The following is a 40,907-nucleotide window of genomic DNA, read 5'->3' as shown; positions in this document are numbered from 1 at the left end:
GGCCGGATGCCAGGCCGATCAGGATAGAGAAGGGCGAAATCGTTTTTGACAACGTCACTTTTCAATATGGCGCGCATCCCAGCCCGCTCTATGAGGACTTTTCAGTCACCATCAGGTCGGGTGAGCGTGTGGGGCTGGTCGGGCATTCGGGGTCGGGAAAGACGACGTTCGTCAAGCTTATCCAGCGGCTTTACGATGTGAATTCCGGCTCGATCCGCATTGACGGCCAGGACATCGCCAAGGCCAGGCAGGCAAACCTGCGCAGCCAGATCGCCATCGTGCAGCAGGAACCCATCCTGTTCCACCGCACGCTGGCGGAAAACATCGCCTATGGCCGGCCGAGCGCCTCGCGGCGTGAGATCGAGCAGGCGGCGAGGCAGGCAAGCGCCCATGATTTCATCATGTCCCTTCCCAAGGGCTATGAGACGATGGTGGGTGAGCGCGGCGTTAAATTGTCTGGCGGGGAGCGGCAGCGTGTCGCCATTGCACGTGCCTTCCTCGCGGATGCGCCGGTGCTGATTCTGGACGAGGCGACATCGAGCCTCGACAGCGAAAGCGAAGTGCAGATCCAGGAGGCCATGGAACGTCTGATGGATGGCCGCACCACGCTGGTCATTGCGCACCGGCTTTCCACCGTGCGGGCGCTTGACCGTCTGCTGGTGTTCGACAAGGGCAAGATTGTCGAAGAGGGCGACCACCAGGCGCTGATCCGTCTGAATGACGGCATCTATCGCCGGCTGTTCGAGCGGCAGGCGCTGGAACTGACCAAGGGTCTGGTGGCTTAAAAAATGAAACGCCGGGGCAATGCTCCGGCGTTTTCTTTTGCGCGGCGGCCAACAAATGCTCGCGGTCAAACACTTAGCTAATCGACGAAGTTTTCCTTGCGTTTGAGCCGTACTGCATGATAGTTAGCATTATGACTAAGCATTCGCCCGAACTATCGCTGATCTTTCAGGCTCTGGCCGATCCAACGCGCCGGTCTATTCTAACGAAGCTCGCGCAAGGGCCTGCCCGCGTCATGGAATTATCCGCTCCCACGGGGCTGCGCTTGCCGACCGTGATGCGGCATCTGTCGGTACTGGAGGAGGCGGGGCTTATCCGCACCTCAAAGGATGGGCGGGTGCGCACCTGCGCTATCGTGCCCGAGGCTCTGGAGCCGGTGCGGACATGGCTTGATGAACAGCGGGCCATTTGGGAGAGCCGGCTCGACCGGTTGGAGGCATTTGCAATGCAGGCTGCGAAGGAGCGCACGGAATGATGTCGAAACGCAATCAGGACGGCACCCGTGCTGAACCCCATCTTGGCGATGGCCGCTTTGCAACACTGAGCTTCGAAAGGGTGATCGCTGTTCCATTGTCGGTCCTCTGGCAAGTGTGGACGTCGCCTGCCGCGCGGGCTGTCTGGGCAGCGCCCACGCCCGCCGTGACCGTGGAGTTTCTGGAAGCCGATACCAGAGTTGGCGGACGCGAAGTTTCGCTTTGCAAGGTCGATGGGCAGCCTGATATTCGCTGCGAATGCGGGTGGCTGGAATTGCAGCCAGCCTTGCGCAGCGTCAATTACGAGGTGGTGTCGTCCGGTGACGTGACGCAGTCTGCGGCGCTGGTGACCGCTGATTTTTCGGCGGCGGAGCAGGGCAGTCGCGTTGTCGTAACCGTGCAGCTTTCCTCCTTGGCTGCGGATATGCAGGCGGGTTACCGGCAGGGCTTCGGTGCCGGTCTCAACAATCTGGCCGAGGTGGCCAGACGAACAATGGTGCTGGAGCGAACGATAAGGGCGCCGCGCAACATCGTCTGGAAGGCCTGGATGAATTCCGAGACGCTGCCGCAATGGTGGGGACCGGAAGGGTTTTTGTGTCGCACGAAGAGGATCGATCTGCGAACCGGCGGCGAGTGGGTGTTCGACATGATCGGACCTGACGGCACTGTCTTCCCGAACCATCATCGATATATCGAGGTCAGGCCTGAAGAGAGGATCGGCTACACGCTGCTCTGGGGCGAAAACGGGCCGAAACATGCCGACGCCTGGGCTTCGTTCGAGGATCAGGACGGCGCGACGAAGGTCGTGCTCGGTATGGTGTTCAGCACGGAAGCCGAGTTCCAGGACGCGAAGGGTTTTGGGGCTATAGAACTGGGTCAGCAGACGCTCGGCAAACTGGAACGCTTTGTTTTCGCATCGTAATCGCACCGGGACTGAACTTCGACAGGGGCGTGATACCCTCTCGGGGTAACTGGATTATCCACCCCGCGTTCCTGCCGTCACGGGATTTTCAGATTGCGTTGACGGCAGAAATCATAATTTGCATCACCCGGTTTTCACCGTTCCGCACACAGCAAAAATTAAGGAGATTGCGACACTGATGTCCCGACTACCTTTTGGAGAGTGATGATGCAGTCACGACGTTGGCGTGTGATAGCCCTGGGGATATTCCTGGCCATAGTCGGCGCCGCGCTGCCCATTGCCGCCATGGCCTGGACGTCCTGGCGTGTCGCCATTCAAAAAGAACTCTTCATTCTCGACCTCGTCGCCGAAAGATCGCTTGTTCGTGCCGGAAATACATTCAGGCAAGCGCAAGGGGCATTGGAAGCAATTGAAACGGCGCACCCTCCCGCATGTTCGGATCAGCATATTGCACAAATGCGGATGGTGACGATCAACGTCCCCTCAATCGAGGAGATTGGCTATTTCGAAAACGGCTTCATCAAATGCACCTCCTGGGGCCGCGCCGCTGGCGACGTAGCCAAATCCCACGTCGACTACGTCACACCGGACGGCCTTGAAGTGACGTTGCGTATCCAGCCTGGCATCAGCCACGGCGACCAGATGACGAGCCTGCATCTCGGCCACCACAACGCACTCGTCGCACCTTCCAGATTTGCTGATATTGTGCTACGGGACGGGATGTCTCTTGCAATCCTCAACGATAAAGCTGCGGTCATCAGCACGCAGAACCTTCCCGATACAGGGGTTCTGGCCACGTTGCCGACAAAAGAGGGACAGGGCACGACGGACGCATGGCTTTATTCGGTGGTAAAGGAGAATGCGCTGACGGCGGTGGTTCTCGAGCCAAGGGCGGCGTTGCGAACGAGGCTGGTGCGGGAGTTGACTATCCTTTTGCCCATTGGCGCATTCATTGCGCTCTTTATCGTCGGCATCGTCATCTGGATGTCGCGCAAGCGGTTGTCGCCGGAAACGGAACTGGAAATCGCAGTCCAGAACCGTGAATTCATCGTCCACTATCAACCAATCATCGAACTCAAGACCAATATATGCGTGGGCGCCGAAGCGCTTGTCCGCTGGCGGCGGCCTGATGGCACGCTGGTGAGGCCAGACCTCTTCATTCCGCTGGCGGAAGAAACAGGGCTGATAGAGCCCATCACCGATCAGGTCGTTGAAGCCATTATTGCAGATCTTGGTACCATGCTCGTTGGGGATCGCAGCGCACATATCGCCATCAATCTCTGCGCCGACGATGTAAAATCAGGCCGGATACTAGACTTCATCGATCAACGCCTTGTCCGCGCGGATATACGCAAGGAGCAGATATGGCTTGAAGCGACCGAGCGCGGTTTCATCGACATTGACGCGGCGCGCGTGACGCTGGATAGAGCACGCAAGGCCGGGCATTCCGTGGCAATTGACGATTTCGGAACCGGCTATTCCAGCCTTCAGTATTTGCAGGGACTGCCGTTGGACGCCCTGAAAATCGACAAGTCCTTCGTTGATACGATCGGCAGGAACACGGCAACCAGCACCGTGACGCTCCATATTATCGAGATGGCGCGTGAGCTTGGACTGTTTTCCGTTGCGGAAGGTATCGAGAGGCCGGAGCAGGCGGCCTATCTGCGGGAACATGGTGTGGATTTCGGTCAGGGGTGGCTGTTTTCCAAGCCGCTTCCAGCCGATGAATTCATCGCCTTTCACCGTCGGAACAAGTCGACATACGGCTCCGCTCCCGAGGTCATTCAGGTCGCGTCGGTCTAGGTCGAGCGAGACCTGAGCGTCTTGATGCTACTCGTCGCTATCCGGCCAGTTCTTCCGTAATGACTTCGAACCGCTTCAGGATAGCCGGACCGAAGGCGGTGGACAGGGCGACGTCCGTCGCATCTCGTCCTGTCGCCATCAAGATGCGTCCGATGCGGGGCCTGTTGTGACGGGCATCGACCGTATACCAACGGCCGCTGAGATAGACTTCGAACCAGGCGCTGAAATCCATCGGATTGGGGTCCTTCGGCACGCCGATATCACCGAGATAGCCCGTGCAATAGCGAGCGGGGATATTCATGCAACGGCAGAGGGTGATCGCAAGATGTGCGAAATCGCGGCAAACCCCGGTCCGGTCGATGAAGCCGCCATATGCTGTCCTGAGCGGATCGGCTTTCTCGTAGTCGAAGACAATATGGGAATGCACAAAATCGAGGATCGCCTGCACACGGGGCCAGCCGAGCGTTGTTGCCGAGAAGTTTTTCCAGGCGAAGTCCGCCAGGCGGTCGGTATCGCAGTAACGGCTGCCTAGCAGGAACACTAGAACATCGTCTGGTAAATCCTTGATATCGTGCTGGAAAGCGTTTTCAGGAACGGGATCTGGCAGGCCGCCGTCATATATGTCGAACCGCGTCGAGATCGTCGTCACGCCTGGCGGTGCGGTTATGCGGCTGCAGGCGTTCCCGAAGATATCCATATAACCCCAGGCCTCGATCGGCCTGTCGAAGGTCAGCACCTGTTCGGTGAGCAGATCTGCGCGCCGGCTGGGGTGGAGATTGAGAACAAGCAGCATTGCCGTCTCATTCTCGCATTCATAAGCAATATCGAACCCGGCGCGAATCTTCATTCAGTACATCCTTCATGAGCCATCTTGATGTTGTTCACGCTGAAACGTTTTCACGCCCTCGGGCGGGCGATCGTGCGTCATCAAGGCGCGGCATTGTAGCCGCGCCCGCCTGTGATTTCACTTTACCGGCGGTGACGCCTTGCCGAGTTTTACGGAAGGTTCCCGTCCCCAGACACGCAGCTTGCCAAGGTTCGACACGAAGCCAGCGAGGCCTTCCTCACCTGGGAGGATAATCGTGCCCTCGTCAAGATCGCCTGCGATACCGGCCTTTTCCAGCAATGGCAGCGCCGACTGGTCGTAACCGATGAACTTGCAGTGCTGGAAAGCATCGGCCACGAAGTCACGCGCCGTCGCCTCGTTGACCAGATCGTCTATCCCCTCGGCAGAAGTCAACAGTGCAACTGCATCGAAGAGAACCGATGGCCCGCCGTCGATCATGTGATGGGCCTCAATCCAGCTCCCGTCTGAGGCGGTGACGCCACCGACCTTCGGGGCTATCAATTCGCAGACGGCTTTTTCCTTGGTAATCGCCGACATCAGGTCGTTCAGCAATTTGGCGTCGACACCATCGGTGACGAGTATACCAAGCTTGCGGCCTTCGAAGCGTTTCGGACCACGCGCAACGATGCTGAGCGCCGGCGAGGGTTCCAGATCCTGACGTGTCGGCATGGCCGCATCCGCCGGCTTCGGCATGGACTTGAAACCCAGCTTCTGCGCGACGGTGTTTGCCAGCGTCTCGTCGATGTTCATGAGATGCGACACCATGCGTTCGCGGATCACGGCTGTTTCCACCTTGCTCAGTTCAAATGTCAGGGCTGCCGCGATATGACGCTGTTCTGGCGGGGTCTGGCTGATGTAGAATTGCCGTGCCTGGCTGTAGTGGTCGGCAAAGCTCTCGGGGCGCAGCCGCGCCTTGATCCCCTGTTCTTCTGCCGGAAAATGACGATACCCCCGGCTCGGCGACTCTCTCGGGCCTTCACCGAACGAGTTCGGCTGGTAATTCACCCTGCCAACAGGATTGCGCATGGCCATGTGGCCATCCTGCTGGAAATGCGCGAAGGGACACTTCGGTGCATTGATCGGCAGATGGGTGAAGTTTGGCCCACCAAGGCGTTTCAGCTGGGTGTCGAGATAGGAAAAGTTGCGACCCTGCAACAGCGGATCATTGCTGAAGTCGATACCCGGCGGCACGTTCTGCGTCATGAACGCAACTTGCTCGGTCTCGGCAAAGAAGTTGTCGGGCATACGGTCGAGTACCAGTCGTCCGACCGGCTGCGGCTTCAGGATTTCCTCGGGGATGATCTTTGTCGGATCGAGCACGTCGAAATCGAAGCTGTCGGCAAACTCCTGATCGAAGAGCTGCACCTGCAATTCCCATTCCGGGAAGTTGCCGGACTGGATCGCCTGCCACAGATCGCGGCGATGGAAATCGGGATCGGCGCCATTGATCTTGACCGCCTCGTTCCAGGCGACCGATTGAAGCCCGAGCTTCGGCTTCCAGTGGAACTTGACGAAGGTCGATTGATCCTTTGCATTCACCAGGCGGAAGGTATGAACGCCGAAACCCTCCATGAAGCGGAAAGACCGCGGTATGGTACGATCCGACATGGCCCACATGACCATGTGCATGCTTTCCGGCGTCAGGCTGATGAAGTCCCAGAAATTGTCATGGGCCGTCTGCGCCTGCGGAAAAGCCCGGTCAGGTTCCTGCTTGGCGGCGTGGATCAGGTCGGGAAACTTGATTGCGTCCTGAATGAAGAAGACAGGAATATTATTGCCGACGAGATCCCAGTTGCCTTCCTGTGTATAGAGCTTCACTGCGAAACCGCGCACGTCGCGCGCAAGGTCGGCTGAGCCCTTGTTGCCCGCAACCGTCGAGAAACGGACGAAGGCTGGTGTCTTTTCGCCGGCGCGCTGCAGGAAATCCGCCTTTGTGTATGCGGAGAAGGACTCGTAGGTCTCGAAGAAGCCATGCGCGCCGTAGCCGCGCGCATGCACGACGCGCTCGGGAATGCGCTCATGGTCGAAATGGAAGATCTTTTCGCGGAAATGGAAATCATCAACGACGAGCGGCCCGCGCGGCCCGACCCTTAGAGAATTCTGGTCGTCCGCGACCGGCCCCCCTTGAGCGGTCGTCAGCACCGGCGCGTCGTTTTCGGCTGTCTGATGCAGCTCGCCGCCAGCACTGCGCTCCAGCTTCTGGTCATGGATCGTCACGGTTTCGGTCTTGTCGCTTGGTGATGTTGATGTGGTCTTGGCCATGGTGTGACTCCTGAAATTGGAAGGGGCCTATCCGACCCGGAAATGAAAAAGCCGCCCCAAAAGGCGGCCTAAGCTTGGAAGGGTCCCCGCACGGTCTTCGGCAGAGCCTTCAGCACTTGTTGTTCGGCGAGACAGATGTCCTTGAGCGTATCGAGGAACAGGTCATGCAATGTAGTTTCCGCAGGCATGTGGGAATCCGATCAACTTTGAATGATGTACTTGGACAACCCCTGAGTGGAGACGATGTTCCTGCTCCCGGAAAAGAATTCACATTCCGGTCCGCGGTGGCATCACAGCGATGCCAGTAACCGGTTGAATAGGCGGACGTTCCTCATCCGGCAGAGATAGTTCGGTTGCGTTTCGACGATGATGGAACGGCAAGGCCTGCAAATTCTATTTTCAGATTGGCGGAACCATGAGGCCCGACATGTTGTTTCCCTGTCGAGCCTGCACTGAAGGCTACAACGAGGAAAAATCATGAAAAAGCTTCTTTTAGCCGCCGCGCTTCTCGGCGCGTCGACCCTTGGCGCCTTCGCTCAGACGTCCACCGCTCCAGCCACCGATGGCAGCAAGCCTGCCGTCGCTACGCCAGACACCAAGAATGCGACTGCGCCTGTGGAAGGCGCAAACAGCTTTACAGAGGAACAGGCGAATAAACGCCTTATGGACGCCGGATATGCCGAAGTGACCGGTCTTACGCTCGACGACAAGGGCGTGTGGCAGGCCAAGGCCTCGAAGGACGGCAAGTCCGTAAATGTGGCGCTCGACTATCAGGGCAATATTGTCGCTAACTAATTCAATCTTTGGGAGAATCCTATGAAGACCGTTACCGGACTTTTCGACGACTACTCCGATGCCAGCGCCGCCGTTACTGCACTGGAACAACGCGGCGTGCCGTCTAAAGATATCAGCATTGTTTCCAACAATGCAGACGAACGCCATGGCAATGATACAAAAGCTGCCGAAGGCGCAGGCACGGGTGCCGGCATCGGCGCTGCTGTCGGTGGTGTCGGTGGCCTGCTGACAGGCCTTGGCATCATGGCAATTCCCGGCGTCGGACCGGTGGTTGCGGCAGGCTGGCTTGCTGCGACGGCTGCAGGCGCTGTTGCCGGTGCCGTTGCGGGCGGTGCCGCCGGCGGCCTTATCGGCGCGCTGACGGACGCCGGCGTTTCCGAAGACCACGCCCATGTTTACGCAGAAGGTGTTCGCCGGGGTGGCACGCTCGTGACGGCGAAGGTCGAGGACAGCCTTTACACGGACGCCGAAGAAGTCCTGCGCCAGTCCAACTGGGTTGATCCGGACAAGCGGCGCGCGGCCTATGCCGAAGACGGTTGGTCACGGTTTGACGACACGCTCGATCCTTATGAGCCCACTGAAATCGAACAGGAACGTCTGCGTTACAGACGCTAAGCGTTAAATCAAGGGAAGGTCGGCATGTGCCGGCCTTCTCTTTGATAGCCTCGGGGCAGGTGAAAGTGCCGGTCATTGCAACAGCTGGATGGTCGATCCCCAAGACTGTGGCGCACCGTTTTCCCGAAACTGGAAGTCGGCTTAGCCGATATGCTGCCGTATTCAACGGCGTCGAGATCAACTCCACCTTTTATCGCCACCACCGGCCAACGACGTTCGAGCGTTGGGCAAATTCGGTGCCCGATGACTTCCGCTTCGCCGTGAAGCTGCCGCGCGAGATCACGCATGAGCGCCGGTTGCGGGAAATCGGACAAGTCTTCAAGGCATTTGTTGGGGAACTTGCGGCGCTGGATGGCAAGCTTGGACCCTTATTGTGCCAGTTGCCACCCAATCTCACATTTGATGTCTCCGACGCGGAGGCCGCGTTTGATACTATGCGTCAGACCTTTCCCGGCATGCTCGTACTCGAACCGCGTCACACAAGTTGGGCTACGCAGTCAGCGCAAGAGGTTCTGCAACGCTATGCCATTGATCGTGTGCTGGCCGATCCTGCGCCGGTCTGGCCGGCGAGTGATTTTTCCGAGCCGCCCAAATATGTCCGGCTCCACGGCGCTCCCCGGATTTATTATTCCGAATACAGCGCCGCCGAAATCCTCTCGTTTAGAAAAAGCCTTTCCGCCGAATCCTGGTGCGTTTTCGACAATACCGCCTCCGGTGCCGCAATAAAGAACGCGCTGGCAATGCTCGATGATTGCGCAACCGCTAAACGGTGCGCAGACTGAAATCATGTTTCAGCAGTTGGCAAAAGCGCATGAAGGCGTGACGCCTTAAAGCTGCCTTCGTGCGGTGCCGATCGCGATAACAGGGCCGGTTGCCTGACCAGTTGGTGAGCCACCGAAGGGTTCCACGCTGATCGCGAAGGTCGTGCCTTCCGAAATGTTGTTACGCATATCCGCCGGGATAATGAGATCGCCATTCGTTCCGGGCTGGAAGACACCGAGCGAACGGGTCTTGCCGCCATCCATCACGAGCCACAGTTCCAGTGATTTCTCATCGGCCTTGCCGGTCGCAACCGGTATAATGTGCATCCTGCCGGTCTCTGCATCATAGGATGCAAGCAGGTTGACCTGGCTGTCCGTTGTCGAAAGTTCGGCTACCAGCGGAGCTGTGCCCTGCCATTTTTCGGGAAATGCGGCGTAAACGATTGCCGCAACGGCAGTCGCGCTCGTGACGACCGATATCCATCGCCAGAAGGATGCGGAACTCCACAGACTGCCATTGGCGTTGCTGGTCTTGCTGCCGAACAGGCGTTCTTCAATGCGGGCGAGAATGGCCGCACTCGGCGCCTGTTCTTCATAATCCACGTTGAAGTCTGAAAATTCGCTTTCCCAACGGTGGACCAGCTGCGCGAAGACCCTGTCGTCCTGCATGCGCCGCTCGACCTCACGACGCTTTTCAAACGGCAGCACGCCGAGCACATATTCGCCAGCGAGGATTTCGTCGCGCGAATGCATGCCCTCGCTGTTTTCGCTCGTGGTCATCGCTGCATGCACTCTCTGAGTTTGAGAAGGCTTCGCCGCAGCCAGGTTCTGACCGTGTTGAGTGGCACCCGCAATTCTTTGGCGAGTTCGATATAGCTCAGCCCTTCGATATAGGCACGACGCACCGCCTGCGCATGAACCGTTTCAAGTTCCTGCATGCAATTGTCGATCCTGCGACCCTCATCGGCCAGAACGACCTGCTGCTCCGGATTGCGGATGCTGTCATCGGCAAGGTCATAGGCTTCGTCAATGTCGTCGCCCACGGGTTTGCGCGCCCTGATCGTATCGATCGCATGGTTGCGGGCGATTGCGGCGAGCCACGTCGACGGTGTGCCGGCGCTTGCTGCAAATGTGAGGGCTCTTTGCCAGATCTTGATATAGACTTCCTGAAGCGCTTCTTCGGCTTCGGTCCTGTCACGCAGGATTTTCAGGCAGATCGCATAAAGCTTCGGGCTGGTGGCTTGATAGAGGGAAACGAATGCCGAGCGGTCGCCCATGCCGACGCGGTTTATGAGCGTTGCTATCTCTGTACCCTGCATTCGAACATCCCTTCTTTCGCCTCCTATATAGGGTTGTCCTTTGTGGGAAGGCAAGGCATGCGCGAAATGAAGTTCACGTCTTCCCGGCCAAAAATTGGCCGGGTGGAAGCAGGCGGCAGGGATGGTCGCTGTCATAACACACCTGCCGGATTTTGCAGTGGACCGACCAGCCGTACGGTGACGATGTAACCGATGATGGCAGCGGCTGCGGACACGAAGGTGCCCCACAGAAGATCTGCGATGGTCAATGTCGTGGACCAGCTTTTCAACGTTGCCTGATTGGTGAGATCATATGTGGCATAGGCCATGAAGCCGACGGCTGCACCATAAACCAACGCGGTCGTCCACTGGCCTGATATGAGGGCCGGACGAACCGCAAGAAAGGTCAGTCCTGCCGCGTAGATGAGATAAAAGATGATCGCCGGGGCCAGCCGGAAGTTCTCAGCCAGAAGATCGCCGATCGCCGGGCGATAAAGTCGCGACGCCATGGTGCTTAGCCAGATGAAGTCGATCACCAGAAAGGCGATGAGGGTGAAGAAGTAGGCTGAGATATAGGTCTTCATCGGTTTGTCCTTTCCAGAGTCTAGTTGATGCGGGCCCAGGTAATGCCCTTGCACAGGAGACCAGCGACGATGCAGCCCTTGGTGGTCATGCTGTTGCCATCAACCGTCACGGTTATCTTGTAGGATTTGTCGCGTTGCGGATCGAAGGCAGTGCCCGAATAGACGCCTGTTTCATCTGGCTTTATGGTCATGATCAGCCGGTCACCGGTCTTTTCCTCGGGCGTGCCCGGTTTGATCCAGGTATTGGTGGCGCATATATTGTCGCCGCAGGGTGCGATTAGCACTTTCGCGTTGCCGTCGCCGCGCGCCCAGTTTCCGTCGATGTCGGCTGCTCCGGCACCAGAGGCCGCAAGCATCGGACCCAGGACAGATGCGATTATCAAGGGATTGATTTTCATCGTCTTTCTCCGCAGTTGTTGCCCCGCCTTATTTGTGCTCGATCGTGTAGAAGCCAACATTGATGGTTCCCTCGGTAAAGCCGGCTTCGCAGTAGCAGAGGTAATAATCCCAGAGCCGCCTGAAGCGGTCATCGAAACCCAGCAGCGAGATTGTCTGCCAGCGCGCATGGAAACGCTGGCGCCATTCCGCCAGCGTGCGGGCATAGGACTGGCCGAAAAGCTCGGTATCGGCGAGGCTCAGACCCGCCCTGCCGATTGCTCTTTCAAGGGCTTCGTCAGATGGCAGGAAGCCGCCCGGAAAGATGTATTTCTGGATGAAGTCCGCGTTTCGCCGGTAATTATCGAACCGGGCAGGTTCAATGGAGATGATTTGCAGCACCGCGCGCCCGCCGGGTTTCAGGCAGCGTTTCAGTGTTTCGAAATAGCTCGGCCAATAGGCCTCACCGACCGCTTCGAACATCTCGACGGAAACGATGCGGTCGAACTTGCCTTCGACATCGCGGTAGTCCTCGAGCCTGAGATCGATATGCTCAGCCTTGTCGGTTTTCTCCGCTGCCGCCTTTGCCCAATTCAACTGAGATGGCGAAAGGGTAAGGCCGGTAACGTTGGCATGCGCCTGGGTCGCGAGGTGGATTGCAAGCGCGCCCCAGCCGCAGCCAATCTCCAATACGCTCTCACCGCCGCTCAATTGCAGCTTGTCGACGATGCGGTTGAGTTTTTTGAGTTGGGCCGCCTCAAGCGTTGGCGTCGTATCGTCGAAAATCGCCGACGAATAGAGCATCGAGGAATCGAGCCATTGCCGGTAGAATTCGTTGCCGAGATCGTAATGGGCCTCGATGTTGCGGCGGCTGCCGCGCTTTGTATTGGCGTTCAGGCGGTGGCCAAGGCGATTGATGAGGCGCATGGGCAGGCTACCGCGCGTCGATCCCCCGAAAGCTTCGTTGTTCTGTGCCGCAAAACGGATCAGGGCGGTCAGATCCGGTGTGGACCAGTCGTCTTCGATGTAACCCTCGGCAAAACCGATGTCGCCATTGAGGATGAGCCGCCGTAGCGCGCGCCAGCGATGGAGAACAAGCGTCGCCTCGGTGCCCTCATGTTCCCCGGATTTCTCAATCACGCCGCCACCGGGCAGCATGACGCGCAGTCTGCCTTTGGAGACGTTGTTCAAGAGCTTGGCCATGAGCCAGCCTTCGGGACCGGTGCGTTGCCGCATCTGCGTGTTTTCCAGCGATAGTTCGTTGAGATTGTCAAACGGGGTCATGAAGTTTGGCCTCGATTTGCGATGGTGATGGGTGAATGAAGGAGACAGGGGCAGAAGGTGGACGCGGTCGTTTTCTTAACCGCACACCCTTGAGCCATATTTTAAGTGCTTCCCAATGGATGCCGGCAACAACCTTGAGGGTAAGAAAGGGGATGGTGACAAAAGCCTTCAGCAGCGCGCCATCGGTCAGCTCGACACGCCGCGCCAGATGCCTTGCAGTCAGGACTGGCCCCTCGTCGTCAAATGTATCGATAACGATCTTCAGCTTGTCGCCGGGTGGTATGACCCGGAATACATAACGGAGATCCATGTCCATGAAGGGCGAGACATAGAAGGCCTTGTCGCAGCGCTGGACGATCTCGGCCGCACCTTCTGTCTCCACCGGGATCAGATAGGAATGCCGCTCGCCGAACGTGTTGTCGACTTCCCAGAGAATGGCTTTGAGAGACCCGTTCCGGCCGTGGCAGAAAAACACGCTGAGTGGATTGAAGGCCCAGCCAAGGATGCGCGGCATGGTGAGCAGACGGATCGGACCACCATCGACGGTCATGCCTGCGGCCGTCATGGCGTTTTCGATCTGGTTGCGCAATTCCATCTTGCTCCCGTCGCCGCGGTCCCGGCGGTGAAAGGAAAACAGGTTGAAACGATCGACGGAGAACAGCCGCAGCTTACGGTCAAGCGCATCGAGTTCATCAAGGTCGAGAAGCAGCGAGTAAATGCGATAGGCGAGCCGGTGCGCTTTCGGCTTGAAGCGCGCATGCATGACATGTCCGGGAAAAAGCGCGGAGGAGAAATGAGACGTCATGGGATCGCCTCAACGAGTTTGATCGTTCTTTTCCGCGAAGCCAAATTCAGACGGACGATCCGGCCGCTATCATCGGTAACCTTCCAGGGCCTCGACAGGCCGCCCAGATCCTCGGCGACGGCAAGCCCTGCCTGAATGCCGTCTTCATGAAAACCCGAGCCAAAATAGGCGCCGCAGAACCAGGTGTTTCTCAAACCCTGCAAGGCCCACAGTTCCTGCCTCATCTGCTCGGTGCCGGCATCGAAAACAGGATGGTGGTAAGTTTCCTCGGTGATGATTTTTCCCTTTTCCGGTTCGCGTGTCGGGTTCAGCGTTACGAAGGTGTCAGGGATTGCACCCAGAGGCTGAAGCTTGTTCATCCAGTAGGTGATGCTCGGCTGCCCCGTTTCAATGCGTGTATCGGCCACATAGTTCCAGCTTGACCAGGCGGTGCGCCTGCGGGGCATGAAACTGCTGTCCGTGTGCAGTACCGCCCTGTTTTTCGTATAGCCAAACGCGCCGAGAATGCGCCGTTCGGCTTGCGTCGCGTCCGTCAGCATCTCCAGCGCCTGATCTGCGTGTGTGGCAATCACCACATCGTCGAACCGTTCGAATTCGCCGTTAGTGTTGGCGATCTCGACCCCGTCCGCCAGGCGGTGGATGCGCGTCACAGGTGTCGAGAGCCGAATGCGATCGGCGAATGGCGCAGTGAGTCGTTTCACATATTCCCGGCTGCCGCCGACAACGGTGCGCCAGACGGGCCGGTTGCGGAGCAACAGCAGGCCGTGATTGCTGCAGAACTTCACGAAATGTGCTGCCGGGTAACGGCCGACTTCCATGGCCGGGGTAGACCAGATGGCTGCTGCCATCGGGTAAAGATGATCGTTGCGAAAGGCGTCGCCATAGTTGTTTTGAGAAAGATACTCATCGAGCGACATGTCGCCCATCATCGGCAGATCGCGCGGGGCATTGCGATAAAAGCGCAAGAGGTCGGCAAGCATTGCCCAGAAGCGCGGTCTAACGGCATTTCTCTTTTGCGCCAAAAGGCCAAAGCCAGAGCCGCCGGAATATTCGAAACCGCCATCATCCAGTGAAACGGCAAAGGACATGTCGGATGCCGCGGTCGTCACTCCCAGCGTTTTGAAAAGTGCCGTCAGATTGGGATACGTCACCTCATTATAGACGATGAACCCCGTATCGACAGACACCACACCCTGTTCAGTTTTGAACGTCACGGTGTTGCTGTGGCCGCCGACGCGGTCCGCAGCCTCGAAAACCGTGACATCATGCCGTTTCGACAAAAGCCAGGCCGCAGACAGACCGGAAATGCCTGTTCCGATCACGGCGATGTTTCGCCGGCTGTCTTTTCTTTTGGCTTCGGTATCGAACATGGTTCCTCGCTATTGCATTCACAATTCAGTTTTACGGCCTGCGACAGATACGAAGGAGCGGATCGATAAGTTTCAGCGGCGCGCAAATTTTTCAGAATTTTGTCAGGCGCTTGAAACTCTTTTGCCGTCTCGCCCGTAGTTGCCACTGGAAACTTGGTCTGAAGTCCTTCGAATACAGTGAGCGGAATGGTGATGATGTCTGTTGTGGTGGCCCTTGCCGTGCTGATGTCGCTTCTGATGGCGGCAGCCTGGGCGTTGCAGCGTTACACAGGATCGAGTGGCTGGATCGACACCGTCTGGTCTGCGAGTGTCGGGGTCGGCGGCGTGGTTGCCGTCTTGTTTTCCGATGGAGATAGCTGGCGCCGGGGAGCGGTTCTCTTTCTCGTATTGGTGTGGTCGCTGCGGCTCGCGGGACACATCGGCATGCGGACGAGGGGAGGTGGCGAAGATCCACGTTACGCGAAGCTTATAGAAGAATGGGGCAGCAATGCCTCGTTGCGGCTATTCGCCTTTCTTCAGATTCAGGCCGTTGCCGCCTTTGTGCTGGTTCTCGCCGTCTATCTTGCCGCCAGCAATCCTCTGCCACTTCCAAGCATTATCGATGTGATAGCGTTGATCGTCGCGGCTGGTGCGCTTGTTGGAGAAGCGACCTCCGATGCACAGCTTTCACAGTTCAGAAAAACCCCGGAGGCCAAAACCGGCGTCTGCGAGACTGGTCTGTGGCGTTATTCGCGTCATCCCAACTACTTTTTCGAGTGGCTTTTCTGGTGCGGCTTTCCGTTGTTGGCCATCCATGCGCAGCCGTGGTCATGGTTGTCGCTTGCTGCGCCAGCCATGATGTACTGGCTGCTCGTCCACGTCTCCGGCATTCCCCCGCTCGAAGAACACATGCTGAAATCACGCGGAGAGAAATTCCGCGCCCTGCAAAACCGCGTCAACGCCTTCTTTCCGGGGCCACGCAAGAATGAGGACACGCCATGAACATGCTCGCATTCGCCATCAATGCTGCCGAACGCGCACCGCTGAGTGACAATATGACGCTTGCCGGCATCGACATGCTCTGCGCGCGCACCAAACGGCGACTTGCTGGCGTTCCGGCGGCGGAAGAAAACGCTTTTGTGACTGATATGGCGAAATTTCCCGTCGCCACGCACACCGACGAGGCGAACAGGCAGCACTACGAGGTGCCGGCTGAATTCTTTGCAATCGTCCTTGGCGCGCAAAGAAAATATTCCTGCTGCTTTTATCCCAATGCTCAGACAACTCTGGATGAGGCTGAAACATTGGCGCTGGAAGAGACCGTTTCCCATGCCCGATTGCAGGACGGGATGAATATTCTCGAACTCGGCTGTGGCTGGGGTTCGCTCTCCCTTTATATGGCCGGCCGGTTTCCCAATGCGCGGATTACGTCCGTTTCAAATTCGGCTTCGCAGCGCGAATATATAATCGAACGTGCAAATGAGCGTGGGCTGTCGAACCTCTCGGTGGTGACGGCCGATATGAATGATTTCACAACTGATGAGCGTTTCGACCGTGTCGTATCGGTGGAAATGTTCGAGCACATGTCGAACTGGCAGGCATTGTTCGAACGCGTCCGCTCCTGGCTGACGCCCGAGGGCAAGTTCTTCCTTCACGTCTTCAATCACCGGGATCGATCCTATCGTTTCGACCATGGCAACCGGGCAGACTGGATCGCGCAGCATTTCTTCACCGGCGGCATTATGCCTGCCTTCGATCTTCCTCACCGTTTCCCGGCGCAGTTCACCGTGGAACAGGAGTGGCGCTGGTCGGGATCACATTATCGCCGGACGGCCCTCGACTGGCTTGGAAATTTCGACCGGGAGATCGACCGTATCCGACCGATCCTGCAGAGAGTCTATGGCAACGATGCGCGCTTGTGGGAACGGCGTTGGAGACTGTTCTTCCTCGCGACGGCAGGTCTTTTCGGGCACGAAGACGGTAAGGTCTGGGGCGTTGGACACTACCTCATGGCGCGCGTCTAGATCGCTGCAAACACGCGCATGCGAACCCAATCCGGCGCCGCTTCGCCCTTCGTCGCGATGCGGCGAAGGTGTCTCCTCGGTTGGCGCAGGCCGCTGAGGCCGGCGAAGCGGGAAAAATGGATATGCGATTGATTGTGCATGATTTGATCGTGCAAAATTTGTGTATTTCATTCCTGTTTGCTTAACCCCGTTTTTTGAAATCTGCGAAGTTCGGCGACCTCGTCTAGCTTCCGTTCGGCTTTTGCATCAAGGAGCGGGCTCGCCCCGTAGTCCAAGCCAAGGGTCAGCATGCCTTTTCAGAAAACAAAAGACCGAGAGGAATATTCGCAGCATCTTCTTCTCCTGTGTCGAGTTGCAGCCTGGATGGGCGTGGCGCTGGCGACTGGCTGGTTCGTGTTTTTCATGCTCACGGAAAGATGGGGCATTGCGCTCAGCCTCCTCATTCTAGGGGTTGCGATCGTGCCGTGCTGGCTGACTTGCCTGATGGGCCACTTTTCCCTCGGACTCATTCTGGCACAGAGCGCCTGCATCCTGTTCGTCTGCTGGTATTCCGTCGCTATCGATGTCTCAGACGATACCATACCGAGGACGACGCATCTCTACCTGCTCGTCATCATCTTCGTCGGCTACATGAATTTTCAACGCCAGCGTTCCGCCGCCCAGTTTCTGGTCATCGCGGCAAGTCTCGTGGCCTTTGTTTATTTCTGCGCGTCGGCCGCGCGGTTTTCGTTCAGTACTCCCATGCCGCAGGATGTGCGCAGCATCAGCGCCTGGTTCAACAGCGTTTTCGCAGCGTTGATGCTGTGTGGGGGTGTCGCCGCCATGCAGGCGCAGTTTCGCAGTCATACGAAAAAAGCCCTGGAACTGCGTTCCGCGCTTTCGAATGGCCAGTTTGAACTTTTCTATCAGGCGCAGGTCCGCGCGGATGGCACGCTGCTTGGCGCAGAGGCGCTGTTGCGGTGGAACCACCCGAAACGGGGATACATCCCGCCAGCCGATTTCATCGCGCTTGCGCAGCAAACCGGTTTCATGCCGACAATCGGCGCTTGGGTCATTGCGGAAGCCTGCAAGACACTTGCGAGATGGCAAGAGGACCCGGCAACCCAGAATCTCACCTTGTCGATCAACATCACTGCCGATCATTTCGTCGACGCGGGATTTTCCGGGCAGCTTCTTGATGCCGCCTCGTCTCAGGGCATCAAGCCACAGCTTCTAAAGCTGGAGCTGACCGAGAGCGTTTTCCTATTCGACATAGAGGCAGCGATCGCGAAAATGAAGCTCCTTGATCGTTCCGGCTTTACGATTTCACTCGACGATTTCGGCACTGGCTACTCCTCACTGAGCTACCTGCGGCAATTGCCGCTCAAACAGATCAAGATTGATCGCAGCTTCGTGACGGGGGTGACCGAAAGCGGGCGTATGGCGACAATCACGCGAAACATCGTCCAGATGGGGCACGACCTTTCACTGGAAGTTCTGGCCGAAGGCGTGGAGACCGAGGCGGAGCTGCGGATGATGCTGTCCTACGGCTGCCGATTGTTTCAGGGCTATCTTTTTGCGAGGCCGACGAGCCTCGTCGAATTCGAGCAATATGCCGCCCGTCCATCGTCCTGACCGGACGTTTTGCGACAGGCTGAGGCAGCCGGATCGAATTCAGTGGCGTGCCGGCCGGCAGATCAGGCCGTTGAACAATGCACCATTCGTCGGGTAGAGCTATCTTGCCTGTCAGGATCGCTACCGATCCGCATCATTTCGTTGGTTCGCATGATCCCAGTAGCACTACCCTCCGTCGAAACGCTGCTTTTGCTTGCCTTCCTTCTTGCCACGACACTGGTCTGGGGTATCTGGACAGTGGTGTTGGTTGCACGATACGCAGGAGGCCGCTGGGCGCGCCCGATGATGCTGCCCTATGGTCTGGCGACCGCCATTGCGATTTTTACACTTTGGCAGTTCGGTAATTTCTATCTCCAGATGCGTGCCTATGACAGGGAAATGGCGTCTAGCTATCGCCCGGAGCTTGGGGAGCCGGTGCGCCTTGGCCAGATCGACATGCCCAAAGGCACGAAACTTGAACTGGCCGTGGCCGACACCAGGGAATCCTTCAACCGCGCGGTCTTCCCCCATCCCGTGCGGGTCGCGAATGTCGATGCCGTCGAGATCGCCCGCTATATCGCGATAAAAACCAACGGAAATTATGAGACCGTCGGCTTTGTTCCAGAGACGATGCGGGTGACGGGCACAGGCGTGACCCTGCAGAGCGGCTGGCGCTGCGATGCGGCACAACCGGTGGAGTTCGACCTGAAGGCTGACGGGGATGTATCCGCATTCAGCCGATGTGTCCTTGCCGACGGGAACATCGTCGACGGCATTGTCTTGCCGAAGGGCACATTTCTGCGTGCATCCACCGGCAATGTCTATACCGACGGTTTCATCGATTCCGACAGGTGGGTTCTCGACACGCCCACGGGCCAGGTTATCCGCATTGATGATTTCGCTCTTGAGGATGTCACGCTCGCCCTCGATGGAGAAAGAAAACTCTATGAAATCCGAAGTGCGGTTTTGTCGAAGGAAGCAACGGCGGGCGCGCTCCACTTCGCAGCCGGCACTGGAATTCGCCTCAATCCCCGGCACATCCGGACTGATTATCCCGGTGCATGGTTGATAACACCATCACCTGCGTCCACCGGTTCTGAACCGGTGTCGCCTCGGTCAAGCGTGCTGAACAGAGGCGGAAAGCTTCTGGCCACCCTTTCCGACTAGCGCATTGGTGGACCAGATACTCTGAACGATCTCGATTGAGGGCTCTCTTGCGATCAGGTGCACGCGACCCCAGATATCGCGCATTATTGAAAGTGCGCATAAATGAACCCTGAGAACTACCTACCGATAAAGACCGACCGGCTGATCCTTCGTAAATTCCAGGCCGCTGATCTCGCATCATACGCCGATTACCACACACGCGATGACGTCTACCGTTTCCTCTATGCCGCACCGCCTTCGGATGATGCGGTGAAAACGCAGTTCGCAGCGCTGCTCGAGGCTCCGTTCGAAGAGGACGGCGATACGTTGCGACTCGCCGTTACGCGCAGCGACGATGACACGTTGATCGGCGAAGTCCTGCTTAAAATTGCGAGCAAGGCAGCTTTGCAGGCGGAAGTCGGTTATGTCTTCAATCCTGATTTTTCAGGTAAGGGATATGCGACGGAAGCCGTCCGGGCCATGATAAGCCTCGGCTTCGAGACGCTCGGATATCACCGGATTTTCGCGCGGCTGGATGCCCTGAACCACGGATCGATCGGCGTTGTTGAACGCCTAGGCCTGCGGAAAGAAGCGCATTTGATCCAGAATGACCGGTTTGGCGGCACCTGGGGGGATGAATTCATCTATGCCACCCTGAAGAGGGAGTGGGCGTCTAGCCCGTGATCTTGCGCAGGTGATGATTATGTCGGGTTTGAAGGAAATTGTCGGTGTCTCAACTGGTCTTGATCCTCGGCGATCAATTATCTCCCTCCCTATCTTCGCTGGATGGTGTCGACAAGACGCGCGACACGATCCTGCTTTGCGAGGTAATGGCGGAGGCTACCTATGTCGGCCATCACAAAAAGAAGATCGCCTTCATCTTTTCCGCCATGCGCCACTTCGCCGAGGAACTGCGTGGCGAAGGATACCGGGTTCGCTACACGCGGATTGATGATCCCGACAATGCGGGCTCCTTCTCGGGTGAGGTGCAGCGGGCGTTAAACGACCTGACCCCTTCCAGGATTTGCGTCACCGAGGCTGGAGAATGGCGCGTCAAGTCAGAGATCGAGCGCTTCGCCAGTGCTTTCAATATCGAGGTCGATATCCGCCCTGATCGGCGCTTTCTTGCCAGCCATGAGGAGTTCGAGCGCTGGGCGGCCGGGCGCAAAAGCCTGACGATGGAATATTTCTATCGGGAAATGCGTCGCAAGACTGGCCTGTTGATGAATGGCGAAGAGCCGGTCGGTGGACGCTGGAATTTTGACTCGGAAAACCGCAGTCCCGCCAAGCCGGACCTGCTGAGGCCAAGACACCCGGTCTTCGCACCGGACAGGATAACAAGGGATGTCATCGACACCGTCGAGCGGCTGTTTCCCGACAATTTCGGCAAGCTTGAGAACTTTGGGTTCGCCGTCACCCGCGCCGATGCCGAGCGGGCGCTCAGTGCCTTCATAAACGATTTCCTGATGAATTTCGGCGCCACGCAAGATGCCATGCTGCAGGATGACCCGTATCTCAACCACTCGCTTCTGTCTTTTTACATCAATTGCGGGCTGCTGGATGCGCTGGAGGTCTGCAGGGTGGCGGAGCGCGCCTACTACGAGGGCGCGGCACCGCTCAATGCCGTCGAGGGTTTCATTCGCCAGATCATCGGCTGGCGGGAATATATGCGCGGCATCTACTGGTTTGCCGGGCCTGACTATGTCGACAGCAATTTCTTCCAAAACGACAGGCCGCTGCCGGGCTTTTACTGGACGGGCAAAACCCACATGAACTGCATGGCGACCGTAATTACGGAAACCATCGAAAATGCCTATGCTCACCATATCCAGCGACTGATGATCACGGGAAACTTTGCCCTTCTTGCCGGCATTGATCCGAAGGCCGTTCATCAATGGTATCTCGAGGTCTATGCGGATGCCTATGAATGGGTTGAGCTGCCGAATGTGATCGGCATGAGCCAGTTCGCCGATGGCGGCTTTCTCGGAACAAAGCCCTATGCCGCAAGTGGCAACTACATCAATCGCATGTCGGACTATTGCAGTAATTGCCGCTATGACCCCAAGGAGCGTCTCGGTGACAAGGCCTGCCCATTCAACGCGCTATACTGGGATTTTCTGGCCCGCAACCGTGAAAGGCTGAAATCCAACCATCGGCTGGCGCAGCCCTACGCCACATGGTCCCGGATGAGCGAAGACGTCCGCCATGATATCAGAGCAAAGGCGGCTCTGTTTTTGAACCGTCTGAGCTGACGCGGCTCTTTCTCTGTTTTTGCCGACGGCGGGATACCCGATCAGAGCTGTCCTGCGCATATCTCCGTCATGACGCGGCTCGTAAAACCAGCTCCGCGTGGTACCGACAGCGCCGCCGGTCCATGCGGCAATGGCGCCAATGATGAGAGCGGCGAAGGCGAGCTATCGGAAACGACGTGAAGCCTGCCGCGTTTCTCAGGTTACTTTAAACTATCACTTACCAGCCGTAGCTGAATGTCAGGCCGCTGCCGTTGTCTCCGTTCTGCTCCACGTTGGTTTCGGTGTTCCGCCCATACTGGAAAATGCCATAGGCATTGTTATTGCCGTTTTGCTGCAGCGTTGCGGAATGGCCGTTGCCCCGCTGCCGGATAAAGCCGAGATTGCCGCGACCGTTCTGGGCGATGCCTGCCGCATTTCCCCGGCCCAGTTGCCGGATGTCTGCGTCTTTCAGATCGCGATAAAGCGAGTAGGCGCGCAGACCGGTTGAGAACAGATCCTCATCCCCGGAATTGCCAGGCGCGAGGTCAAAGGAAATGCGGCCACCGGCATGGGCGGGAGCCGTAAATCCGAGCGGCGCGAGGCCTCCAACAAGCAGAGTAACGGTGAGAAGTTTCAACACGTTGCGGGTCATTCTGATCTCCATTCTGTCAGTGCCCTTGCCGATGATTCAATCTCGCATCCTGCAACTGAACCCGAACGGAATTGCCCATTCACATGTCGTTCAGTCGCTGCACGAGGATCAAAGAAAAGGGCGCTCAACCGGCGCCCTCTCTGGTGGAAATGTATAGTTGAGGTCAGCCTAGTCGCCGCCAACCTGCTTCGTGCAGCTGAAGCGCCTGCCATCGATTTCGAGATCTAGCACTGCCTTGTACTGCGCTCCCTTCGCGCCAAGCGTTACCGAACTCAGAAGTTGCGAACGCCCGGCAGCGGCATCAAAGCCGCCGCCCTGGTTGATGACGGAACTCCCGCTGCCTCCTGAATTTTCGACGTGAAAGGCATAGGTACCTCCAGCACCGGTGTTACCCTTTGCGAAGGCCTCCAACCTGACCATGCCCGCCTGCGGTGTTGCCTTGATCTCGCAAAGCTTGCCTTCGCTCAGGTCATTTGCGGTCGACATGGCTGCAATGGCGCCGAAGGGAAGCAGTGCAACGGCAAGGATAGCCGCCAGGCGGCGTGGATGTGTGACGCTGTAGGGCATGGCTAGTCTCCTTGATGATCTGTTGACTTGATCTCGACCAGTTGCACGTCAAGGCCTGCGGCGGCTTACGGGCAGGCCTGCACGAAGGCCGCGACATTATCATTACCGCCCTGGTTCACATTGGCGCTGCAGCCACGGCCAACCTGAACGCCGGCCGCGATGTTGCCGTTGCCGTCCTGGGTCAGGATGGTGGTGTGGTTGGAGCCGAACTGGCCGATGCCCGCCACGTTGCGGCTGCCGTTCTGATAGGTGGAGCCGTAATTGTCATGCCCCTCCTGACCCACAGCCGAAAGGTTGTGACGACCATATTGATGGCCGACGATCCGGTTATAGCCGCCGTTCTGGTAGGTGCGGATCCGATTGCCATAACCTTCCTGTGCGCCACCGGCAGAGTTCGACCAGCCATATTGTTCGATGCGCACATCGTTGGCCATGGCGGGGGCCGTGGCGGTGAAGCCAACGAGAGCGGAGAGTGCAATTGCTACGAAAGACGTACGGATCATGACTGTCTCCTCAGGCGGATAAGACCGCGGTTGAACGTCTTTGTTGTAGACGGTCTCGTTGGAACGGAAGCTGAAGAGATTATTCAGTCGTGGTTCATTGGCGGGGTATGGTCCCAGCGTCGCAACAATGGTGACGAACATGATGACAAAGTTTTCTTGGCAGGATGAAACCAAATTGGCTCGCCTTTCGTACATGGCTTGCGCCTTCAATGTTCAGGCGAAAAGGGAGACGAATCTGGGTCCGATGGAGCTTCAAAGCCACGCTAGCCAGCCCGCAAATGCAGGGTCTGCTGCAAGAGATGATCTGACACGAGCAACCATAACCGTTGCCTGGGTCATCATCCTCAACAAGCCATTTTATCCGCTTTACGTGTGGTATCTGGTCGATGACGGAGCCATGGCATCGCTTGTCACCCTATTGTCGGTGCCATTCTTTCTCGCGATACCATTCCTGGCGAAAAAATCCCCTTTGGCCGCGCGCCTCGCTCTCCCTTTGGTGGGAACAATCGACACGCTGTTTGAAACCAAACTATTCGGCCAGGCTTCTGGCACCGAATTTTTCTTCGCAGCCTGCATCATGCTTGCAGCCATGTCGTTCCGCGCAGACGAGAAGCTCTGGCAATATGCGACGGCAATCCTCGTCTTCATCGCTTTCTTTTTCTCGCGGACGTTTCTCGGCGCGCCGCTGCAATCCTGGTCGGCAGATGATCTTGCAACGCTTCTCAATCTGAATGCGTTCTCTGCCGCCAGCCTCATGGTCTTTATCGCCCTTAGATATGCCGGCATTTCACGGCGAACCGAAATCTGAACAAGAGCCGTGCCATCGACAGGAGGAGTTTATGCTTAGACATTGTAACCGCGTGATTGGTGCCCTGACATTTTCGCTGGTTCTGTTTGCCGGTTTTGCGGTTTCCGCAGCCCCCAAACCAGTTGCCGTCGGTCTCGATCATTACCGCGGTACCTGGCTTGAAATCGGCCGTACACCCATGTTGCTGACAGACGGATGTGTTGCAGGATATTCCACCTATCGGCAGGGAGCATCGGCGGATGAAGTGCTGATAGAAGATGGCTGTCGAGCAGGAAATCCGAAGGGTCGCCTCAAAACGGTGAACGGCGTCGGCAAGATCGAGGATTTCGGATCAACCAATGCGAAGATGCGCGTTCGCTACCCTCTTTTCATCACATTCAATTATTGGGTTTTCTACAAATCGCCTGATAAGTCCTGGTTCATCAGCGCCAACCCGTCGACCGGCGATGTGTGGATCTACGCCCGCAACATCCCGTCCAAAACGAAGCTCAATAAAATGATCACGAAAGCACGTGAGCTTGGCTACGACGTCAGCAAGCTCGAGTTTCCGGTCCAGAAATAACAGCTGATGGAGCGCATGGATGATGCAGTCGCTTGAAAATGGCTACAGGGCGATCGTCTTGGGCGCATCCGGCGGCATTGGTGGAGCCCTGTTGTCGCACTTCGAGGCCGACCCTCGTTGCGCGTTCGCCTTGCCGCTCTCGCGAAGCGTCGATGGTCTCGATATAACGAACGAAACCAGAGTGCGCGAAGTTGCCGCCCGTCTGGAGGCTCAGCGCGGCTCCTTCGACCTGATATTCAATGCAACCGGTGCCTTGACGGTCGATGGTGCCGGTCCCGAAAAATCGATAAGGGCGATCGACGAAGTTCAAATGGCGAGGCAGTTTGCGGTCAATGCCATAGGCCCTGCTTTGCTGCTCAAGTATTTCACCCCGCTTCTGCGCAGAGACGGGCGAAGCATTTTCGCCTCCCTGTCCGCGCGCGTTGGCTCGATTGGCGACAACAGATTGGGCGGATGGATCTCCTACAGAGCATCCAAGGCCGCTCAAAATCAGATCATCCGAACCGCAGCCATCGAAATCGCCCGCACAAACCCACAGGCCATCATCGTGGCGCTTCATCCCGGAACAGTCGAAACAGAGCTGTCCAAGCAATTTTCGAAGGGCAAAGACTTGTTCACCCCGCAGCAGTCTGCCGCGCGCCTGATGGAAACAATCGATGGTCTCACACCGGCACAAACAGGGCAGTTTTTTGCCTATGACGGTTCAAGGATCGAATGGTGAGTGCCATCGTCTGCAAGGGATTATCCGACGATTGTGATGGTGACGAAGCCCCTGGTCTAAAACTTTTTGCTGACACCCACTCTTGCGCCAGCCGAGGTTTCCCCATCGCCTTCAATGTTAAAAAGGAGGCCGGCGTCAATGGACCAGTTTTCCGCAGTCTCAACTGTTACTCCCGTGCTGAGGGAGCCAAAGGCGCCTTCTCCATCCAGCCCCGAAACACCAACTGTTCCGCCGAATTTCGGTGTCATGATGGAACCGTTTTCAAGGGAAATCTGGCGCGCAATCTCGGCGCCGAGGCTGACACGCAGTTGCTCTTCCTTAAAACCGCGCAGCTCGATCAGGTCACCAACGTCATTGCCGACTGTATAGTTTTCGATAGTCTCGGATAGATAAACACCTCGAAATCTGGGCGTGAAGGTCGTGACGTCATTGATGTCCCAGCGTCCCGAGATCGACGTGTCGAAAAGCCAACGGCTGGTATCGAAGGATCCGTCCCAGAAGGGTGTATCGATGTCGTTCGCAGAGCCGCCATACAGCAGGCTGCTGTCCCAGAAAACGCTTCTGGCGATTTCAAACGAGGCATAGGGGCCAAGGAGCCAGCCGTTACCGGTCAACTCGTTGTCACCGTTCGTCGGATCCGTCATGCGGTCGAAATGGAAGGAAAAACCAAGCATTGCCTTGTCGGAAAGCAAATAGTCCACACCTGCTGAAACCATGGCGAAGCTGCCCCATTTGCTTCCCGATTCATCCCGGTTGTGGACGAGGAACGAGCCGTCAAGCCAGATGTTGAAAAGCGGCATTTCCGTTCTCGTCACGCCATCGGCGTTGTTTCGGGCAGCTTCGATCTGCGCAAGGCTGGTGGCGAAACTCAGAACCATGCCCTCTCCGGAAGGCATTGCACGTGAAGTGACGGCACTGGTGGCGTTGACCATCTGTCGCCGTTCAAGAAGGCCCGGCACCTTGATCGTTGACGCGATGATGTTCTGTCTGGCGCGGACAAATCCATGCACGAGATCATTTATCTCGTCTGCCACCTGTGCAGCATCGTAACCGAGATTATAGGTGACGGTCCCCTCGTTGGAGGCACCCAGTGCACTGACGAGACGAAAACCCACCCGGGCTTGACCCGAGAATGCGGGATTGGGGATGAATTTGAGGTACAATCCCGTCGCCTGCGTACCGCCGGCCTGAGCGAATTCGCCGTTCACGATGCTTGCCCGACCGGCGTTGGCAGGACTGACAAAGGTGAGATCGGCGCCGGTGAAGGGACCGCCCGTGGCGCCTGTGGCGAGATTGATATTCGGCGGTGTTGCGCCCGGCGCTACGCTGATCTCCCGGTTGGCGACGTTGATTTCGCGGGTCTTCACTTTCAGCGTATAGGCTGCTGCAGCGGTTGCCCCTCGAGCGTCCCGCACCTGAACGGTAAAGCTATAGTCACCCTCGGTTTCGGTCTCCAGCGGACCTGTGAGTTCACCGGTTGAAAGATTGAGGATCATACCTTTTGGCAATGTACCGCCGGCAAGGCTGTAGAGCAGCGGGTTGGTGCCGCCGGAAGCCGTGATGGACTGACTGTAAGCTTCTCCTGCCATCGCTTCCGTCAAAGCTCCGCCTGCGGGTGAAAGGGCGAGGGCGCCCGCTGGCGGTGTAACTGTGATCGTGACCGTGGCGGACGAATTGCCCGAAGAGTTTCTCGCCGAATAGGTAAAGCTGTCGGTGCCGGAATAGCCGCTGTTCGGCGTGTAGGTAACACTGGTGCCGATCACGCTGACAGTTCCGTGTGATGGGCCGGTGATAACAGCGATTGTGTCCAGCCTGCCTCCCGATATGCCGAGAGGTACGGGATTGCCGGTACTATCTGCGACGACGGTTACTGTGCTGTCGCTTGCGACAGGCGCGGCAACCAGGACAGCTATGGTGTAGGCAGCAGAAGCGGTAACGCCGTTGGTGTCGCGTGCGGTGATATTGAAGCTCGCATTTCCTTCCGTCGTCGGATTGCCCGTGATCTCTCCGGTGGCGGAATTCAGGTTGAGGCCATCGGGCAGCGCGCCGCTGCTCGTATATTGATAGGGTGCATTGCCGCCTGATACTGTGACGGTCTGGCTATAGGGCATATCGACGAATGCATCCGTCAGCCGTCCTGCGGAGGGAGAGAAGACGAGTGTCGTCGCCGTGACCAAAACTGTGACGGTTGCAGGCGCAGACACACCGCTGACATTCGTTGCCGTATAGGTGAAACTGTCCTGACCCGTATATGCCGGTCTTGGCGTATAGGTGATCATGGTTCCGGTTGCTGTCGCGTTGCCATTGGACGGAGCCGTGGCGATGGCGACGCTGGCCGGGTCTCCACCCGTCACATTGAGAGCGATGACGTTGTCGGACGAATCATGTGCGACACTGACCGAGACCGCGTTGGCCACAGGTGCCTGTGGATTGACGGTGAACGAGCGCGTGATCTGGCTCGCAGGAAGATAATCGCTGTCGCCGGGCTGATCCGCATTGATCGTACATGTGCCTGTAGAAACAAAGGTCAGAAGGCCACTGCTTGTAATTGTGCAGGTGCCGGTCGTGACGGAAGTAAAAATCGGAGTCAATCCGGAATCGCTGCTAGCCGTCAGCGTGGGCGTCGTTCCAAACGTCTGCGGCCCCGGATTGTTGAACGTGAGCGTCTGTGACGCTTTCGGAGTGACGCTGTTTGATTGAACGGAGGCGACACTCTGACCGGCAGCATTTTCGGCGGTAACCGTGAACGTGTAGCTTTGGCCGTTGGTTAGGCCTGTGACAACGATGGGGCTGTTCCCCCCTGCTACCGGCGCCACATCTGCGGGGGTCGCTGTCACGATATAACCCGTGATCGCCACACCACCATTGCGTGGCGGCGGCTGGAAGGATACGGCCGCCTGGGTGTCACCGGCGGTTGCCATCAGACCCACCGGCGCATCGGGCAGAGTGAATGCGACACTAATGGAATAAGCGCGGCTGCCCGTCTGGCCATTTACATCGGATGCGGTGACTGTGAAGTTATAGGTGCCCGACAAGATCGGCGTGCCGGAAAGCTCGCCGGAGCCAGCCAATGAAAGGCCCGGCGGCAGCGAGCCCGTGCTCACTGAGAAGCTGTGTGGTGATGAACCGCCCGAGGCTGTTAGGGTCTGGTTGTAGGCTATGTCATACGTCGCATTGGGGATGGAAGTGGGACTTATATCTATCACGGGTGCCGCGATGGAAACGGAATAGGAGTGTTCTCCTGTCGCACCGTCAGAGTCGGTTGCCGTCACGGTAAAACTGAAATTGCCGGTCTGAGTTGGAATGCCGGTCAGCTCACCGTTGCTGGAAAGAGAAAGCCCGCCGGGCAGCGTGCCTGCTGAGACCGCAAAGCTGTGAGGCGCACTACCGCCGCTCGCGGTCAGGCCCACCGGACCATAGACCTGTTGATAGGCTGGATCGGCAATCGCGACAGGGGTGATTTTGACCGGGTCGTATGAGACCGAATTGTCCGAACTCGTCGACGCCTCGTTTGCGAGGCCGGCCGGTGTCGTGACACTTCCGGCTGGGATCGTTGCAACAACGGTTCCGGCCCGATTCATGCCCGACACCGCCACCTGATAGGTTGCACCGGAACCAGAAATCGTGGCCGTGGCGGCGCCGGCCGTGCCGGACAGCTGCACATCGGCGCCGGAAAAGCCAACAATGGGTTTGTCGAAAGCGACGTCGAACAGGATCGGCGACCGGGACGTCGGGTCCGCTTGCGCTGTTGCCTGATTGATCGTCACAGTCGGTTTGGTTTCGACCGTGTGATTGGAGCCGCTTGCGGAAGATGTGCTGCAGCCACTGCCTCCTGTGTAGGAAGCGCTTACTGGATATGTTCCGGATGACAGGCTCGTCGTCCGGAAGGTGGCGGAAGATGCCGGGCTCACCGGCCCGGTCGGCGCCAGACCGAGATTGGCCGATTGGGAACCGACGGAAATGCTGACGCTCCCCGGAGGCGACTGGCCGGCATTGCAGCCCATGGAGGAGACGGTTGCCGTGACTTCCACCTCTTGGCCGGGCAAGGATGGGTTGGGCGAAGACGTTACCGACAGGACGACAGGCCCGCCTGCTACGGCGCGTACGACGAGCGTATTGCTGGTAAAGCTGAAAGAATGTCCGCCCACCCGGGTGCCGGAGAAACTGGCGAAATCCGAAAACTGCCCGGCCATGACATCCAGTTCGTCGACGCGGTAAGCCGCAGTACATGTCAGCTTGTTGGGCCATTCAAGGCCGCTGCCCACGCTGGGACAGGATACTACTGCACCCTTGATGGACGTGGTTGTGGGATTGATGCTGGTGATGGTGTAGGAGCCGGGATCAATGACGTAATCGAAACGGATGTTATCGCCAAGGCCATTGAACGTCGCAGGGACGGCCGAAACCGTGACTGACTGGGCAAGCGCCTGTGTCACTATCACAAGGAGAAGCGAAAGAGCGATGGCGCCCGTTCTGGATATCGTATGAAGACAGGACACCGCACGACCTGCAGCGACTTTCCACGAGCTCAACCTGCCACCCATCATGCCCCCCAGCATTAGAATATGCGCATAAACTTTTAGTAGCAGGTATTTAAATAGATCACATGGAGTCAACCATTAGGTGAAAAATATCTCGAGTTAGACACGCATTTCGAACAGGGTGTGCCGTATTTGTGTTTGCCTATGGAAAGATAGCGAAGACGATGTGGTGCGCGATACGGCAAGACTGAGGGAACTGGTAAGGTGTCGCGGGGACTTATCGGTTCTTTGACGGCGGTGGGTGTATGTGTCAGTGTTATCAATATTTTCGTTGGCTTACGCTCGATCGTTAATGGACGACTGTCATACACCCCAACAAAAAGATCTGTTTCCGAATATCTGATCGTCAACATTACCGATTAAATAAAAGAGGCCGGCCCGCACAACCGGACCAGCCCTTTCTGACAACTAAAATCCCCAGTCTACGACCCCCAATCACATCGCGGGAAGAATAGTGATGTCGCGCAAGCCGTTGTCTGCGCCTGTGATCCCGCCGATTTCGGTGGCAGCGCCGGTTTCGAGGTTGACGGTGTAGAGCGTGTCTCCGGCGGCCAGGTATGCGGTGTTCTTGCCGCCTTCCTCGCCGTGGATATCGAATGCGTAGGTTGCCGGCATGTCCTTGAGGCCGAGCTTGCCGATTGCCTTCAGTGTGCCATCATTCGGCTTCGTCTGCTGAACCAGGGCGCCGATGGTCGCGTCGATATTGTACATCGCCGTCTTTTCCGGCTTGCCGATAGAGTTGGTATAGGCGGCGGCAACGATGTTTGGCGCTTCTCCCTTGTGCATGTCGCCATCTTCAAAAGCCAGTGTTCCATCAACCGTCACCGCACCGGTATCGGGATGCACGCGGTGATTGGTCGTGCCGGTCATGAAACGAAGACGATCCGCTGCTGGGTTGAAATCGACCACAACAGGCGCTTCGGTCATGGTCAGCATCTTGTCCATCTTGGCCACATCGGTTGCAGCACCTGTCTCAAGGTTGATGGAGACGATGCGGTGGTCCGGCGTTACACCGATGACAGTCTTGTTCCCGGGGCGAAAATCGATGCCAATGAGCTTGTCGACGCCGGTGACATCCATTGTCTTTGTGACGGCAGGCTTGTTGGTGTCGAACATGACGAGCGTCTTGTCGCCGGTTAGCCCGAGGACCGGTGCTGAAACCGCGATGCTTGCCGATGCAGCGAAAGCGGCGGAGGCGATCAGAGTGGAGCGGATGATATTCATGGTGTTTCTCCCGTGCGTTGAACCGTTCGGAAGGCGTCCAGCGGTTGGTTTTCGACGCTTCCACAGTTCAAGACACCGGGCAGGGTGCATTTGGATGCAGACAGCGAAAAAATATTTGCGAGATGCATCCATATGCCGCCACGATGGGTATTATGCCTAAGCCGACCATGCTGGCGATCAGACGTTGAAAGGTTTCAAATGCAGATGGGCTCCGTGCCGGACGATCTCCACAGGGCGCTTACTGCCTGCGCAAAAGGGGACAAAAACGCATTGCGTGCGATTTTCGATCGCGAGGCAGGCCGGCTGATTGCAGTGGCAGAGCGCATCGTCAAGCGCAGGGAACTGGCGGAAGAGGTGGTACAGGAGAGCTTCGTGCGCATCTGGACCCATGCGCACCAGTATCGGGCAGACCAGGGGTCGGCGCGCGGCTGGATTTACGCGATCGTCAGAAACCGGGCGCTTAATCTTCTGCGCGACAGCAGGCGTGAACTCCCCGTGGAGGATGTTGAAACGCTCCGCGATGGCGCGCAGGCAGATGAAGTAATGGCCGCATGGCAGAAGCTTGATCGGAATTCACGCCTTTATGAATGTCTCGGCGGTCTTGAGGAGACAAAGAGACAGGGCATCCTGATGGCCTACGTGGCCGGATATTCCCACGGCGAAATCGCTGGCCGGTTGCGCATTCCGCTTGGAACGACGAAGTCCTGGATCAGGCGCGGCCTTTCGGCGCTTCGGGAGTGCATGGCATGATGATGGAGCGCAAAGATATTCCCGCCATCGCCGATGACTATGTATTGGGCTTGCTGGAGACCTCCGAAGCCAAGGCTGTTGAAGCAGCAATGGAATCAGATGGCGAATTGCGGGCGGCAATCGCGGCCAGCCGTGAGCGTTTTCTGCCGCTCGATACTGCCGTCGAGCCGGCAGCCATCAAGGGCGAATTGTGGAGCAACATCGAATCCCGCCTGCCGCTCCAGTCGAAATCCGTATCCCTCAAGCCCACCCACACGGCAAACGACAACAGCACAATCCGCTGGCGCGCCATTGCCGTGTCCGCCATTGCCGCAACCGTCGTGCTCGCCGCCGGCCTTACGTTTAGCCTGACACGGACAACGGAGCCGCTGGTGATCGCAGTCCTCGTCAACGAGACGGGTGAGGTTCAGGCCGTTGTTGAGGATTTCGGCAACGAAAGAGCAACCGTGCGGATGCTGGCCGATTTTGCAGTGCCTGGAGACAAGACGATCCAGGTATGGACATTGCCGTCCAAGGATGTTGGCCCGGTCTCGCTCGGCCTGATCGATGGCGTCCGTTCAGCGCGTCTCGATGGACCGGCTTTACCGACCCCGAGAAGCGACCAGCTCTACGAGATCACGCTTGAGCAGGCAGGCGGATCACCAACAGGCAGGCCAACCGGCCCAATCTTGGCAAAGGGCTTCGCCCGAATGCCGCGATAGATCACCCAAAGGCAAAACCGATAAGATCGCGGCGAAATTTCCTTCGCCGCATTCTATTCGCCGGTTTCGGGAGCAACACCATCGTGCTGTCCCGAAACCGGCCGCAAACAATCAGGCAATCTGCTTATCAGGCGCCAAATGCGCCATCGATCGTGTGCATCGCGCCCGTCACAAAACCGGCTTCAGGCCCGGAAAGCCAGGCCACCATGCCGGCCACTTCCTCCGGCCGTCCATGGCGCTTGAGTGCCATGAAGCTGTGCATCAGGTCTTTCATCGGCCCGTTTTCCGGATTCGCGTCGGTGTCGATCGGGCCGGGCTGCACAACGTTGATGGTGATGCCGCGTGGCCCGAAGTCGCGTGCCAAACCGCGCGCCAGCCCCTGCAAGGCCGATTTGGAAACGGCATAAGAGGCCATGCCCGGCACCGGCATCCGGTCTCCATTGACCGAGCCGATAACGATGATCCTGCCACCGTCAGGCATCCGCCGCGCCGCCTCCACAGAGGCGTGATAGGGCGTCTGGATGTTGATCTGAAACAGACGGTCGATGGCATCAGGGTCCTGCTCGAGAGCATCGCCAAAAATGGCAATCCCGGAGTTCACGATCAATATGTCCAGAGGACCACTGTCACGCACGACGCCGATAACTTCGTCGCGGTTAGCACTGTCCGCCCGTATGGCAGTGCTGCCCGTCTCCTTCGCCAGGTGTTCCGCCGCACCTTGGGATGCGCCATAGGTGAACGTTACCTTTGCACCTTCGTCTGCAAACCGCCGCACGATGGCTGCGCCTATGCCTCGGCTGCCGCCGAGAACCAGAACGGATTTTCCTTGAAACACGAGCACTCTCCATGACCTTGAAAATTAATTTAATGATCGATACATAAATACCGAATAACTCACTCGTCAAGATATTATGTAATGACCGATACAAAAAACATTCGCTCCCGCGGCCGTCCGCGCCGTTTTGATCCTGATCAGGCTGTGGCCACGGCCAAGCAGCTTTTCCACGCGCGTGGCTTTGATGCTGTGGGCGTCGCGGAGATTACCTCGGTGTTAGGCATCAACCCGCCAAGCTTTTATGCCGCTTTCGGCAGCAAGATGGGCCTCTACAAGAGGGCTCTTGATCTCTATGCCGGAACGGAAGCAATTCCTCTTGCCGATATTCTGCGGCCGGATCGTGAGGTTGGCGAGTGCCTTGCATCGTTGCTCGAAGATGCGGCAAGACGCTATGCAGCTCATTCCGCAGCCCCTGGTTGCCTCGTTCTGGAAGGCACGCGCTGCGACGATGAAGAGGCGCGTGCCGCAGCCAGCGTTTTTCACACGGCGGCAGAGGGCGTGATCCGCTCCTATATTGCCGCGCGCCATCCGGAAGAGGCTGAGCGTCTGGCGGATTTCGTGAGTTCGACCATGGTCGGTCTCTCCGCAATGGCGCGGATTGGCCGCGACGTGGAGCGGCTCCTGAGTATTGCGCGCGTTGCGGGGGGAGCGGTGAAGCAGGAGCTTTCCGAGGCTTGAATCTCAGAGCAGTCTCAATACTTCTTATTAGTGTAGGAAGCTGGCAGGTTTCGAAAACCTAGCTCATTCTCACCAGAGATCGATCAGGCCACCTGATGCTCCGTGCACGGGGTCGGTTGTCGGCTTTGGCAAAGACTTTATCTGTGCAAGCATCGCACTGGTTGGTGCAGACGTCTGAATATCGGCCTCCTGGCCGGGTGGATAAGCGCCGACAACCTGAAAATCCGCAGAGGATTTCAGCTTCATGTGGCCCGTACCGGCGGGCAAAACCAGACAGTCACCTTGCGTAACGGAAAAGACTTGCCCGTGCGGCCCTCCAATCTGTAATGTCGCATCACCGCGCTCGACGCCCAGAACCTCGTGCGCGCCGCTGTGGTAATGGTGGTAGTCATACACTCCATTCCGCCATATGCCGCGCCATCCGTTTCGTGCGAACTGTGCCTCGAAAGCAGCGGAATCGAATGGCGAGCCGACTTGTCGATAGATGATGACAGGGAAGGTCTGGTTATTGGGGATCCGACAGCTTGGATCGAAAGTGATTTTTTCAACTTTCATATGAATGTTCCTTGGGTATTTGGTCGGCTTAAGACCCTTTAAGCTAGCTACCACTTGTTCCGCCGCCAGAGCGAGGTTGGCCAGCCATTCGCGCTACGATTGGATAAACGTGCCGGCGCAGCAGTTCCATCAGTGACTATGATAACCCAAAAGTGGTCGCGGGAGCATGTTCGCGGATGATGTTCAAGGTATGGGGCTATGGCGACACTGGTCAGCAATATGCACAGCTTAATATTGTACGAGGTTTCGCCGTCATCGGCTTGAGTTTTGTGGCGAGGGGCCCCTCGATAAATTTCTTAAAGATTTAACCTCCTGCAACGATCACAACCGAAAGACGATTTGTATGGTGATCGCAGCTCGAAATACTGAGCTACAAACAAGCTGCGGTCTAGGGAAGAATCGTGTCCAAGGCAGCGGACGCTGCAAGAATGAACAATAAAATCCGCTCACTACTGCGGCATTTTTGTGCGTGCGTCGTATTCAAAAAGAGGCCTGTCGCTCGCAATACAGCGACGAGGCCTCATGCCGCGGCCTGTTTCAGGGGACGCGCGGCGGCATTTTTTATCGCTTGCGACTCATATTTGCAATCTATCTAAAGTATCAATCAGGAGAACACCTTGCGACTGTTTGGGAGGGGCGGGCCAATTGAACCACAGCGGCGCGGCGACTTTCAATCGATCGACCCGGAACTAGCGAAATAGATCGAGGATGGTCTCCGAGCGGCTGTTTGCGATTTGTAGCGATTGAACACCGAGCTGCTGCTGGGTTTGAAGGGCCTTCAGCCTGATCGATTCCTCATTCATATCCGCATCCACCAGGCGGCCAATTCCCCTGCTAATCGAATCTGAGAGGCTTGCGGCGAAACCCGCTTGCAAATCAATGCGGGTTTGAATTGCTCCGAGCATAGCTGCCCCGTCAATCGAATTGGCTGTCACATTTTCAATATACGTTATGTAGGTATCGATCAGATCGTGGTTCTTTACGATGTCAAGGTCGAGTAAATTTAGGGTGGAGCGTGGTTCGTTGCTAACCCGGATATTATCGAAGTTGATTCGTGTTCCAGCACCCCATTGTCTATCCACATCTGGATTTGACTTGATGACAACCGACCCTGCGTCAGCTTGAATAATGAGATCTGGCCAGTCTGTGCCAAGTAAGGCTTGCATTAGAGTAGCCATGTCCTCTGGCGACGAGACCTTGCCGTCGTCGCGGTTCAGCACTTCATTCACGTAGTGCCGGTTAAACGAATAGGAAACAGGTGAAGAACCGTTCACTGAAAATGTGAAGCTAACATCGATGCCGGCTTCGTCCTTTCCATCCCTATGAACGATAAATGGCTCGAAGTTCAGCGCGACGCCTGAGCCACGAAATCCGAAATCGAGGTCTGGCTGAAGGCCGCCTGTACTGACGCCAACGCTGTTGACGGCGGAGATCTCGACATAGGAGCCGTATCCGTGCTGCTGAAGCGTCGTGATTGCTATCGCTTCTGGATCGTGGATCGGAGGGGAGCCTGTCAATAGGTTAGCCGATGCTGACGCACCAAGTGACACGAGCTTTGCGTTGAGCACCCCGGCAAACTGGGTATTCGTAGAGACGATCCCGCCTAGCCCGACATTGTAGGCATCGACATCTGCTTTGGTAATGGTGACGGTTGCGGGGTAACCACCATAATAGGGTCCGGGAAGTTCCTGGATGTTGCCAGTAGCCCCGGCATGACCATCTGGATTGGAAGCCTCCTTGTCCAAGATGATTGTAAAGCTGATCTCAGCTCCTGGCTGATTGAAGTCCAAAGGTGTTGCAGCCGGGAACTTCAGAAAAACAGTGCCTGCGCTTCCCAATTCATATCGGGGAACCATATATCCCGAAGATCCATCAACGCCGTCATACGCTGTATAGTCGCTCACGATAGCCTCAGGATTCGACGTGGATATCAAGGATCGAAGTCCGCCGATTGTTTTTATGTCCCGCGCGTCTGCCTGAAGCAGCCCGCCGCCCGTGCTGTTAAAGAGCGATATCTTCGAAAGATCGATACCTATCGTTTTGACGGAGACGTCGGACGCCGAGCGCACGAACGAAGAAGCGACCGACGATCTATTCAACGCGCTGTCATATATGTCGATGATGTTGGTATTCAGCCAATTTTGACCGCTGAAACTCGCGGATTCTGCGGTGCTGACAATCTGCTTTTTTAGTTGATCCAACCCAGTCTGGATTTTCGTCTTATCCACACCTTCGTCGGTTGCAGCGACAAGCTTTGATTTGAACTTGTCCAGCACGGCGATAACTGAATCGATACCCGCGTAAGCAACATCAACCTTTGCCGCGCCAAGGCCAAGTGTGTCTTGAACCGCAGAGAGTGCACCATTGTCGGAGCGCATGGTTGTTGAAATTGACCAATATGCCGCGTTGTCGGAAGCCGTTACCACCCGTAGCCCAGATGACACAGCTTTTTGGGAACTCTCCAAGCTGGAAGATATTGAGCGAAGGGTTTGCAGCGCAGAGATGGCTGCACTGTTGGTCAGGATTGATGCCATGTACAAGCTCAGAATTTGCTAGAATCGGGCTCTTCATGAGCAATTTTTAATGTACTAATACAAGCATTTGGATGGTTAACGAAACGTTGTCAATGTGTTGTCAGGACTAGCAGCCTCCTCCCGTTTTCGCTCTCAGGATGTATGCTGCCGCGATCATTGCTGTCATCGCGCGTTGGAGTAAGCCTGATCCTGCCGTTTTCCTGGAAGGGATGAATGTGGGCTTAGGGTTTGTCAAAAGTCAGCGATCGACCGATACAAACGCGGACATCAAACCAGGTTTTGTAGGCGTGGAGGTACACCTTATCGTATCTGATCGGCCGCCAGAGGCGCTCGACGAAGACGTTGCCGCGCCACTCTCCCTCGGCGTCTAGTGAGGTAGCGCTCTCAGCATTCCTTTATTCAAAATTTAAATCGAATTCCATCGGAACGTCTTCAGACGCCAAGAAGGCCGGCTAGGTCTACGGCACCGCTGTGGTTGCCGAGGAGGACTTCGCGCGTCGGTAGGGCGTCGCAGGATGTTTCCTTCTGTGGCTGAAACCTAATTACCTCCATGAGATCGCGGCGATGTCCGACCCGGAATTCAAGCGCGAGGATGACCGCTGGTCGTATTCCTGCGCCATGCTGAGGGAGCTGATTTACCGCGCGGGCAGATCATAGAGCCTGAGTGACGTCCGCGATGGATAACGCAGGTTGTTAGGGATAGCATTTTTCGCTGATATAGAGATAGCGATCCACGAGCGTACCGCGGAGCCGTTTCTGATAGATTTCTTTCCTGTCGTGCACGCGTTGCGCAACCTTTTGCGAGGGTATGTTGTCCGAGCTGGTGATACTGACCACTCTGCGCAGACCAAGATTTTGAAAAGCATAGTCGCGGCAGGCGATCGCCGCCTCGGTTGCAAAACCCTGTCCCCAGAATTCGCGCCATAAATGATACCCGATTTCAGGCTCGAACCCCGCAGGGGTTTGCTGTAGCGTAATCCCGCAATCACCGATGACCTCGTTCGATGTTGCATCGACAACGGCCCATAGACCGAAGCCATGGCGATTGTAGCTGTCGAACGCGAGTTGCTGAAACCATGCGCGCGTCTCTAAATGCGACTTGATGCCAGCATAATATTGCATACAGACGGCGTCGCTATAAATCCTGGCGAGAAAAGCGAGATCGGCCTCCACGATTTCGCGTATGTGCAGCCGTTCGGTCGTTGTAATGAGGGGCACGTGACACTCCAGTGTGTTCAGGAATTTTTGCGATCGGGTATCAGGCCGTAACCAAAAATCAGGAGGTGACATGATGTCAATTAACCCGGGTCATGCACGATATCTTGGAGGCCCCACACCGTTTGTAACTGACCCACTTGAACAAGGAAAACGACGCGTCGTAATGCTGCCTAATGGTTGGCTGTTTCTGCGCCTGTGAGAATGCTGTTACCTGAGAACTGATGACAGGAACTCGCGGGTCCTTTCTTCCTTTGGTGCGCCGAAGATTTCTTCTGGCGTTCCTTGCTCACAAATACGCCCTTTGTCGAAGAAGCAGACCCGGTCCGACACTTCCCGAGCGAAACGCATCTCGTGGGTAACAAGTAACATGGTCAAATCGTGCTCGTGGGCCAGGCCACGGATGACGGAAAGCACTTCGCCGACCAGCTGGGGGTCTAGGGCGGAGGTTGGTTCGTCAAAAAGCAGGACACGCGGGCGCATGGCAAGAGAGCGGGCAATCGCGACACGCTGCTGCTGGCCGCCGGAAAGCTGCACTGGATAGTGATCCTTCTTGTCGGCCAGGCCAACCATCTTCAGGAGTGCGATCGCCCGTGCTTCTGCCTCCGGACGGGCAATGCCCAGTACACGCACCGGCGCCTCCACGATGTTGCGCAGCACCGTCATATGAGGGAAGAGGTTGAAGCTCTGAAAAACCATGCCGACGTGGTTACGGATCTGGCGCAGGTGTTTTTCCGAGGCTTGGAAGGGGCCTTTGCCGCCTGCCTGATGGTAGGAAATGTCCGCCAGCGTCAGCTTTCCCTCCTGGAACGGTTCCAGCGTCATGAGAATGCGCAGAACCGTCGACTTACCGGAGCCGGAAGGACCGATGAGAGTGACTTTTTCGCCTTTTGCCACGGTGAAATTGAACTGGTCGAGGACCGTCAAAATGCCGAACCGCTTTGTGACATCGGAAAATTCGATCAGCGGCTGATTGGTGTTGTTTGTCATCGCAAGGGTATTCCTGCTTTTGGAAGCGCCCTTTGCAGGCGGCTGAGGCCTGCTGAGCAGATTATGGTCAGAAGAAGGAAGATCAGGCCGACAAGCGTCAGCGGCACCAGATATTCGAAGGTGCGCTCGCCGATCATGTTTGCCAGCCCCATCATCTCTAGAACCGTGACGACGGAAAGCACCGGCGTTTCCTTGATCATGGCGACAAGATAGTTGCCCATGGCCGGAACTATGCGCGGGATGGCCTGCGGGATGATGATATCCCGATACGTCTGCATGCGCGTCAGATTAAGCGCAGTCGCGGCTTCCCACTGGCCATGATGCACCGCCTCCATGCCGCCGCGATAGACCTCAGACGTATAGGCGGCATATTGAAGGCCGAGCGCCAGCGCGCCGGTGAGAAACGCCGGCAGAACGATGCCGAATTCCGGAAGAACGTAGTAGAGGAAGAAAAGCTGCACCAGAAGCGGAGTGTCGCGAAGGAATTCGACAACAACTGCGGTCGGCCAGGAAATCAATTTCACCCGACTGCGGCGCAGCAGCGCAAAAACCAGCCCCAGAATAAGCGCGATGGCAAAGCCGGCGGCGGCTGCTTTCAGCGTTACCGTCAGGCCGATCAAAATGATGGGCAGGATCGAGGTCGTGTAGGTGATCCAGGTGGTCGTGTCCCATTCGTAACCATACATCATGACTGAATATCCTTACGAATGGCGAGTGCGCGGAAACACATTGCCGCGCCGCACGACATGTTCGATCACCCGGATGATGGCCATCAGGATCAGCGACATCGCGAAATAACAGAGGAGTGTGATCGAATAGATGCTGGTGCTATCCAGCGTCAGGTTGCGGATCGACTGTGCCGCGAAGGTGAGGTCGGCAATCGAGATCAGCGATACAAGTGAGGAAAGCTTCAGCGTTTCGATAGCCAGATTGCCGAAGGACGGCATCATCTCGACGATCGCCTGCGGCAAGGAAATGCGAAACAGCGTCTGCATCCGCGTGAAGTTCAGCGCTCGTGCGGCTTCCAGCTGCTGCACCGAAACGGAAGATAACGCGCCGCGAACGATCTCGGCGCCATACCCACCCGCATGGGCGGCGAGCACCATGACGCCGGTGGTGAC

The 40,907-nt window shown here is 57.0% G+C and carries 41 protein-coding genes and 2 pseudogenes; 19 read left to right on the top strand and 24 right to left on the bottom strand.

Features of this window, described 5'->3' with window-relative positions:
• From T18_RS27680 to T18_RS12750, 4 genes are all read left to right on the top strand, one after another.
• Positions 1-785, top strand: a 785-nt coding sequence (locus T18_RS27680; RefSeq protein ID WP_323455220.1) for an ABC transporter ATP-binding protein, incomplete at its 5' end; no start/stop codon positions are given.
• 131 nt (positions 786-916) lie between these two features.
• The gene (locus T18_RS12760) at positions 917-1,258 is read left to right on the top strand and encodes an ArsR/SmtB family transcription factor (protein ID WP_025594895.1); all 342 of its coding nucleotides are present in this window, start codon (positions 917-919) and stop codon (positions 1,256-1,258) included.
• Positions 1,255-2,178 (top strand): SRPBCC family protein, encoded by a 924-nt coding sequence (locus tag T18_RS12755; protein WP_038495478.1) that lies wholly within the window; start codon positions 1,255-1,257, stop codon positions 2,176-2,178. The genes T18_RS12760 and T18_RS12755 overlap by 4 nt, the downstream gene beginning before the upstream one ends.
• Positions 2,179-2,385: 207 nt before the next feature.
• Positions 2,386-3,981: an EAL domain-containing protein gene (locus tag T18_RS12750; RefSeq protein WP_038495946.1), complete on the top strand. Its 1,596-nt coding sequence runs from the start codon at positions 2,386-2,388 to the stop codon at positions 3,979-3,981.
• 37 nt (positions 3,982-4,018) lie between these two features.
• On the opposite strand, the gene T18_RS12745 is transcribed toward T18_RS12750, so the two are convergent.
• The 3 genes and pseudogenes from T18_RS12745 to T18_RS26650 form a co-directional block, all read right to left on the bottom strand.
• A complete protein-coding gene (locus T18_RS12745) occupies positions 4,019-4,828 on the bottom strand; it encodes a transglutaminase-like domain-containing protein (RefSeq protein WP_038495481.1) in 810 nt (269 codons plus the stop codon).
• A gap of 117 nt (positions 4,829-4,945) precedes the next feature.
• Positions 4,946-7,090 carry a catalase C gene (gene catE, locus T18_RS12740; RefSeq protein WP_038495484.1) on the bottom strand — a complete coding sequence of 715 codons (2,145 nt, stop codon included), beginning with the start codon at positions 7,088-7,090 and terminating at the stop codon, positions 4,946-4,948.
• A gap of 86 nt (positions 7,091-7,176) precedes the next feature.
• Positions 7,177-7,278, bottom strand: a pseudogene (locus T18_RS26650) (DUF892 family protein); the annotation flags it as partial.
• Positions 7,279-7,567: 289 nt separating this feature from the next.
• On the opposite strand from T18_RS26650, the gene T18_RS12730 reads away from it, so the two are divergent.
• The 3 genes from T18_RS12730 to T18_RS12720 all read left to right on the top strand — a co-directional run bounded on the left by T18_RS12730 (position 7,568) and on the right by T18_RS12720 (position 9,282).
• Complete coding sequence (locus T18_RS12730) at positions 7,568-7,885, top strand: PepSY domain-containing protein (RefSeq protein ID WP_013761045.1); 318 nt, start codon at positions 7,568-7,570, stop codon at positions 7,883-7,885.
• Positions 7,886-7,906: 21 nt separating this feature from the next.
• Positions 7,907-8,500, top strand: coding sequence for a general stress protein (locus T18_RS12725; RefSeq protein WP_013761044.1), 594 nt, complete (start codon positions 7,907-7,909; stop codon positions 8,498-8,500).
• Positions 8,501-8,565: 65 nt separating this feature from the next.
• Positions 8,566-9,282 carry a DUF72 domain-containing protein gene (locus T18_RS12720; protein ID WP_038495949.1) on the top strand — a complete coding sequence of 239 codons (717 nt, stop codon included), beginning with the start codon at positions 8,566-8,568 and terminating at the stop codon, positions 9,280-9,282.
• Between the two features lie 45 nt (positions 9,283-9,327).
• Here T18_RS12720 and T18_RS12715 read toward each other — a convergent pair whose 3' ends face one another.
• The 7 genes from T18_RS12715 to T18_RS12685 form a co-directional block, all read right to left on the bottom strand.
• The gene (locus T18_RS12715) at positions 9,328-10,041 is read right to left on the bottom strand and encodes an anti-sigma factor domain-containing protein (protein WP_013761042.1); all 714 of its coding nucleotides are present in this window, start codon (positions 10,039-10,041) and stop codon (positions 9,328-9,330) included.
• Positions 10,038-10,580 carry a sigma-70 family RNA polymerase sigma factor gene (locus tag T18_RS12710; RefSeq protein ID WP_004431393.1) on the bottom strand — a complete coding sequence of 181 codons (543 nt, stop codon included), beginning with the start codon at positions 10,578-10,580 and terminating at the stop codon, positions 10,038-10,040. Before T18_RS12710 ends, T18_RS12715 begins: the two co-directional genes overlap by 4 nt.
• Before the next feature lie 131 nt (positions 10,581-10,711).
• A complete protein-coding gene (locus T18_RS12705; RefSeq protein ID WP_013761040.1) occupies positions 10,712-11,143 on the bottom strand; it encodes a DUF2177 family protein in 432 nt (143 codons plus the stop codon).
• 20 nt (positions 11,144-11,163) lie between these two features.
• On the bottom strand, positions 11,164-11,541 hold the full coding sequence (locus T18_RS12700; protein WP_019566744.1) for a DUF2147 domain-containing protein: 378 nt from the start codon (positions 11,539-11,541) through the stop codon (positions 11,164-11,166).
• Between the two features lie 28 nt (positions 11,542-11,569).
• The gene (locus tag T18_RS12695; RefSeq protein ID WP_038495488.1) at positions 11,570-12,802 is read right to left on the bottom strand and encodes an SAM-dependent methyltransferase; all 1,233 of its coding nucleotides are present in this window, start codon (positions 12,800-12,802) and stop codon (positions 11,570-11,572) included.
• On the bottom strand, positions 12,789-13,607 hold the full coding sequence (locus tag T18_RS12690; RefSeq protein WP_013761037.1) for a DUF1365 domain-containing protein: 819 nt from the start codon (positions 13,605-13,607) through the stop codon (positions 12,789-12,791). Before T18_RS12690 ends, T18_RS12695 begins: the two co-directional genes overlap by 14 nt.
• A complete protein-coding gene (locus T18_RS12685) occupies positions 13,604-14,977 on the bottom strand; it encodes an NAD(P)/FAD-dependent oxidoreductase (protein ID WP_013761036.1) in 1,374 nt (457 codons plus the stop codon). Before T18_RS12685 ends, T18_RS12690 begins: the two co-directional genes overlap by 4 nt.
• A 192-nt stretch (positions 14,978-15,169) precedes the next feature.
• Here T18_RS12685 and T18_RS12680 point away from each other — a divergent pair, with 192 nt between their 5' ends.
• Together T18_RS12680 and T18_RS12675 are read left to right on the top strand one after the other, a co-directional pair.
• Positions 15,170-15,958 (top strand): DUF1295 domain-containing protein, encoded by a 789-nt coding sequence (locus tag T18_RS12680; RefSeq protein WP_038495952.1) that lies wholly within the window; start codon positions 15,170-15,172, stop codon positions 15,956-15,958.
• Complete coding sequence (locus T18_RS12675; protein WP_013761034.1) at positions 15,955-16,980, top strand: SAM-dependent methyltransferase; 1,026 nt, start codon at positions 15,955-15,957, stop codon at positions 16,978-16,980. The genes T18_RS12680 and T18_RS12675 overlap by 4 nt, the downstream gene beginning before the upstream one ends.
• Here the strand turns inward: T18_RS12675 and T18_RS27160 are convergent.
• Positions 16,977-17,120, bottom strand: a complete 144-nt coding sequence (locus T18_RS27160; protein WP_019566749.1) for a hypothetical protein — start codon at positions 17,118-17,120, stop codon at positions 16,977-16,979. The two genes, T18_RS12675 and T18_RS27160, sit on opposite strands and share 4 nt — an antisense overlap.
• Before the next feature lie 148 nt (positions 17,121-17,268).
• Here T18_RS27160 and T18_RS12670 point away from each other — a divergent pair, with 148 nt between their 5' ends.
• The 4 genes from T18_RS12670 (at position 17,269) to phrB (ending at position 21,971) form a co-directional block, all read left to right on the top strand.
• Positions 17,269-18,594, top strand: a complete 1,326-nt coding sequence (locus T18_RS12670) for a putative bifunctional diguanylate cyclase/phosphodiesterase (protein WP_013761032.1) — start codon at positions 17,269-17,271, stop codon at positions 18,592-18,594.
• A 150-nt stretch (positions 18,595-18,744) separates the two neighbouring features.
• A complete protein-coding gene (locus tag T18_RS12665; protein WP_038495490.1) occupies positions 18,745-19,740 on the top strand; it encodes a hypothetical protein in 996 nt (331 codons plus the stop codon).
• Between the two features lie 102 nt (positions 19,741-19,842).
• Positions 19,843-20,403 (top strand): GNAT family N-acetyltransferase, encoded by a 561-nt coding sequence (locus T18_RS12660; RefSeq protein WP_013761030.1) that lies wholly within the window; start codon positions 19,843-19,845, stop codon positions 20,401-20,403.
• A gap of 44 nt (positions 20,404-20,447) precedes the next feature.
• Positions 20,448-21,971 (top strand): (6-4)DNA photolyase, encoded by a 1,524-nt coding sequence (gene phrB / locus T18_RS12655; protein ID WP_013761029.1) that lies wholly within the window; start codon positions 20,448-20,450, stop codon positions 21,969-21,971.
• A gap of 217 nt (positions 21,972-22,188) precedes the next feature.
• Here the strand turns inward: phrB and T18_RS12650 are convergent, their stop codons facing one another.
• The 3 genes from T18_RS12650 to T18_RS12640 all read right to left on the bottom strand — a co-directional run bounded on the left by T18_RS12650 (position 22,189) and on the right by T18_RS12640 (position 23,672).
• Entirely contained in the window at positions 22,189-22,602 is a 414-nt protein-coding gene (locus T18_RS12650; protein WP_038495499.1) for a curlin, read from the bottom strand.
• 168 nt (positions 22,603-22,770) lie between these two features.
• On the bottom strand, positions 22,771-23,169 hold the full coding sequence (csgH, locus tag T18_RS12645; RefSeq protein ID WP_013761026.1) for a curli-like amyloid fiber formation chaperone CsgH: 399 nt from the start codon (positions 23,167-23,169) through the stop codon (positions 22,771-22,773).
• A gap of 65 nt (positions 23,170-23,234) precedes the next feature.
• Positions 23,235-23,672 carry a curlin gene (locus T18_RS12640; protein ID WP_013761025.1) on the bottom strand — a complete coding sequence of 146 codons (438 nt, stop codon included), beginning with the start codon at positions 23,670-23,672 and terminating at the stop codon, positions 23,235-23,237.
• 127 nt (positions 23,673-23,799) lie between these two features.
• On the opposite strand from T18_RS12640, the gene T18_RS12635 reads away from it, so the two are divergent.
• From T18_RS12635 to T18_RS12625, 3 genes are read left to right on the top strand one after another with little or no spacing between them, the layout of a single operon-like run.
• Positions 23,800-24,480 (top strand): hypothetical protein, encoded by a 681-nt coding sequence (locus T18_RS12635; protein WP_233284972.1) that lies wholly within the window; start codon positions 23,800-23,802, stop codon positions 24,478-24,480.
• Between the two features lie 31 nt (positions 24,481-24,511).
• Positions 24,512-25,042, top strand: coding sequence for a lipocalin family protein (locus T18_RS12630; protein ID WP_038495503.1), 531 nt, complete (start codon positions 24,512-24,514; stop codon positions 25,040-25,042).
• Between the two features lie 19 nt (positions 25,043-25,061).
• Positions 25,062-25,763 carry an SDR family oxidoreductase gene (locus T18_RS12625; RefSeq protein WP_013761022.1) on the top strand — a complete coding sequence of 234 codons (702 nt, stop codon included), beginning with the start codon at positions 25,062-25,064 and terminating at the stop codon, positions 25,761-25,763.
• 56 nt (positions 25,764-25,819) lie between these two features.
• Here the strand turns inward: T18_RS12625 and T18_RS12620 are convergent, their stop codons facing one another.
• Together T18_RS12620 and T18_RS12615 are read right to left on the bottom strand one after the other, a co-directional pair.
• Positions 25,820-30,205 (bottom strand): putative Ig domain-containing protein, encoded by a 4,386-nt coding sequence (locus T18_RS12620; protein WP_244469491.1) that lies wholly within the window; start codon positions 30,203-30,205, stop codon positions 25,820-25,822.
• A gap of 534 nt (positions 30,206-30,739) precedes the next feature.
• Positions 30,740-31,528 carry a DUF4394 domain-containing protein gene (locus T18_RS12615; RefSeq protein WP_038495509.1) on the bottom strand — a complete coding sequence of 263 codons (789 nt, stop codon included), beginning with the start codon at positions 31,526-31,528 and terminating at the stop codon, positions 30,740-30,742.
• Between the two features lie 204 nt (positions 31,529-31,732).
• On the opposite strand from T18_RS12615, the gene T18_RS12610 reads away from it, so the two are divergent.
• Positions 31,733-32,278 (top strand): sigma-70 family RNA polymerase sigma factor, encoded by a 546-nt coding sequence (locus T18_RS12610; protein WP_025594844.1) that lies wholly within the window; start codon positions 31,733-31,735, stop codon positions 32,276-32,278.
• Positions 32,275-32,979, top strand: a complete 705-nt coding sequence (locus T18_RS12605; protein ID WP_038495512.1) for an anti-sigma factor domain-containing protein — start codon at positions 32,275-32,277, stop codon at positions 32,977-32,979. Before T18_RS12610 ends, T18_RS12605 begins: the two co-directional genes overlap by 4 nt.
• Before the next feature lie 127 nt (positions 32,980-33,106).
• On the opposite strand, the gene bdcA is transcribed toward T18_RS12605, so the two are convergent.
• Entirely contained in the window at positions 33,107-33,814 is a 708-nt protein-coding gene (bdcA, locus tag T18_RS12600) for an SDR family oxidoreductase (RefSeq protein ID WP_038495515.1), read from the bottom strand.
• Positions 33,815-33,895: 81 nt separating this feature from the next.
• Between bdcA and T18_RS12595 the strand changes: the two genes are divergently transcribed.
• Positions 33,896-34,492 carry a TetR/AcrR family transcriptional regulator gene (locus T18_RS12595; RefSeq protein ID WP_038495518.1) on the top strand — a complete coding sequence of 199 codons (597 nt, stop codon included), beginning with the start codon at positions 33,896-33,898 and terminating at the stop codon, positions 34,490-34,492.
• A gap of 69 nt (positions 34,493-34,561) precedes the next feature.
• On the opposite strand, the gene T18_RS12590 is transcribed toward T18_RS12595, so the two are convergent.
• From T18_RS12590 to ehuC, 7 genes and pseudogenes are all read right to left on the bottom strand, one after another.
• Positions 34,562-35,047 carry a cupin domain-containing protein gene (locus T18_RS12590; protein ID WP_038495521.1) on the bottom strand — a complete coding sequence of 162 codons (486 nt, stop codon included), beginning with the start codon at positions 35,045-35,047 and terminating at the stop codon, positions 34,562-34,564.
• A gap of 689 nt (positions 35,048-35,736) precedes the next feature.
• Positions 35,737-36,213 (bottom strand): flagellin, encoded by a 477-nt coding sequence (locus tag T18_RS27675; RefSeq protein ID WP_272870602.1) that lies wholly within the window; start codon positions 36,211-36,213, stop codon positions 35,737-35,739.
• A gap of 972 nt (positions 36,214-37,185) precedes the next feature.
• Positions 37,186-37,581 (bottom strand): annotated as a pseudogene (locus tag T18_RS27670) (flagellin); the annotation flags it as partial.
• 693 nt (positions 37,582-38,274) lie between these two features.
• Positions 38,275-38,799, bottom strand: coding sequence for a GNAT family N-acetyltransferase (locus T18_RS12575; RefSeq protein ID WP_038495529.1), 525 nt, complete (start codon positions 38,797-38,799; stop codon positions 38,275-38,277).
• Positions 38,800-39,006: 207 nt separating this feature from the next.
• Complete coding sequence (gene ehuA / locus T18_RS12570) at positions 39,007-39,786, bottom strand: ectoine/hydroxyectoine ABC transporter ATP-binding protein EhuA (protein ID WP_038495532.1); 780 nt, start codon at positions 39,784-39,786, stop codon at positions 39,007-39,009.
• Positions 39,783-40,475: an ectoine/hydroxyectoine ABC transporter permease subunit EhuD gene (gene ehuD / locus T18_RS12565; protein WP_004431448.1), complete on the bottom strand. Its 693-nt coding sequence runs from the start codon at positions 40,473-40,475 to the stop codon at positions 39,783-39,785. Before ehuD ends, ehuA begins: the two co-directional genes overlap by 4 nt.
• A gap of 12 nt (positions 40,476-40,487) precedes the next feature.
• A partial coding sequence (gene ehuC / locus T18_RS27665; protein ID WP_323455219.1) for an ectoine/hydroxyectoine ABC transporter permease subunit EhuC occupies positions 40,488-40,907 on the bottom strand: 420 nt, incomplete at its 5' end.

This window comes from Rhizobium sp. TBD182 (assembly GCF_001950375.1).
GTDB lineage: Bacteria > Pseudomonadota > Alphaproteobacteria > Rhizobiales > Rhizobiaceae > Agrobacterium > Agrobacterium tumefaciens.
This window is presented reverse-complemented; position numbering and strand designations above follow the sequence as displayed.

Excerpts from the sequence above, each read along its gene's own strand:
- T18_RS12725 (WP_013761044.1), top strand. The coding sequence starts at position 7,907 with ATGAAGACCGTTACCGGACTTTTCGACGACTACTCCGATGCCAGCGCC.
- T18_RS12610 (WP_025594844.1), top strand. The coding sequence starts at position 31,733 with ATGGGCTCCGTGCCGGACGATCTCCACAGGGCGCTTACTGCCTGCGCA.
- catE (WP_038495484.1), bottom strand. The coding sequence starts at position 7,090 with ATGGCCAAGACCACATCAACATCACCAAGCGACAAGACCGAAACCGTG.
- T18_RS27675 (WP_272870602.1), bottom strand. The coding sequence starts at position 36,213 with ATGCAAGCCTTACTTGGCACAGACTGGCCAGATCTCATTATTCAAGCT.
- T18_RS12710 (WP_004431393.1), bottom strand. The coding sequence starts at position 10,580 with ATGCAGGGTACAGAGATAGCAACGCTCATAAACCGCGTCGGCATGGGC.
- T18_RS12675 (WP_013761034.1), top strand. The coding sequence starts at position 15,955 with ATGAACATGCTCGCATTCGCCATCAATGCTGCCGAACGCGCACCGCTG.
- T18_RS12755 (WP_038495478.1), top strand. The coding sequence starts at position 1,255 with ATGATGTCGAAACGCAATCAGGACGGCACCCGTGCTGAACCCCATCTT.
- T18_RS12640 (WP_013761025.1), bottom strand. The coding sequence starts at position 23,672 with ATGATCCGTACGTCTTTCGTAGCAATTGCACTCTCCGCTCTCGTTGGC.
- T18_RS12605 (WP_038495512.1), top strand. The coding sequence starts at position 32,275 with ATGATGATGGAGCGCAAAGATATTCCCGCCATCGCCGATGACTATGTA.
- T18_RS12670 (WP_013761032.1), top strand. The coding sequence starts at position 17,269 with ATGCCTTTTCAGAAAACAAAAGACCGAGAGGAATATTCGCAGCATCTT.
- ehuD (WP_004431448.1), bottom strand. The coding sequence starts at position 40,475 with ATGATGTATGGTTACGAATGGGACACGACCACCTGGATCACCTACACG.
- T18_RS12630 (WP_038495503.1), top strand. The coding sequence starts at position 24,512 with ATGCTTAGACATTGTAACCGCGTGATTGGTGCCCTGACATTTTCGCTG.
- T18_RS12730 (WP_013761045.1), top strand. The coding sequence starts at position 7,568 with ATGAAAAAGCTTCTTTTAGCCGCCGCGCTTCTCGGCGCGTCGACCCTT.
- T18_RS12650 (WP_038495499.1), bottom strand. The coding sequence starts at position 22,602 with ATGACCCGCAACGTGTTGAAACTTCTCACCGTTACTCTGCTTGTTGGA.
- T18_RS12590 (WP_038495521.1), bottom strand. The coding sequence starts at position 35,047 with ATGAAAGTTGAAAAAATCACTTTCGATCCAAGCTGTCGGATCCCCAAT.
- csgH (WP_013761026.1), bottom strand. The coding sequence starts at position 23,169 with ATGCCCTACAGCGTCACACATCCACGCCGCCTGGCGGCTATCCTTGCC.
- T18_RS12690 (WP_013761037.1), bottom strand. The coding sequence starts at position 13,607 with ATGACGTCTCATTTCTCCTCCGCGCTTTTTCCCGGACATGTCATGCAT.
- T18_RS12715 (WP_013761042.1), bottom strand. The coding sequence starts at position 10,041 with ATGACCACGAGCGAAAACAGCGAGGGCATGCATTCGCGCGACGAAATC.
- T18_RS12685 (WP_013761036.1), bottom strand. The coding sequence starts at position 14,977 with ATGTTCGATACCGAAGCCAAAAGAAAAGACAGCCGGCGAAACATCGCC.
- T18_RS12705 (WP_013761040.1), bottom strand. The coding sequence starts at position 11,143 with ATGAAGACCTATATCTCAGCCTACTTCTTCACCCTCATCGCCTTTCTG.
- T18_RS12595 (WP_038495518.1), top strand. The coding sequence starts at position 33,896 with ATGACCGATACAAAAAACATTCGCTCCCGCGGCCGTCCGCGCCGTTTT.
- T18_RS12660 (WP_013761030.1), top strand. The coding sequence starts at position 19,843 with ATGAACCCTGAGAACTACCTACCGATAAAGACCGACCGGCTGATCCTT.
- T18_RS12745 (WP_038495481.1), bottom strand. The coding sequence starts at position 4,828 with ATGAAGATTCGCGCCGGGTTCGATATTGCTTATGAATGCGAGAATGAG.
- T18_RS27160 (WP_019566749.1), bottom strand. The coding sequence starts at position 17,120 with ATGCACAATCAATCGCATATCCATTTTTCCCGCTTCGCCGGCCTCAGC.
- T18_RS12700 (WP_019566744.1), bottom strand. The coding sequence starts at position 11,541 with ATGAAAATCAATCCCTTGATAATCGCATCTGTCCTGGGTCCGATGCTT.
- T18_RS12750 (WP_038495946.1), top strand. The coding sequence starts at position 2,386 with ATGCAGTCACGACGTTGGCGTGTGATAGCCCTGGGGATATTCCTGGCC.
- ehuA (WP_038495532.1), bottom strand. The coding sequence starts at position 39,786 with ATGACAAACAACACCAATCAGCCGCTGATCGAATTTTCCGATGTCACA.
- T18_RS12665 (WP_038495490.1), top strand. The coding sequence starts at position 18,745 with ATGATCCCAGTAGCACTACCCTCCGTCGAAACGCTGCTTTTGCTTGCC.
- T18_RS12695 (WP_038495488.1), bottom strand. The coding sequence starts at position 12,802 with ATGACCCCGTTTGACAATCTCAACGAACTATCGCTGGAAAACACGCAG.
- T18_RS12615 (WP_038495509.1), bottom strand. The coding sequence starts at position 31,528 with ATGAATATCATCCGCTCCACTCTGATCGCCTCCGCCGCTTTCGCTGCA.
- T18_RS12760 (WP_025594895.1), top strand. The coding sequence starts at position 917 with ATGACTAAGCATTCGCCCGAACTATCGCTGATCTTTCAGGCTCTGGCC.
- T18_RS12625 (WP_013761022.1), top strand. The coding sequence starts at position 25,062 with ATGATGCAGTCGCTTGAAAATGGCTACAGGGCGATCGTCTTGGGCGCA.
- T18_RS12680 (WP_038495952.1), top strand. The coding sequence starts at position 15,170 with ATGATGTCTGTTGTGGTGGCCCTTGCCGTGCTGATGTCGCTTCTGATG.
- T18_RS12635 (WP_233284972.1), top strand. The coding sequence starts at position 23,800 with ATGGTGACGAACATGATGACAAAGTTTTCTTGGCAGGATGAAACCAAA.